General features: G+C 65.5%; 43 protein-coding genes (1 of these 43 running past the window's edge). 7 read left to right on the plus strand and 36 right to left on the minus strand.

Annotated elements, in window-relative coordinates; all coding sequences use genetic code 11:
* Positions 1-3,258, minus strand: a 3,258-nt coding sequence (locus A7X65_RS39995) for an Ig-like domain-containing protein (RefSeq protein ID WP_156528463.1), incomplete at its 3' end; no start/stop codon positions are given.
* A 36-nt stretch (positions 3,259-3,294) separates the two neighbouring features.
* The gene (locus tag A7X65_RS40000) at positions 3,295-3,684 is read right to left on the minus strand and encodes a hypothetical protein (protein ID WP_063694909.1); all 390 of its coding nucleotides are present in this window, start codon (positions 3,682-3,684) and stop codon (positions 3,295-3,297) included.
* Positions 3,685-4,485: 801 nt separating this feature from the next.
* Between A7X65_RS40000 and A7X65_RS40005 the strand changes: the two genes are divergently transcribed.
* A complete protein-coding gene (locus tag A7X65_RS40005) occupies positions 4,486-5,001 on the plus strand; it encodes a ParB N-terminal domain-containing protein (protein WP_063694910.1) in 516 nt (171 codons plus the stop codon).
* Positions 5,002-5,588: 587 nt separating this feature from the next.
* Positions 5,589-6,161, plus strand: a complete 573-nt coding sequence (locus A7X65_RS41270; protein WP_082885260.1) for a hypothetical protein — start codon at positions 5,589-5,591, stop codon at positions 6,159-6,161.
* 82 nt (positions 6,162-6,243) lie between these two features.
* On the opposite strand, the gene A7X65_RS40015 is transcribed toward A7X65_RS41270, so the two are convergent.
* A complete protein-coding gene (locus A7X65_RS40015; RefSeq protein WP_063694911.1) occupies positions 6,244-7,269 on the minus strand; it encodes a glycoside hydrolase family 5 protein in 1,026 nt (341 codons plus the stop codon).
* A gap of 20 nt (positions 7,270-7,289) precedes the next feature.
* A complete protein-coding gene (locus A7X65_RS40020; protein ID WP_063694912.1) occupies positions 7,290-8,576 on the minus strand; it encodes an O-antigen ligase family protein in 1,287 nt (428 codons plus the stop codon).
* A 228-nt stretch (positions 8,577-8,804) separates the two neighbouring features.
* Here A7X65_RS40020 and A7X65_RS40025 point away from each other — a divergent pair, with 228 nt between their 5' ends.
* Positions 8,805-9,941: a GNAT family N-acetyltransferase gene (locus A7X65_RS40025; RefSeq protein ID WP_063694913.1), complete on the plus strand. Its 1,137-nt coding sequence runs from the start codon at positions 8,805-8,807 to the stop codon at positions 9,939-9,941.
* Between the two features lie 28 nt (positions 9,942-9,969).
* Here A7X65_RS40025 and A7X65_RS40030 read toward each other — a convergent pair whose 3' ends face one another.
* Positions 9,970-11,193 carry an FAD-dependent oxidoreductase gene (locus A7X65_RS40030; protein WP_063694914.1) on the minus strand — a complete coding sequence of 408 codons (1,224 nt, stop codon included), beginning with the start codon at positions 11,191-11,193 and terminating at the stop codon, positions 9,970-9,972.
* A gap of 423 nt (positions 11,194-11,616) precedes the next feature.
* On the opposite strand from A7X65_RS40030, the gene A7X65_RS40035 reads away from it, so the two are divergent.
* On the plus strand, positions 11,617-12,963 hold the full coding sequence (locus A7X65_RS40035; RefSeq protein ID WP_063694915.1) for a lipopolysaccharide biosynthesis protein: 1,347 nt from the start codon (positions 11,617-11,619) through the stop codon (positions 12,961-12,963).
* 7 nt (positions 12,964-12,970) lie between these two features.
* Here A7X65_RS40035 and A7X65_RS40040 read toward each other — a convergent pair whose 3' ends face one another.
* On the minus strand, positions 12,971-15,070 hold the full coding sequence (locus A7X65_RS40040) for a GumC family protein (RefSeq protein ID WP_063694916.1): 2,100 nt from the start codon (positions 15,068-15,070) through the stop codon (positions 12,971-12,973).
* 277 nt (positions 15,071-15,347) lie between these two features.
* Here A7X65_RS40040 and A7X65_RS40045 point away from each other — a divergent pair, with 277 nt between their 5' ends.
* Both A7X65_RS40045 and A7X65_RS40050 read left to right on the plus strand, forming a co-directional pair.
* Positions 15,348-16,538 carry a glycosyltransferase family 4 protein gene (locus A7X65_RS40045; RefSeq protein WP_063694917.1) on the plus strand — a complete coding sequence of 397 codons (1,191 nt, stop codon included), beginning with the start codon at positions 15,348-15,350 and terminating at the stop codon, positions 16,536-16,538.
* Positions 16,539-16,565: 27 nt separating this feature from the next.
* A complete protein-coding gene (locus A7X65_RS40050; RefSeq protein ID WP_063694918.1) occupies positions 16,566-18,098 on the plus strand; it encodes a glucosamine inositolphosphorylceramide transferase family protein in 1,533 nt (510 codons plus the stop codon).
* Positions 18,099-18,292: 194 nt separating this feature from the next.
* Here A7X65_RS40050 and A7X65_RS40055 read toward each other — a convergent pair whose 3' ends face one another.
* The 13 genes from A7X65_RS40055 to hydA form a co-directional block, all read right to left on the minus strand.
* A complete protein-coding gene (locus tag A7X65_RS40055) occupies positions 18,293-19,276 on the minus strand; it encodes an ABC transporter ATP-binding protein (protein WP_063694919.1) in 984 nt (327 codons plus the stop codon).
* Positions 19,273-20,262, minus strand: a complete 990-nt coding sequence (locus tag A7X65_RS40060; protein ID WP_063694920.1) for an ABC transporter ATP-binding protein — start codon at positions 20,260-20,262, stop codon at positions 19,273-19,275. The genes A7X65_RS40055 and A7X65_RS40060 overlap by 4 nt, the downstream gene beginning before the upstream one ends.
* A gap of 19 nt (positions 20,263-20,281) precedes the next feature.
* Positions 20,282-21,205 carry an ABC transporter permease gene (locus tag A7X65_RS40065; RefSeq protein ID WP_063694921.1) on the minus strand — a complete coding sequence of 308 codons (924 nt, stop codon included), beginning with the start codon at positions 21,203-21,205 and terminating at the stop codon, positions 20,282-20,284.
* Positions 21,202-22,143, minus strand: coding sequence for an ABC transporter permease (locus tag A7X65_RS40070; RefSeq protein WP_063694922.1), 942 nt, complete (start codon positions 22,141-22,143; stop codon positions 21,202-21,204). Before A7X65_RS40070 ends, A7X65_RS40065 begins: the two co-directional genes overlap by 4 nt.
* A 17-nt stretch (positions 22,144-22,160) precedes the next feature.
* Positions 22,161-23,765 carry an ABC transporter substrate-binding protein gene (locus tag A7X65_RS40075; protein WP_063694923.1) on the minus strand — a complete coding sequence of 535 codons (1,605 nt, stop codon included), beginning with the start codon at positions 23,763-23,765 and terminating at the stop codon, positions 22,161-22,163.
* A gap of 154 nt (positions 23,766-23,919) precedes the next feature.
* Entirely contained in the window at positions 23,920-25,590 is a 1,671-nt protein-coding gene (gene nikE / locus A7X65_RS40080) for a nickel ABC transporter ATP-binding protein NikE (RefSeq protein ID WP_063694924.1), read from the minus strand.
* On the minus strand, positions 25,587-26,435 hold the full coding sequence (locus A7X65_RS40085) for an ABC transporter permease (RefSeq protein WP_063694925.1): 849 nt from the start codon (positions 26,433-26,435) through the stop codon (positions 25,587-25,589). The genes nikE and A7X65_RS40085 overlap by 4 nt, the downstream gene beginning before the upstream one ends.
* A complete protein-coding gene (locus A7X65_RS40090; RefSeq protein ID WP_063694993.1) occupies positions 26,432-27,466 on the minus strand; it encodes an ABC transporter permease in 1,035 nt (344 codons plus the stop codon). The genes A7X65_RS40085 and A7X65_RS40090 overlap by 4 nt, the downstream gene beginning before the upstream one ends.
* A 29-nt stretch (positions 27,467-27,495) precedes the next feature.
* On the minus strand, positions 27,496-29,115 hold the full coding sequence (locus A7X65_RS40095) for an ABC transporter substrate-binding protein (protein WP_063694926.1): 1,620 nt from the start codon (positions 29,113-29,115) through the stop codon (positions 27,496-27,498).
* 120 nt (positions 29,116-29,235) lie between these two features.
* Positions 29,236-30,672: an NAD(P)-binding domain-containing protein gene (locus A7X65_RS40100; protein WP_063694927.1), complete on the minus strand. Its 1,437-nt coding sequence runs from the start codon at positions 30,670-30,672 to the stop codon at positions 29,236-29,238.
* The gene (locus A7X65_RS40105) at positions 30,669-31,418 is read right to left on the minus strand and encodes an SDR family oxidoreductase (protein ID WP_063694928.1); all 750 of its coding nucleotides are present in this window, start codon (positions 31,416-31,418) and stop codon (positions 30,669-30,671) included. The genes A7X65_RS40100 and A7X65_RS40105 overlap by 4 nt, the downstream gene beginning before the upstream one ends.
* A gap of 1 nt (position 31,419) precedes the next feature.
* Positions 31,420-32,394: an NAD-dependent epimerase/dehydratase family protein gene (locus tag A7X65_RS40110; protein WP_063694929.1), complete on the minus strand. Its 975-nt coding sequence runs from the start codon at positions 32,392-32,394 to the stop codon at positions 31,420-31,422.
* 16 nt (positions 32,395-32,410) lie between these two features.
* A complete protein-coding gene (hydA, locus tag A7X65_RS40115) occupies positions 32,411-33,880 on the minus strand; it encodes a dihydropyrimidinase (RefSeq protein WP_063694930.1) in 1,470 nt (489 codons plus the stop codon).
* A 56-nt stretch (positions 33,881-33,936) separates the two neighbouring features.
* Between hydA and A7X65_RS40120 the strand changes: the two genes are divergently transcribed.
* Positions 33,937-34,599, plus strand: coding sequence for an aspartate/glutamate racemase family protein (locus A7X65_RS40120; RefSeq protein WP_063694931.1), 663 nt, complete (start codon positions 33,937-33,939; stop codon positions 34,597-34,599).
* On the opposite strand, the gene A7X65_RS40125 is transcribed toward A7X65_RS40120, so the two are convergent.
* The 17 genes from A7X65_RS40125 to A7X65_RS40210 form a co-directional block, all read right to left on the minus strand.
* Positions 34,596-35,255 carry a flavin reductase family protein gene (locus tag A7X65_RS40125; RefSeq protein ID WP_208608654.1) on the minus strand — a complete coding sequence of 220 codons (660 nt, stop codon included), beginning with the start codon at positions 35,253-35,255 and terminating at the stop codon, positions 34,596-34,598. The genes A7X65_RS40120 and A7X65_RS40125 overlap by 4 nt on opposite strands.
* 5 nt (positions 35,256-35,260) lie before the next feature.
* Positions 35,261-36,193: an N-carbamoyl-D-amino-acid hydrolase gene (locus A7X65_RS40130; RefSeq protein WP_063694933.1), complete on the minus strand. Its 933-nt coding sequence runs from the start codon at positions 36,191-36,193 to the stop codon at positions 35,261-35,263.
* 149 nt (positions 36,194-36,342) lie between these two features.
* Positions 36,343-37,638: an aminotransferase class III-fold pyridoxal phosphate-dependent enzyme gene (locus tag A7X65_RS40135; protein ID WP_063694935.1), complete on the minus strand. Its 1,296-nt coding sequence runs from the start codon at positions 37,636-37,638 to the stop codon at positions 36,343-36,345.
* Positions 37,639-37,649: 11 nt separating this feature from the next.
* On the minus strand, positions 37,650-39,230 hold the full coding sequence (locus tag A7X65_RS40140) for a hydantoinase B/oxoprolinase family protein (RefSeq protein WP_063694937.1): 1,581 nt from the start codon (positions 39,228-39,230) through the stop codon (positions 37,650-37,652).
* On the minus strand, positions 39,227-41,236 hold the full coding sequence (locus tag A7X65_RS40145; RefSeq protein ID WP_063694939.1) for a hydantoinase/oxoprolinase family protein: 2,010 nt from the start codon (positions 41,234-41,236) through the stop codon (positions 39,227-39,229). Before A7X65_RS40145 ends, A7X65_RS40140 begins: the two co-directional genes overlap by 4 nt.
* A 429-nt stretch (positions 41,237-41,665) precedes the next feature.
* Positions 41,666-43,195: a MocR-like pyridoxine biosynthesis transcription factor PdxR gene (gene pdxR, locus A7X65_RS40155; protein ID WP_156528466.1), complete on the minus strand. Its 1,530-nt coding sequence runs from the start codon at positions 43,193-43,195 to the stop codon at positions 41,666-41,668.
* A 172-nt stretch (positions 43,196-43,367) separates the two neighbouring features.
* A complete protein-coding gene (locus tag A7X65_RS40160) occupies positions 43,368-44,816 on the minus strand; it encodes an NAD-dependent succinate-semialdehyde dehydrogenase (protein WP_063694945.1) in 1,449 nt (482 codons plus the stop codon).
* An 80-nt stretch (positions 44,817-44,896) separates the two neighbouring features.
* Complete coding sequence (locus A7X65_RS40165; protein WP_063694947.1) at positions 44,897-46,594, minus strand: GMC family oxidoreductase; 1,698 nt, start codon at positions 46,592-46,594, stop codon at positions 44,897-44,899.
* A 63-nt stretch (positions 46,595-46,657) separates the two neighbouring features.
* A complete protein-coding gene (locus A7X65_RS40170; protein ID WP_063694949.1) occupies positions 46,658-47,989 on the minus strand; it encodes an MFS transporter in 1,332 nt (443 codons plus the stop codon).
* 77 nt (positions 47,990-48,066) lie between these two features.
* Complete coding sequence (locus tag A7X65_RS40175; RefSeq protein WP_063694951.1) at positions 48,067-48,873, minus strand: enoyl-CoA hydratase/isomerase family protein; 807 nt, start codon at positions 48,871-48,873, stop codon at positions 48,067-48,069.
* Between the two features lie 31 nt (positions 48,874-48,904).
* Positions 48,905-50,449, minus strand: a complete 1,545-nt coding sequence (locus tag A7X65_RS40180) for an AMP-binding protein (RefSeq protein ID WP_063694953.1) — start codon at positions 50,447-50,449, stop codon at positions 48,905-48,907.
* Positions 50,442-50,960, minus strand: a complete 519-nt coding sequence (locus A7X65_RS40185) for a (2Fe-2S)-binding protein (RefSeq protein ID WP_063694954.1) — start codon at positions 50,958-50,960, stop codon at positions 50,442-50,444. The genes A7X65_RS40180 and A7X65_RS40185 overlap by 8 nt, the downstream gene beginning before the upstream one ends.
* A complete protein-coding gene (locus A7X65_RS40190; RefSeq protein WP_063694957.1) occupies positions 50,957-51,772 on the minus strand; it encodes an FAD binding domain-containing protein in 816 nt (271 codons plus the stop codon). Before A7X65_RS40190 ends, A7X65_RS40185 begins: the two co-directional genes overlap by 4 nt.
* A complete protein-coding gene (locus A7X65_RS40195; RefSeq protein WP_063694959.1) occupies positions 51,769-54,771 on the minus strand; it encodes a xanthine dehydrogenase family protein molybdopterin-binding subunit in 3,003 nt (1,000 codons plus the stop codon). Before A7X65_RS40195 ends, A7X65_RS40190 begins: the two co-directional genes overlap by 4 nt.
* Positions 54,772-54,913: 142 nt before the next feature.
* Positions 54,914-55,753, minus strand: coding sequence for a helix-turn-helix transcriptional regulator (locus A7X65_RS40200; protein ID WP_063694960.1), 840 nt, complete (start codon positions 55,751-55,753; stop codon positions 54,914-54,916).
* A gap of 124 nt (positions 55,754-55,877) precedes the next feature.
* Positions 55,878-57,299, minus strand: coding sequence for a UbiD family decarboxylase (locus tag A7X65_RS40205; RefSeq protein WP_063694963.1), 1,422 nt, complete (start codon positions 57,297-57,299; stop codon positions 55,878-55,880).
* Positions 57,300-57,322: 23 nt separating this feature from the next.
* On the minus strand, positions 57,323-57,671 hold the 3' portion of the coding sequence (locus A7X65_RS40210) for a UbiX family flavin prenyltransferase (protein WP_063694981.1). 272 nt of this gene lie beyond the right edge of the window; the window shows 349 of its 621 coding nt (coding positions 273-621); its start codon lies off the right edge, out of view; the stop codon is at positions 57,323-57,325.

The following is a 57,671-nucleotide window of genomic DNA, read 5'->3' on the forward strand; positions in this document are numbered from 1 at the left end:
GTTGCCGGCGGCGTCCGTCACCTGGGCGCGGTACTTGTAGCTTCCGTCCGCCAGGTTGCTCTGCGCCGAAGTGGTCGTCGTCCAGTTGGAGCCGCCGTCGGTCGAGATCTGGTAGACGACCGCCGTCGCGGTCGCATCCGCCGTCCCGGCAAGGCTCAGGTCGAACGTCTTGTCCGTCGAGACAAGGTCCGAGCCGGACGTGCCACTGTCGATGTAGTTGGCCAGCGACAGCGTCCCCGCCGTCGGCGCAGTGGTGTCGACCACCACCGTGACCACATTGCTGGTAGAGCTGTTGCCGGCGGCGTCCGTCACCTGGGCGCGGTACTTGTAACTTCCGTCCGCCAGGTTGCTCTGCGCCGAAGTGGTCGTCGTCCAGTTGGAGCCGCCGTCGGTCGAGATCTGGTAGACGACCGCCGTCGCGGTCGCATCCGCCGTCCCGGCAAGGCTCAGGTCGAACGTCTTGTCCGTCGAGACAAGGTCCGAGCCGGACGTGCCRCTGTCGGTGTAGTTGGCCAGCGACAGCGTCCCCGCCGTCGGCGCAGTGGTGTCGACCACCACCGTGACCACGTTGCTGGTCGCGCTGTTGCCGGCGGCATCCGTCACCTGGGCGCGGTACTTGTAACTTCCGTCCGCCAGGTTGCTCTGCGCCGAACTCGTCGTCGTCCAGTTGGAGCCGCCGTCGGTCGAGATCTGGTAGACGACCGCCGTCGCGGTCGCATCCGACGTCCCGGCAAGGCTCAGGTCGAACGTCTTGTCCGTCGAGACAAGGTCCGAGCCGGACGTGCCACTGTCGGTGTAATTGGCCAGCGACAGCGTGCCCGCCGTCGGTGTGGTGGTATCGACGGTCACCGTGAAGCTGGCCGAGGCCGCGCTCTGGTTGCCGGCTGCGTCCGTCGCCCTTGCCGTCAAGGTGTGACTGCCCTCGCTCAGGGCCGAGATCGTAATCCCCGAGAATGTGCCGCCCGCCGCAGTACCCGTCCCCAGGACCGTCGTGCCGTCGGTGTCGTAGATCGTCACCGTGCTGCCGGCTTCTGCCGTGCCGCCGAACGTCAAGGTCGTGTCGTTGGTAACCCCGTTGTTCGCGATGGTGCCAAGGACCGGCGACACGTTGTCAAAGGCTGATGTGATCGACGGCGCATTGGGCGCCGCGGTGTCTTCCGTCACCGTGAAGCTGTTGGTCGAGACCGCGCTCTGATTGCCTGCCGCATCGGTGACGCGCGCCGTGATCGTATAGGTGGTGCCGTTGCTCAGCGTCCCGGTCTGCACATTGGCAAAGCCGGCGGTGATGTCGCCGCTCGTGATGGTATAGCTGCTGCCGAGCTGACTGGCCGTTCCGGTGCCGTTGTAGAGCTGGATCGTGTCGCCCGCGACCGCACCCGTGCTGCCGAGGCTTACTTTCACCGTCAGGTCGGTGTCGTTGGTCGAACCGCCGCTGGTCAGCGCTCCCGTCACCGGAGTCGCGTCATCCGTCACCGCTGAGATCGAGGGCACTGACGGAGCCGTGGTGTCGACCTTGAAGCTGGCATTGTCGGCCACGCTGACCGACGTAATCGTCGCGTTGTTGCCCGCCGCGTCCTTGATCGTTCCGCCGTTCAAACTCAGCGCATTGGAATCGATACTGATGCCATTCGAATCCGTCTGGCCAGCCAGGATCGTATAGGTGAAGACCAGGGCGCCAGTGCCGGAGCCGGACGAATAGCTGGCCTGGACCGTCGTTCCGCCGATGTTCAGCGCGAGCTGAGGCGTTCCGGTGACCGTCACATTCTCACTGAAATTGACGGTGACACTGACCACGTCGCCCGCGTTCAGCGTGCTGTTCTGGATCCCGGTCGCGCCGGTGATCACCTCGCTGCTGATCGTCGGCGCGGTGGTATCGACCTTGAAGTTGGCGTTATCGGCCACGCTGGTTGCAGTGATCGTCGCGTTATTGCCCGCCGCATCCTTGATTGTGCCGCCGTTCAAGCTCAGCGCATTGGTATCGATGCTGATGCCGTTCGAATCCGTCTGGCCGGCCAGGATCGTGTAAGTGAAGACCAGGGCGCCGGTGCCGGAACCGGACGAATAGCTGGCCTGGACCGCCGTGCCGCCGATGTTCAGCGCGAGCTGGGGCGTGCCTGTGACCGTCACATTCTCGCTGAAATTAACGGTGATGCTGACCACGTCGCCCGCGTTCAGCGTGCTATTCTGGATACCGGTCGCACCGGTGATCGCCTCACTGCTGATCGTCGGCGCGACAGTGTCCAACGTCTCAGTCAAAGAGCTGTCAGCCGCTGTCCCGCTCGTGACCGCAGCGCCGCCGCTACCTGTCTTGTGAAAATTGAATTGGGACGCAGTTGGGTAGGTTTTGAACGTACCCGTGTAACCGCCAGAATTGGCACCATCCGTGGCGTTCGACCCTTGATAAATGTCGATCTCGATAGATCCTTGATAGGACCCGAGCGCGCCGGACGGGATCGTTGCCGTGGTGCCGCTTGTCGTCGTGTACCAATAGAGCAGATTGCCTGATCCATCCTTGATCAGAATGAGAGCATTGGTGCCGTTGGCGCCCGTGTTGGTCAGCGAATAGCTGAACGCGTATCCACTTTGGATTTCGGCCGCAGTTAGAAAACTGTCCGAGCCCCCGCTAACGGAAAAATTGGTGACTCCCATCACGGATGCGTATTGCGCGATCCCTTCATGGGTGAGCGGCGCACGAGAATCCTCGATGTCAAGGCGCCACACCCCTCCTCTTTCTTCTGAACCGATCAGCGCAGCGGTTGCCCCAACGACCTTCCCTGAAACACTCCCGACGGCCTCAACGAACTCCAGACCAGAATTTCCCTCCGCCACCTGGCACGACCAGAGGTTCAAGGTCGCATCAATACGCCCGGCCGCGCCAACGCGCGAAAGGTCTTCTGCTTGCTCCTGAACGTTTCGGAGGGACAACGCTCCGCTTGAGAAACTCACCTCGCCCGGCCGCCCATGTGCAATCACGTGGATCGCGTCGAACAGCCCCTCCCGTCCCTGAACCGCGCGCGCCATCTGCCTTGGCGCGGGTTCGTGGTCATTCAGCAAAACCGCCTCGACGTCCGGCCGCATGCCCCCAAGCAGCGTTTGCAGGTCATCAATGCCGGGATCGATGAAGGCGATCTCGCGCTTGGTGAGGCATACGGTCATGGACGTGGTCTCCACTTCAAAGGAGGATGCATGGGCGGTGTCGTCGACCGTGATCTGCGAAAGGTCCGGCTTGGTCGCTTTAGGAGCGTGACGAGTGGCCATCGGGGCTGCCCTGCAAATGGATTGATCGGGAAAATGTCAGGAATGACTGGTCGAGATCGCTGCCAGGCGTGACAGCAATTCCAGCGGATCTGGCTTGGACGCCAAATCCTGTGGCGGCTGCTCGGCCGGCGTAGGAGCGGCCTTGCCCGTGGGCGACGACGCGGCTTTGGGCTCGGTCCGATCCTGCTGCGGCGCGCGTCCCGCGCCGGGCGGACTGCGTCCGGCGAAGGCTTCGAAAGCTTGAAGCGAGTCGTGAGGGTCGTGCGCGAGCGTGACCTGCGGCTCTACCGCGAGGCCGGATGCGGCAGCTTGCGAGGAAGGCCGGGCAAGATCGCGCAGTCTCGATTCAAGATCGGACCAGTCGCGCCTGGTCTTTGCCGGACCGTTTGCCGATAATTCGTTCGGATCAAAATGAATGCGACCCAACGCTCAACTCCCTGGCGTCCTTGTCGACGCAGGAGAGGCGCAAAAGCGCAGATCCGAAATCACTCCACGAAAATCGTCGCGAGCCCGCTTCAAATCGATCGGGCGCATGCGGCCAGGAGCAGTTACCGCCTCCTAAAATCTGCTCAATGGCAATTAACGCGAAATAACTCCGAAAGCCCTGTTTCACCCCTGCCCGCTTCGTGTCCGGCCCCGCACAGCGGACACGTCGCAACGACCTGTTGTAAAAAAATTCAGCGATTAAAGACGATCAAAGACTTCTTGGTGGGGATTGCCTTCCGCCCGAGCCGACAGCCGATAATGCGTGAAGCCGGCGCGGGCGCGTAACGATCCCTTAACTAATTAACGAGCAATCTGCCGCAAATTCGCGCGCTCGTCCATACGCTTGGCAGCTACTTTTGTTTAACTATTAACTTGTTTAGGGTGGCCTTTTCACAAAGGACGTCGGCCTAAAGCGCTTCAAACCCGCGTTTTTACGGGAGTTCCGCCTCGTCGCGGCCACCGTCGACAAGGAGCGGGATTAAACCGGACCAAGCAGGATTTTACGGCTCACCGCTCAGGTCGCCCCTGCGCTCCCGGTCCCGGACCGCCGCAGCGCACCGAGCCTCCGGCAGGAACTTTTCAGCACGTCGGCTCGCCGGTCTCGAGGCGCTGTCCGCGCCCCCTTTGGGTGACGCAGCGCGGATGGAAACTGGTTGCTTCACGTGCCTGCTCACTCCTAGGATAGCCGCACGCCCTCGCCTCTCCGCGCGGCGACGGAATCAGGGTGCCGGAGCAAGAGCCATGTCCAAAGCGGAAAGCTTGCCGATCGACAAAATCCGCGTTCCGACCAAGAGCAGAAAGACGCTCGAGCCCGGACGCGTTCAAACGATCGCGGAAAGCATGCTTGACATCGGACAGCAAGTTCCTGTCTTTGTTCGCCCCGAAGACGATCGTTTCGTTCTGGTCGACGGATTGCATCGGCTCGAGGCCTGCAAGGCACTTGGCGAACTGTCCGTCATTGCCGTCGTGGTCACGGCAGAGAGCCCTCAGCACAGGAAGCTGCTGTCCGACAGCACCGAACTGGAAGCCGAGCGCAACAAGATGGCCCGGCTGAAGCAGCTTCGACTCGAGAGAGAAGCCGTCGCAGCCATCGCGGCTGCGCCGGCAAAATCCGGCTTGAATCGACAACCTGAACGAAACACTGGGGCCAAACCGGCCACGTCCTCGACGCGAACCAGCCGAACGGCAGCGGCAGCCAGACCGAAATCCCTGTCGCAATGGATCGCTCAACAGAAAAGCGACGGCAGCCGCTATTGACCCTTCGACGCGCCGTCCGGGCGCCGACTGGCCGGCCCCGAAGCGCCTGCGGCCTGTTGGCGCAGCCCGCGAATTGCTCGAAGCAGTTCCAGTCGCAGATCAACCCCTATAGATGTAATCCTCCCCCTCCGGTCGCCTGACCGAGCGTAAAGATCGTCAAAAAGATAAACGCCAGATCCATTTCCGGACGCCGTTTTCGGGGCCGGGACGAAGGCGACCGCCCAGTCACCTCGACGCAAGGCGATTTCAGTCACCCACCATTACGAGCGTTTACCAGCAACGTTTCCGGGGACTAGCAAATTCAACCGATTGGCCATACCCTTTGGCGTCAGCATTGGCTGAACGATGGCAACGCGCGTTACGAATTGGTGCGTCGAAGAGGGCTGGATCAGGCGTACCGAGAATGGCACATTCGCCATCACGGTCGACGGGGTCGATCGGGCTGCATCTGAATATCAGCGCAGGGCGGCAACCAGCCTCATGACCGATCAACGCCGCGCTTAAATTCGACCGCAAGCGTTCTGCGAATTTACGTTCCGCATTTAAGGTTTAACGAGCGAGTGTAGCGTGCGACCACGACGGATGCGATGAACGACAATCCGAATACCTCCTGGCCTGCCTCCATGAACGATGCGCAGGGCGATCTTCCCGAACATTTTAACTGGGGCGCGCTGGCATTGCAGCGACCGCGATCGGTGCCGGCGACCGCAACCGGCCCGGCCTACGCCACGTCGGGGCGACGCGGGCCGGATTTCTGGCCGGGTACTGGACTTGCTTCCGTTCCTGACGAGCCCGGCACGGCGGCGGCAGGCGCGATCGATCCGGCGCCCGAAGCTCCCACTGTGCCGAATGATGCCGGCCCGCTCCGGGACGCAGCCGCAGCAGAGAGGTCCATCGCCATCGATCGCGCTCCACTGCCGCTCGCGCCCCTACGTCGTCCGCCGCTTCCCTTGCCGAAAGACGGCATTCTGCGGCTAGGATTTTCCGATGTCGGTGAACCCAGCGAACCGGGCGAACACCTTTCGCTCTACGGTCCCGTCGACATTACACGAAGCGATCTCGCCGTCTGGCGCGCCTACCCGGAGGCCGTGTTCACGGTCATACAACCGTCGCCCTACGCGAATGCGTCGATCTTCCGGCTTGGGACTTTCGAGGTTTGACGGCTAGGCCCGGGTCTCACCCGGGATCCCCAAAGCAACGTCCCTGCGCAAAACGCCGTCGATCCTCGTCGCTATTGACCAGTCAACGCGACGGCGGGATCAACGCGCGCAGGATGTCCGGCTTCCAGGCCTGGCGGGCGCTGTCGAAGGCCGCAAAATCGTGGTCGAACTGCCAGTAGGCCCATGACCAGCCAAGCTTGTCCGCGCTTCTCGCCATGAAGGACAGATAGCGCGCACGGCTCTCGGACGGCGCGCGCTCGTACACCCCGAACTCGCCGAGATAAACGGGGCGCTTCTCCTTCTCCGCCCACAGACTCATCTTCCTGAAATCGGCCGCCGCCTTCGCTTCGTCGTCCTGCGAACCCCAGTCCAGCGGACCTATCTTCGAGAACGTCCGGGACCACGGCGCGCCCTGATGCGTGAACTGCAACGGCGCGTAATAGTGGAACGTGACGATGAGATTCCTGTCGTCGGCCGGGAGAGTCAGCTCGTCGACCGGATTCGCATCGACATTAAGAACCGCGGCAATGACCGGCCGCACGGGGTTGGTGCGGCGGATGATGCCGAGGCATTCGTTGAGCAGCGAATTCCATTCGGCCGCCGTCATCTGCCCGCCCGGCTCGTTCAGGACCTCGAAGACGAGTTTTGGATATTTCCCGGCGTAGCGCTCGGCGATCTGCCGCCAGAACGATTTGAGCTTCACAGTGCATCCGGCCACGTCGCTCTGGCAGACATGGGTATCGTGCTCGTCGAGGACGGGGATGAGATTGCGGGCGAGCACCTCCTCGACGACGGCATCGAGCCGCCTCAGGACGATCTCATCCAGCACATTCCCCGGCCCCATGAACTTGAAGCCGAAGAAATTGATCCTGACATGCGCGAACCCGGCCTTCCTGATCGTCGTCAGATTGTCGAGGCGGAACGGCGCGTTGTGACCGCCCTCCCAGATCCCGTCATAGCCGAGGATGTTGATGCCGCGCCCCAGTTTCGGCAGCTCGCGCGAGCCGGCCTGCTCGGCCCCATGGGCAGGCAAGCAAAGCGACGCGAGGAGAAAGGCTGCGGCGGCAAGACCAAAGCGTCTCGGCCGACGGGCACGGATGGCGGTCATCTTGCTTCCATTGGTAAGGACTAGAGATCGGGCCGCGGGACGGGCCTGCACGTTGCGAAGAGAAACGCGACCAGAAGCACCGAGGTGAACATCGTCGAGCGCAGGAACGTCGTCTCCGTGAAATTGGTCTGAAAGCTGAGGACGACGAATCCGATGATGAGAGCGCAGTGCGATCGCTCGATCGCGCGCGCGGAAATCAGATGGAGAACCTTGCTCGAGAACAGCAGGACGCTTGCCGCAAACAGCACATAGCCCAAAAATCCCGTCTCGATCAGGATCGCGATGTAGCCGCTGTGATAGTTGTCCAGCACCCAGGTGTGGTTCTGCTCGAAATAATCGTAGATCGAGGGGACGGTCCAGAAGCCGTTGATCCCGAAGCCGAGCAACGGCGCATCGTCGAAATGGCTTATGGCGTAGTGCCAGATCAGGGTTCGCTCGGTAAAATCGATGCTGGCATCGCCGATATGGATGGCGTCATATCCGGTGACATAGAAATAGAGGAACAGGAAGCCGGCCAGGATGCACATAACGAACGGCAGTACTGCATAGACCCTCATGCAGCGGACCGACCACATCGAGGTCACCAGCAGCGCACAGGCCGCCAACGCCACGGCGCCGGCACCGCGCGATTCCGAGGCGAGCACGCAAGTCGACGCCGTGAGAAATACGACGAGGAAGGCAAGCCAGCCCTGCCCCCTCATCTTGCGATAGCAGGCAAGGAACATCAGATAGGCGCCGACGAAACCAAGCGTCTGCTTCGATTCATAGATGCCCTGCCATTGGCCGCTGTGCATCCAGCTGTGGTCGATCCCGATGTCGGGGACAGCGATCGCGAAGAAGGCGGACGCGGCGACCAGGATGAACAGTCCATGTGCCGTCGCCTTGACGATGTCGTCGATGTCGATCCGCGTGACGAGGCAGAACGCACCGAAAGTCGTCATCGCAAGCGCCGCACTCTTCATGAGCGCCGCGACGTTCAGGCTGGACCAGAATACGGAGACGACGGCGAAGCCGTAGAACGCGACCAGCGCGATCAGATCCGGGTTGAACTGCAGACGCAGGCGCGGACGCACGAATGCGCTCGCATAGATCAGGATGCCCCACATCAGGATCGCCACGGCCTGTTGCAGATAGGTCAGCTCGGTCGGCAGCAGCCCGGTGTTCAGAGTACCCATCGACGCAACGACGTTGATGGTGATCGAGCCGCGAATTGCGGTTCTGGCGATCCACTCAATGTCGGGGCTGCGCGTCTTCCAGAACACGCTCTCGAGTGCCCCGGAGTCCACCTCGGTCTGCAGGCTGGCCATGGATCGACCTTCCTTAAGCGCGGTTAATTATTCGCTAGCACACGTGAACCCGCGCCTCCGCGCCCCGGCGGCCACGAGATGTTAAGACCTCGGTAACGATACGCGAGCGGCGCGGAGTATTAATGCAATTCATAGCGCGTCGGTATCTCCACCGTCACTCCCCTGCTATAAACCTCCGCTGCGGCGCGATCGACCATTCCCGAGTGACATGATTTTCCTGGTTAATGCATGAATACGTCTGGCACCACGTTCGATATCGCCGTCGAGCCGGCATTCGACTTTCTGTCGGCGGAATATGCCGAGCTGTTCGGCGCTTCGGCCGCCACTGCGTTCCAGCATCCGCTCTGGCTGCACAGCCTCTACGGCAGACTCGCCTCCTATGCCGGGGCGACGCCGCTGGTCATCGTCGCTCGCCACCGCGCCACGGGCGCGCTCGCCATGGTGCTGCCCCTGCTCCGGATCCGGCGCGGTCCGATACGGACCGTCGAATTCGCAGACTTGCGCGTCTCCGACTATCTTACGCCCGTCTGCAGCCCGCAGGTGTTTGCCGATCTACTCAGGAACAGGGACGCATGCGCGGAGATCCAGCATCTCGTTCGCCCCTTCGACCTGCTCCGGATGGCCAAGCTGCCGGACGGACGGCTTCCGATCGAGAATCTCCTGGGCGCGCCCCGCCGGGTCGCGATGGATAGCAATGCCTATGCGACCGTCCTCATTGCTCCATTCGAGCAATGGCGCGCCAGTGCGCTGGACCGCTCCTATCAGAAAGAGCTCGCGAAGAAATCCCGTCAGCTCCAGAAGAAAGGCGCGCTCAGCTTCTCATGCTGCGACGACAGCGCCTCGGTCCTGGAAGCTCTGGACGTCATGAGGAAATTCCGCGGCCCGCGCTTCCAGTCGCAGGGCGACGGGGACCTGCTGCAGCGGCCTGAATATTACGACTTCTATTCCGACGTGGCGGTTCGCGGTCTCGGCTCGTTCGTGCGGCTCTATGCCATGAAGATGGACGGCGAGGTGATCGCCGCCGTGCTCGGATTGCATCACCGCGACAGCTACCTCGTGATCATGAGCGCCTTCGACATTGCCGGCTACAAGAGCCAGTCGCTGGGCGCGCTGATGTTCGAGCAAGTGGCGAAGGATTGCATCGAGCGCGGGGACCGGATGCTCGACTTCACCATTGGCGACGAGCCGTACAAGAAGCTGTTCGGCGGACAGCCTTCGCCGATGTGGGCGCTCACGCAGGCCGGCAGCACGGCAGGCACTGTTGCCTTGTTCGCGCTGAATCAGGCGCCCTGGCTCAAGCTGGCCGCCAAGCGAATATCCGAGTTCAGGCTGTTGCCGACCGGCACGTCAACGCCGACGCGCTGATCCACGCAAGGCGTGCCGGGCGCGACGCTCAGGCGCGCAGCGCGCTGCGGACCTGTGCCAGCCAGCCCGGCCGCATCTGATCGACCCGATGGGTGATACTGCGCCGCAGGAAGTGTAACCGCCGCCGCACGTCCCAGCTGATGTCATTGCGGGACGTCAGCGCCTGGCGGAAGCGCGCCATCTTCAGCGACTGCTGGTCCGCCGCGATCTTGTCGGGATCCGCATAGAACTGTGATATCTTCTCCGTGCCCATGCCCGCCGTTGCCAGCCAGCGCGGCGCGTATTCGGTGCACAGACGCTCGACATCCACCAGCAGGCGGGCAACGCCGGTGCCTGCGGCAGGACAGTTGGTCTGGAACGCATCGCCGATGAGCACGATTCCAGGCTGGAGATGTCCTTCGACCACGGACAGGTCCATCACCCAATTCTGCACCCGGTCGGTCACGTGGAAATCGCCGAGAAAATTCTGCAATCCCGGCAGCAGCCGCAAGACCGTTGCTTCCGTGTCACGACGCAGTTCGCGCATGACCGGATCGGTCGGATCGCGGAACATGAAGAGGTTGGCGCGCATGCCGGTGCGGACCGGAAACAGGCTCAGATAATCGACACCGTCCGCGGTACGCTCGCCGTAGCAGGTCAGCGCGTCGAAATCGAACGGCGCGCCGTCGCGGCGGGCTATGGTGAAACCGAACGAGACCGAATGGCGCTCGGCCAGCACGCGGCGCCGGATGCCAAGCTTGTAGCCGAGCGCTCCCGCCATGCCCGTCGCCAGCACGACCAGGCGCGCATCGATACGCAGCCCGGAGGCGAGCTCGAGATGCTGGATGTCGTCACTCGCGGTGATTGCCGTGACGTCGTCGACGATCAGAGTTGACGGATCCGGCAACTGGCCGCGCGCCATGGCGACGAGATCGGCATAGGGAAGCCCGTAAGCCTGGCCGACGCTGACGTCGACGACCTTGCCTTCCCTGACATTGAGCACGCGGTCATAGGGGCTCCCGGCTTTCGCGAGAGCATCGATGAAACCGAGCCTGCGGAATATCTCGAGCTGATGACCACCGATCTTCTCGACCCGGAACTCATCGACGGGGACGGCGCGCTTGTCGACCAGAGCGACGCGATGCCCTGCCCGCGCAAGGACGGATGCCGCGAGCGATCCGGCAAGGCCACCGCCGACGATCGCGATATCCGCAGCGATCGTCGAAATATCCTTGGCCGCGTTCGGTTCGGTCACGGTGCTATCCGCCGTCATGGTTTAGGCTCCACAGTTAACGGTGGTTCCAGTGCAATTTTCCCGCCTGATGTCGCATCGGAGGGCCGAGCGCGATCATTTCCGTCAATCGAGGTTAATGAACCGAGCCACTGATCCGACCGAGCGATATCGCGGCATGCGTCTTGCTCAGAATGACCGGGAAAGGCCGGATTCCGGCAGTCCCGTGGTGAAGCGAATGCCTGCATCGCGTCGTAGCGGCGTCATGTCGCTGTTCGGACGAGGCGGCGCTTGCTCTATCTGGGACAACCCGGACGAAGGTGTTTCACCGTGGCGCAGCGGACCTGCCGTTGCGACGTGCGGACTCTGGACACTGCCCATTAACACTCGGGATTTTGCGACATGCTAGGCTGCCACCGATTTCGTAATGCGTACCTTCCGGGGAGAGTTGCCCCTTAAACTTCCATGATCAAATCCATCCTCCAGCTCCTGCGGCGCGATGTAACGCGCGGTGTTGTCGGGACCATCCTGCTCAAGGTTGGTAGCGGCGCGCTGGCGTTTGCGTTGTTCTCGCTGGCGGCGCGGACGATGTCGCCCGACGGGTTCGGTATCTTCGCGACCTGGCTTTCGATCGCGCAGATCGCATCGGTGGTCGGACTGGTCGGCCAGGAATCGCTTCTGGTGCGCTTCCTGAACGAGTATCAGGTGGACAACCGGCCCGATCTCACGAAGGGCGTCCTACTGTCGAGCCTGAAGATCTCCGCCGTCGCGATGGTGATCGCGATCGGCGCCGTCGCCCTCGTGGCGAAGATGCGGGGCGACTGGTGGCTTCTGATCCTCGCCGTATCGGCCTACACCGCCGTGAACGCCGGGCTGATGCTCGGCAGCCAGGTCGCCCGCTCGCTTGTCAGCATCCTGATGGGAGAAGGCAACAGGGAGTTCTTCTGGCGGGTCAGTGTCGTCCTGTTCCTGCTCGTCATGATGACTGGCCACCGGCTGCTCGATCCTGCCGAGCTGATTGCCGTGATGACGATTGCGATGTCGGTGGGCCTCGGAGCGCAGGTCGTGGCGGTTGCCCGGGCGCTTCCTGACTTCCGCAGCACGGCGGCAAGTTCGGAGACGTCGCGCTGGAGATCGAGCGCGCTTCATTTCTGGGTCGCGTCCATCCTGGAGGCGGCCAACCAGTATTTCGACGTCATCCTGGTTTACTGGATGCTCGACCCCGCAACTGCCGGAATCTATTTCGCCGCCTCGCGCCTCGCCAATATCTTCGCGATGCTGTCGGCCGCGTTGTACAGCTTCGGCGCGCGCCGGCTTCCTTCATTGTACTTCAGCAAGAACCACCAGGAGTTCGAACGGACGCTGCGGCTGATGGCGGAAGTCACCGCGCTTTCCGTCGTCGGCGGGCTGCTGCTGATCTGGATCGGCGGCCCGCATCTCCTCAATTTGTTCGGGCCGCATTTCGCCGCACAGCACTGGGTGCTGATCGTGCTCGCGATCGGAACGGCTTTCCAGGCGGCGGGCGGTCCGTCGGCTGCGATCCTGCAACTGACCGGCCACGAGCGCATCTATGTCCCCGTCGTCGCCGCCAACGTGGCGTTGCGGCTGATCGGCTTCCTCGTCCTGATCCCATGGCTCGGCGTGCTTGGCGCCGCGATCTCGGCCACCGTTTCGCTGGCGCTCGCGACCATCGCGCTCAACATCCTCTGCCGGCGGCGAACCGGAGTGGATCCTTCCATCCTCACACTGTTGCGCTTCTCGGCGTGGAAACGCGGTCCCTATCGGGTGCGGGCTGCAGAGCCCGGCGAGTAGGCTCCGATCAACCGGCGAGGCCGAGCACTTCGCCGCGACGCTGCACTGAGGTCCGATCAGCCGGCACATGATTGACGACGATGCCGGTCGGCACGCCACCGAAACGGGAGAGCGCGGCAGTTGCCCGGCGCATGGCAGTTGAATCGACGGCGTCTTCGCGCGCAACCAGAATGACGAGATCAGCATGCGCGGCCAGCGCCGCCGCCTCCGGCTGCAGGGCCAGCGAGGTTGCATGGACGACGACCAGATCGAACTCGGAACGGATATCGTCTGCGGACGGCGGCTCGGGACGCTTGCCGGCGCTCAGGAGCGCATCGACGCTGCGAAAATTCGCGATGGTCGCACCGTCGGCCTGCCCCTTGGCGAGGCCCGTCCCGGCACCGCCGAGATCCGGCTCGACCCGGATCAGGACGCTCAGTCGCCCACTGTTCACCGCCCACCGGTTCAGCGATCTCGCGACGGTGTTACCGCCGGCACGCTTGCCGACCGACAGCACGAGGGCGACCTTGCCTCGGTCTCCCGGCATCTTCTCCAGCCTCTCGAGCACCTGACGCAGATGCGGACCGAGATCGAGCTCGGCCGTTGCTGACACCGGGCCCTGCCAGATGTTTCTGGGGGCATTGCCAGGCAGCAGGTCGGGAATGCGAGCCCATACCGGCGGACGCGGCCACGCCGCGGGCTGGCCCGGCGCCGGATCGGAGGCAGGAACTTCTTCTTCAGCAGGCTCGCCAGATCCGCGCCCGGTCGCGGCGACGACCGCCGTCGACATCAGCAGGGAGCCGATCGCGAGAGCAGCAAGCAGCAGAGGCAGTGGCGGCAGGGTCGAGCGCAGCGGCGGAATGGCCGGCGAGGCCACCTTGGTTTGGGAGCTCTGTAGGAGGCGCTGCTCGTTCGTCGTCTTGGAGCGCGACAGGAACTGCTCGTAGATGTTCCTGTTGGCCTCGGCGTCGCGCTGCAGCTCCTGGAGCTTCACCAGCGCTTGGCCATCGACGAGGAGCTGCGATTCAGCCGCCTTCATCTGGCTTTCGAGCGCCTTCTGCTGATCGCGCTGGGACTCGTATTCCGACTTTGCGGTGTCGATGCCCTTGGCCCGCTCGACCTCGATCTGCCTGTTGAGGTCGTTCAACTGGCCGTACGACATCACGAGATCGGGATGGCGATCGCCGAGCACCGCGCGCTTCTGCGCAATCTGGTCGTTGAGGGCCGAGCGCTGGGCGCGCAGCGCGCTGAGGAGATCCTGTTTGACGGGCGCCTCGACATTGGCCTTCACGTCGCGCTGCGTCTGCTCGTAACGGGCCTTCGCCTCTTCGGTCCGGGCGCGCGCGGCGGCAACCTGCTGCGACAGTTCGGTCACGCGCAATTGCTGGGTCGTGGAATCCTTGCCGGCGTTGACGATGCGGTGCTCGAGCTTGAACGCGGCGACGGCATCCTCCGATGCCTTCAGCCGGTCGCTCAATGTCTTGAGCCGGCTGCTCAGCCAATCCGCAGCCTCGTCGGTCGCCTCGGAGCGGATGCTCTTCTGGCTTGCCACGAAGGCATCGGCGATTGCATTGGCATAATAGGCCGCCCGCTCCGGCCGGTTCGAGGTGAAGCGGATCGCGATGACATAGGTGAGCCCGCGCCGGGAAATATCGAGACGGTTGCGGAACCGCTCGAGCAGGCGCGCCGGGTCGGTGTGTCCCCCGGAGATGTCGTCGTCGTCGCGCACCTTGAGCTGCTCGATCAGCGGCTTGAGAAAGCCGTCGGACTTCGCAACTTCAACCAGGCTCTGCAGCGCGGCGCTGTCCTGCCCGATGCCCGGCAGAACGTCCTGCTCCGTGGTCACGCGCTGCTCGCGGGGATCGACGACGACCAGCGCGGTCGCGGCAAATCGAACGGGAATGACCAGGAGGACGACGGCGCCGAAAGCGAAGATCGCGAGCGCCAGCGTCAGGATGCGGCGCGCGTTGTCGCGAAAAAAGGAGAATGCCCCCGCGGCCGTGAGCAGGCCGCCAAAACGTGCGGCGGTCCCGCGCGCCTCACCGTCCGGCGCAGTCCGGCTCTCCCACGACGCGGCAACACCGGTCGATCCGGATCTTGTCGGGTCTGCACGGCGACCGAACGTCATGGACTTTACTCGGATTCAACTGGCGAACACTGTTCAGTGGCCTCTTCCACCGTAAATATCTATGGTTAATCCGCGGTTACCCGGTTCCTGCGCGAAGGTGACCAATTGGTTAACGGCCAGCGGCGCGCGGGCCTCGATCCAGCGGATTTTCCCGTGAATCTCAGGCCTCCGGCGCGCCGCGCATTAACTCCGTTTGTTGCTAGTCGGTGTCCGCGCGATGCCCGCGTGATAGGTACGGGGTTAAGAAGGTGAATGTTTTATTAGCGGGTCGGAATTCGTGCTCCACTACCAGCCAGGCGCAGAACTGGGCGATGCACCGAAGCTGCCGTCCACGGCAGCGGCACTCGCAAGACCCGCCGGCGGCGCAGCGATGCCGCATGTGCTTCTCGTCCAGACCCAGGCCGAGAATGCCGGCGCCCAGGAGATATCCAGGCTGCTCGGCGCCGGCCTCTCCGCGCGCGGCTACCGCGTCACCAATCTGTTCTTCTTCCGCAAGTCGGCGTCCTTCGACGAGCCGCCGGATACGCTCTATTGCGCATCACACCGGCCGGGCAATCCGGTGGCGCTGCTGCGGATGCTGTGGACGCTCGGCCGTCACATCAGGACCAGCAAGCCCGATGCGGTTCTGACCTTCCAGCATTTCGGCAACGTGATCGGCGCCGGCGTATCCAGCCTCGTCAGCCGCGCACCCGTCGTCGCCAACCAGGTCTCGTCCGCGCTGTCGATGAGCTGGCCCGTCCGCGCCGCCGACATCGCAATGGGCAGCCTCGGCTTCTTCGACCGCATCACGCTCAACTCGAAGGACATGCAGCGCGAATATTCGCGCCACCCCGCGGCGTACCGCTCGCGCATGGTGCATGTCCCGCACGGGTTTGACGTCAAGGCCCTCACTCTTTCCAGGGACGCCGCCCGGCAGAAATTCAACCTGCCGCAGGACCGCATCCTGCTCGGCTGCGCCGCGCGGCTGCACCCGCACAAGCGGCTCGACGCGGCGATCCGCCTGTTGCCGGATCAGCCATCCTGGCATCTTGCGCTGGCCGGCCAGGGCGCCGACGAGGCCCGGCTGCGGCAGCTGGCTGACGAATTGAAGGTATCGGACCGGCTGCATCTGCTCGGCGAAATCACGCCGCGCCGGATGGCGGAGTTCCTCGCCTGTCTCGACCTCTTCGTGTTTCCGACGCAGGCCGAAACCTTCGGCCTCGCTGCGGTCGAGGCCGCAAGCGCCGGCGTTCCCTCCGTCGTCACGGATCTTCCCGTGCTGCGCGAGGTGTTGTCGTTCGAGGGAAAGCCGACGGCGCTGTTCGTCGACGCCTCCGATCACGCGCAGCTGTCGGCGGCCGTGACAAGACTGCTGACTGACAAGCCGCTGAGCGACGAGTTGCGGCAAAACGCGAGAGGCCTGCGATCGCGCTACTCGGTCGACGCGATGGTGGAGGAATACGTTCGAATTCTCGGCCAAATCATTTGACCTGACGGTTGGAAGAATGGGCTCGACATGATCATCGAGTTTCGCTGTGAAGTTGAGCATGCGCGGCGGTGGATGGACCGCGCGACGCTGTCGATCGACGGACGCGATGCGCCGGTCCAGATCGCTTGGACGGCAACGGCAGAGCCGCGGCCTGCAGGCCTCGACATGCTGTTCGAGCTCGAACGCCTTGTGCTGCACAAGGGCAAGGCGAGCGGCTCCGACCGGCTGAAGGTCATTCCGCAGCGAACGCAGGCGCGCGCCGCTACGGCCGACGTGATCGTCGATTTCACCAGCGCTGCGCGCGAGGCGGACTGCCCTGCCCCGCTGTATCTCCGCCCGCGCTTCAACGGAGCTACAGGCGAGAACGCCGCGCTCGCCGCCATTCTCGCCGGCGACCTGCCCGTCATCGAGATCGTCAACGAGGTCGACGGAGCGATCCTCGATCGCGGCCATCCCTCAGCCGAGATTGCGGCCGGCCTCAGCGGCGCGCTCGACACGATCATGGCGCGCACCCTGACCATGGTGGCGGCGATCCTGTCGGGACGGCCACGGATCGTACCGCAGCTTGCGCAGCCCGCCACGGCGACAAGCCAGCGCGGCCCCGCTGCCTACGTGGTGCGCGGCCTCGCGGTGTCGATCGCCAAGGAGATCTATCGCCTCTGTTGCTACGCCCCGCACTGGCACGTCGGCTGGCGCTTCAACGACAATGCCGGCGTCTGGCAGACGAAAGATCTGTCGGGGCCGGCCTGGACCGTGCTCGGCGATCCCGGCAACCATTTCTACGCCGACCCATTCCCCATCACCTGGCGGGGACGGACCTTCGTCTTCTTCGAGGATCTCGATCACCGCGTCGGCAAGGGGATCATCTCGGCGATCGAGTTCGGCGACAGCGGACCGATCGGCGAGGTCGTGCCGGTGCTGGAGGAGCCCTGGCACCTCTCCTATCCCTTCCTGATCGAGGACGATGGCGAGTTGTGGATGATCCCGGAGAGCTCGCTCAACGGCGACGTCGCACTCTACCGATGCGTCCGGTTTCCGGACAGATGGGAGCGGCACGCGACGCTGCTGTCCGGCCTCGAGCTCGCCGATGCGACCATCACGCGGCACAACGGCCTGCACTATCTGTTCGGCGCCTGGCGCGACGGGACCGGCGGCTATTCGGATTCGCTTGCGATCTACTACGCCGAGCAACTGCTCGGCCCCTGGCTGCCGCATGCCAGCAATCCGGTCCTGATCGATCGCGCCAGCACGCGGCCCGCCGGCAACTTCGTCACCATCGACGGCAAATTGTGGCGCCCGGTGCAGGACTGCGCCGGAGGCTACGGCGCCGGGCTGGCGCTGGCGGAAATCGTCGAGCTGTCGCCGACGACGTTCAGGCAGATCGTCCGCCACTCACTGAGGCCCGGACCGCTCTGGCCCGGGCGGAAGCTGCACACGCTGAACCGCTGCGGCCGGCTCGAGGTGATCGACGGATCGCGCGTCCAGCCCAAGCTGCAAGCCTTCGCGCGGCGATCTCCGTCGGCCGTCCTGTCGCCGCGCGCCCGGCCGTCGACCGCCTAGTTTTTTTTCAACCGCGCGGCGATCGCCAAACTAAAAAGTTCGAAAACAACCCCATGCACAGTAGAACGCGCCTTGTTTTAAAAGGCGAAATTCGCGCGCGCCGTGAGTTTGACCCGTCGGGCAAAACAGGAGCATGATGGCATCGTTGCCAAGGGCGTTCGCAGCGCTCCGGCAAGATCCCACACATCGCCAATCTAAGCCTGCGGCACCTCGTCGAGATGGCATGCCGCCCATTGCTCGGCTCCGACCGCGCGAAGCGTCGGCTCCTCGGTGCGGCACCGATCGAACACGAACGGGCAGCGGGTGTGGAAGCGGCATCCCTTCGGCGGATTGATAGGGCTCGGCACGTCGCCGCCGAGAATGATCGGATTGCGCTGGGCACCCGGTTCGGGCAGCGGCACCGCCGAGAGCAGCGCCTTGGTGTAGGGATGCCTCGGCGCGGCGAAGATCTCGCGGCGCGGCGCGATCTCGACGATCTTGCCCAGATACATCACCGCGACGCGGTGGGTCATGTGCTCGACGATGGCGAGGTCGTGGCTGATGAACAGCAGCGCGAGACCGAATTTCTGCTGCAGGTCCTGCAAGAGATTGACGACCTGCGCCTTGACCGAGACGTCGAGCGCCGAGACCGCCTCGTCGCACACGATCAGCTCGGGCTCCGCCGCAAGCGCCCGCGCGATGCCGATGCGCTGGCGCTGGCCGCCGGAGAATTCGTGCGGCCGGCGGTTCAGCGCCTCGCGCGGCAGACGCACGGTGTCCATCAGCTCCGTGACGCGGACCTCGAGGTCCTCCTTGGACTTGGCGAGGCCGAAATTGCGGATCGGCTCGGCGAGAATGTCGCGCACGCGCATGCGCGGGTTGAGGCTGGAGAACGGGTCCTGGAACACCACCTGCACGCGCCGGCGCATCTGGCGCATCGTGCTCGGATGCGCGTCGTCGATGCGCTGGCCGTCGAGAATGACCTGCCCGGAGGTGATGTCGAACAGCCGCAAGATCGCACGGCCGACCGTCGATTTGCCGCAGCCGGACTCGCCGACGAGCGACAGCGTTTCACCGCGCGCGATCTCGAAGGACACGCCGTCGACCGCATAGACGAACTCGGACTTGCGGCTGAACAGGCCGGTCTTGATCGGAAAATGCTTCTTGAGGTCGTTGACCTGGAGCAGCGGAGGACTCATGCCGCGACGGCTCCCTTGGCAGCATAGTGACAGGCCGCGATGTGGCGCGGGCCCTTCTCTTCCAGCCCGGGCGCATATTGCCGGCAGAGATCGGTCGCGAGCGCACAGCGCCCGGCAAAGACGCAGCCGGTGATCGGCTTGCGGAGGTCCGGCACCTGCCCGGGAATCTCGGCAAGCCGCGTCGCCGTGCCCGCGAGCGAGGAGCCGAGCCTCGGCACCGCGCCGAGCAGGCCCTGCGTATAGGGATGGCGCGGCGAGCGGAACAGCTCCGCGACCGGCGCCTCCTCGACCTTGCGGCCGGCATACATCACCATGACGCGCTCGGCGATCTCGGCGACGACGCCGAGGTCGTGGGTGATCAGGATGATGGCGGCGCCGACCCGGTGCTTGAGGTCGAGCATCAGCTTGAGGATCTGCGCCTGGATGGTGACGTCGAGCGCCGTGGTCGGCTCGTCCGCGATCAGGAGCTTCGGATTGCAGGCCAACGCCACCGCGATCATGACGCGCTGGCGCATGCCGCCGGAGAGCTGGTGCGGATATTCGCGCACCCGCCGCTTCGGCTCGGGAATGCCGACCAGCGTCAGCATCTCGACCGCGTGCGCTTCGGCGGCTTGCTTGTCGAGGCCCTGATGGATCATCAGGGTCTCGCGGATCTGCCGGCCGACGGTCAGCACCGGATTGAGGCTGGTCATCGGCTCCTGGAAGATCATCGAGATGTCGTTGCCGCGGATCGCACGCATCTCGCGGTCGGACAGCTTCAGCAGATCCTTGCCGGCAAAGCGGATGCTGCCTGCGATCCTGCCGGGCGGCTCCGGCACCAGCCGCATCAGCGACATCGAGGTCACCGACTTGCCGCAGCCGGACTCACCGACGATGGCGAGCGTCTCGCCTTCGTTGACATGGAAGGACACACCGTCGACCGCGCGGTTGATGCCGCCGGGCGTGCGGAAATGGGTCTGGAGGTTCTCGACTTCGAGCAGCGCCATCGTGGTCAGCCTTTCGCCATCACAGGCTCTTGGCCATGCGCGGATCGAGCGCATCGCGAAGGCCGTCGCCGAGCAGGTTCACGGCGAGCACGGTGACGGACAGGAAGGCCGCCGGGAAGAACACGATGTAGGGCTTGACCTGCCACAGCGCGCGGCCTTCGGCCATGATGTTGCCCCAGGACGGAATGGTGGGCGGCGTGCCCGCGCCGATGAACGACAGGATCGCCTCGGTGATCATGGCGCTGGCGCAGATATAGGTCGCCTGGACAAGCATCGGTGCGACCGTGTTGGGCAGGATATGGCGGAGAATGATCATCGGCGTGCGCGTGCCGCAGGCGACCGCGGCGTCGACATAGGGCTGCTCGCGCAGCGACAGCACCACGCTGCGGACGAGGCGCGCGACGCGCGGGATCTCGGCGACGGTGATCGCCAGGATGACGTTGCCGACGCTGCCGCGCGTCAACGCCATCAGCGCGATCGCGAGCAGGATCGGCGGGATCGACATCAGGCCGTCCATGAAGCGCATCAGAATGCCGTCGGCCCAGCGGATGAAGCCCGAGACCATGCCGATGGCAAGACCGGCCGCGGACGCGAAGATCGCGACCGACAGGCCGACCGTGAGCGAGACCCGCGCGCCGAACAGCACGCGCGAATAGATGTCGCGGCCGAGCACGTCGGTGCCGAACCAGAAATCGGCCGACGGCGCCCGCGTGCGCTTGGCAGGTGCAAGCGCGGTCGGATCGACCGTGCCGAGATAAGGCGCGAAAATCGCGATGAGGACGAGCGTCAGCAGCAGCGCGCCGCCGATCGCGACCGTCGGATGGCCGCGCAGCAGCCCGATGAAGCCGCGCCGGATCCTGACCGGCCGGAGTATCTCCGGCAGCTGCGGCGCGAGGACGAGGCCGGCCGGAAGCGATTGGGGATTGACGGTGGTATCGGTCAATAGCGGATCCTCGGGTCAACGAGCGTATAGGTGACGTCGATCATCAGGTTGACGAGGACGTAGACGAAGCTGAACAGCAGCACGATGCCCTGGATGACGGGATAGTCGCGGCGCAGGATCGCATCGATCGTGAGCCGGCCAAGGCCGGGGATCGCGAATACGCTTTCCGTCACGACCGCGCCGCCGATCAGGAGCGCGATGCCGATCCCGATCACGGTGACGATCGGCACCGACGCATTCTTGAGCGCGTGAATGAACAAGATGCCGCCCTGCCCGAGGCCCTTGGCCTTGGCGGTGCGGATATAATCCTGTTGCAGAACCTCGAGCATGGCGGCGCGCGTAATGCGCGCGACCAGCGCGATATAGACACAGCCAAGCGCGACCGCCGGCAGGATCAGGTTCTCAAGCCACGGCCAGAAGCCCTGGGTGAGCGGCGTGTAGCCCTGCACCGGAAGCCATTCGAGCTCCAGCGCGAAGATGTAGGCGAGCATGTAGCCGACCACGAAGACGGGCAACGAGAAGCCGAACACCGCAAAGCCCATGATGACGCGGTCGATCAGGCTGCCGGCCTTCCAGGCCGCGACCACGCCGAGCGGGACCGCGACCACGATGGTGAGCAGCAGCGTGACGATCATCAGCGACAGCGTCGGTCCGAGACGCTGCCCGATCATCGCCGAAACCGGCAGGTTGGTGAAGATCGAGGTGCCGAGATCGCCATGCAGGATGCGCCAGACCCAGCTTCCGAACTGGATCAGGAAGGGCCGGTCGAGGCCGAGGCTCTGGCGGATGCGTTCTACATCCTCCGGACTGGCCTGGTCGCCTGCAATGACCACGGCCGGATCGCCCGGCGCGATGTAGAGCAGGCTGAACACGAACAGTGCGACGATCGCCATCACCGGCAGGGTGGCGACGATGCGCCGGAGGATGTAGGAAAGCATCTGGCCTCAGCACAGCATCAAGCGGATTTCGACACGCCCCAGAAGAACGGCAGCGGCCCCTTGGCGATGCCGGAGACGTTCTTGCGCCAGGCCGTGTAGGTCAGGAAGAAGCCGGTCGGCGCATAGACGACATCCTCGATCGCCGCCTTGTTGACCCGCCCGATCGCCGCCTTCTCTTCCTCGACATTCTTGGCGTCGAACCAGGACGTGATCTCCTTCTCGGTGTTCGGGCTGTTGGGCCAGCCGAACCAGGCCTTGTCGCCGTTGGCGCGGATGGCGGTGTAAGCGGCGGGCGTGATGCAATCCGCGCCGGCATGCCAGCTGTGGAACATGTTCCAGCCGCCCTGTCCCGGCGGCGTCTTCGCCGCACGGCGGGAGCCGACCGTGCCCCAATCGGTGGCGACGAAGTCGACATTCATGCCAAGCTTCTTGAGGAGGTCGGCCGTGACGTCGCCCTGCGCCTTCGTGATCGGCTGGTCCTGTGCCACGAGGCAGGTCACCGGCTGGCCGGAATAGCCGCTCTCGGCGAGCAGCTTCTTGGCGGCGTCGAAATCGCGCTTGCCCTTGAGGATGTCTCCGCCCAATTCGTTGTAGACCGGCGTATCGGGCGTGAAGAAGCCGGGCAGCGGCTTCCACAGCGCGGTGTCGTCGCCGACGATCGCACGCATGTAGTCTTCCTGGCTCAGCGCCATCAGCACCGCGCGCCGCGCCCGCACGTCGTTGAACGGCGCGAACAGGTGGTTCATGCGGAACGAGCCGATATTGCCGAGGGGATCGCCGATATCGACGCTGATGTTCTTGTTCTTCTTCAGCACGGGCACGAGATCCGCGATCGGGTTCTCCCACCAATCGACCTCGCCGTTCTGCAGCGCCGCGGCGGCGGTCGCGGGATCGGGCATCACGATCCATTCGATGCGATCGAGCAGCATCTGCTTGCCGCCCGCGAGCCACGACGGCTTCTCCTGCCGCGGCACGTAGTCGGCGAATTTTTCGAACACCGCCTTGGCGCCCGGCACCCATTCGCCCTTGGCGAACTTCATTGGGCCGGAACCGACATATTCGGTGATCTGCTTGAACGGATCGGTCTTGGCGATGCGCTCCGGCATGATGAACGAGCACGGCGCATTGTTCTTGGCCAGCGCGTAGGTCATCTTCGGGAAGGGTTGCTTCAAGACCCATTTGAAGGTGCGGTCGTCGACAGCAGTCAGCTCCTGCTGGATCGCAAGAATCATCAGGCCCATCGGATCGCGCGCCGCCCAGCGCGACAGGCTGGCGACGACGTCCTTGCTCAGCACCGGCTCGCCGTCGTGGAATTTGAGGCCGGGGCGCAGCTTGAAGATCCAGGTCTTGCCGTCGTCGGTGGTCTCCTCGGACTCCACCATCTGACGTTGCGGCTGAAGCTGCGCGTCGATGCCGTAAAGCGTGTCCCAGACCAGCGCTGCGGCGTTGCGGACAACGTATTGCGTACCCCAGATCGGGTCGAAATTGGCCAGATTGGCCTGGGGAACGAAGCGCAGGGTGCGGGCCGCTGCGCCTTGGCCGATCGCCGGGGCCGAAAGGCCGCCCGACAATGCCAAACCGCCCGCGCCAGCCAGTCCCTTCAATACGGTCCTGCGATCCATGAAGTCCTCCCAGTAATGCCGTGATGCCAGCTGTTCATTGGCAAAGGGCAAGTGAAACCGAGCCCATTTGCAAGCAAATGGTATGCCACTAAATGCCCAATCGCCAGCGGCATCTCATCGACTTTTTGGTGAGCCCAAGTTGACTTGCAAGACCTTACAGAGCAGCCGCGAGCACTTCGCCGGTCTCGATATGCGGGATCGCCTCGACCAGCTTGCGGGTGTAGTCGGTCTTCGGATTATCGAACAACGCCCGGCTCTCGCCCTGCTCGACGATGCCGCCGTTGCGCAGCACGATGGTGCGGTCGCACAGCATGCGCACCACGTTGAGATCGTGGCTGACGAACAGCAGCGCGATGTCGTTCTCGCGGCGCAGGCGATCGAGCAGTTGCAGCACGACGGCCTGCACGGAAACGTCGAGCGCCGCCGTCGGCTCGTCCAGGACGAGCAGCCGCGGCCGGCAGGCAATGGCACGGGCGATGCCGACCCGGGCCTTCTGGCCGCCCGAGAGCTGGTGCGGGAAGCGCGGCAGAAGGTCGAGCGGCAGCCCCACCCGCTCGGCGCATTCCTCCACGCGCTGGCGCAATGCGTCGCCCGCGCGCATGCCGTCGAGCCGCATCAGGGGATGGGCAATGCAGTCGAAGGCGGTGTAGCGCGGGTTGAGGCTCTCGTTCGGGTCCTGGAACACCATCTGGATGTCTTTGCGCAGCGGCGAGCGATGGAAGTCGCGTGCCGCCACATGGCCGATCGACTGCCCGTCGAACACGATGTCGCCTTCGCTCGGGTCGATCAGCCGGCAGATCATCCGCGAGGTCGTGCTCTTGCCGGAGCCGGACTCGCCGACGAGACCGACGCTCTCGCCGCCGGCCATGGTCATGGAGAAGTCGGCGACCGCGGCCGAGCCCTGGTCGAAACGTTTCGCGAGCTGGCGCACTTGCAGCAGCGGGGGCGTGCCGTGTTCGGGCTCCCGCCTCGGCTTGCCGACAACGGCGGAATAACGCTCCCGCTCCTCTTCGGTCACGAGATCCTCGATCCGGGACGTCGCGGTCGGCGATGCCGCCACCAGGCGCTTCGTATAGGCGTGCTGCGGCGCGGAGAAGAGCGTCCGCGGGCTCGCCTCCTCGACGATGCGGCCGCGCTCCATCACGGCGATGCGGCGGCAATAGCGCGCCGCAAGGCCAAGGTCGTGCGTGATCAGGATCGTCGCCATGCCGCGCGCGGCGGCGATGTCCGCCAGCAGATCCATCACCACCTTCTGCGTGGTGACGTCGAGCCCGGTGGTCGGCTCGTCCGCGATCAAGAGCGCGGGATTGCAGGAGATCGCGATCGCGATCATGACGCGCTGGCACATGCCACCGGAGAGCTCGTGCGGATAGGCATTCATCCGCGCCTCGGGATCGCGGATCTGCACCGCGCGCAGCAGGTCGAGCGCCTCGGCGCGCGCGGCGTCCTTCGAGATTCGCTTGTGGGTGAGGATCGCGTCCGCGATCTGCAGGCCGATCGCGCGGATCGGGTTGAGCGCCGCCCGCGGATTCTGGAAGATCATCGACATCGCGGCGCCCTGGAGCTGACGGAGATCGTCGCCCCTGAGCTTCGTCACATCCTGCCCGCGAAACAGGATCTTGCCGCCGGTGACGCGTCCGGCCGCATCCAGCAGCCGCGTCGTGGCGAAGCCGGTGACCGATTTGCCCGAGCCGCTCTCGCCGACGAGGCCGAGCATCTCGCCCTTTCCGACCGTGAGCGTCACGCCGCGCACGGCCTCGACCATGCCCCGCCGCGTCGAGAACGCGACATGGAGGTCGTCGATCCTGAGCAGTTCCTCGCTCATGTGCGCATGCGGGGATCGAGAATATCCCGCATCCCGTCCCCGAGGAGATTGAAGCACAGCACGGCCAGCATCAAGGCGAGGCCCGGAAAGGCCACCAGCCACCATCGCCCGGTCGAGATGAAGCGCGCACCTTCCGCGACCATGATGCCCCACTCCGGCGTCGGCGGCTTGACGCCGAGACCGATGAAGGACAGCCCGGCCGCGTTCAGGATGGCCCAGCCGAGGTTGAGCGAGATCTGCACCGCCATGGCCGGCAGGATGTTCGGCAGCAGGAAGCGCAGCACTACCGAGAAATGGCTCTCGCCGCAGGCGCGCGCGGCCTCGACCCAGCCGACATTGCGGCGGACGTTGACCTCGGCCCGCGCGAAGCGGATGTAGAAGGGAAGATTGATGATCGCGGTCGCGATCACGATGTTCTCGATCCGGTTGCCGAGCGCTGCAACCATCGCCATCGCCAGCACGAACAGCGGAAAGGCCATCATCACGTCGACGAAACGACCGACCGCGCGGTCGAGCTTGCCGCCGGCATAGCCGCAGAACGAGCCGACCACGGCGCCGATCAGGAAGGAGATGCCGACCGCGGAGACCGCGATGGCAAGATCGAGCCGCGCGGCGACGATGAGGCGGCTGAACACGTCGCGGCCGAGCTGGTCGGTGCCGGCAAGGTGCGCCGCGCTCGGTGGCAGCAAGGCTTCCGAGACATTGGAGACAACAGGATCGTAAGGCACGATCCAGGGCCCGAAGATCGCGAGCAGCACGAACAGGAGCACGCCGGTCGCGGCAACCGCGGTGAGCGGATTGCCGCGCAGGATCCAGACCGAGTGGCGGAGCGTTGCGCTGGTCATTCGATCGATACCCTGGGATCGGCGATGCCGTAGCAGATATCCACGACGAGATTGACCAGCACGAACAGGCTCGCCATCAGCAGCACGAAACCCTGTACCGGCGCATAGTCGGAGGAGAGCAGCGCATCGAGCGCGTAGGACGCGACGCCCGGCCAGGAGAACACCTTCTCAACCAGCACATTGGCGCCGAGCATGGTCGAGAACACGATGCCGGCGATGGTGATGACGGGCAGGATCGCGTTGCGCAGCGCGTAGGTCACGACGACCTTGCGCCAGGACAATCCGACCGAACGCGCGGTGCGCACGAAGTCGCTGCCGAGCGAGACCAGCATCGAGGCGCGCGTGATCCGCGCCAGCGGCGCGATCACAAACAGAGCCATGCTCACCGCCGGAAGGATCAGCTGCTTGCAGGCCGCCCACCAGCCTTCGAGGTCGCCGGCAAGCAGGAAATCGATGGAGAGGAAGCCGGTGCGCTGCGGCGGCAGCGAGGTGAAGACGTCGATGCGCCCGGTTGGATCGGGCGCCAGCCCGAGCAGATAATAGAAGACGTAGATCAGCAGCAGGCCGGACACGAAGGTCGGCACGCAGACCCCGAGCGCGCAGAACAGCCGCACGCCGTGGTCGACGACCGACCCCGGCCGCAGCGCCGCGATGACGCCAAGCGGCACCGCCGCAATCAGCGCGATCAGGAGCGCGGTGAAGGTCAGCTCCAGCGAGGCCGGCAGCCGCTCGCGCAAATCCTTGAGCACCGGCTGCCCGGTCATCATGGAGCGCCCGAGATTGCCGTGGCCGATGTCGGAGAGATAAAACACCAACTGCTCCGGCACGGACTTGTCGAGCCCCATCTGCTTCCTGATCTGCTCGATCTCCTCCTTGCCGGCGTTCGGCCCCGAGGCGAAGAACACCGCGGGGTCGCCGGGCAGGACGCGCATCAGCAGGAAGGTGAAGACCAGCACCCCGAACAGCGCCGGCAACGACGACAGGAGCCGCCTGCCCGCCCGCACCATCGTTCCACCGAGACCAGTCTTCACCATTCAGTGCTCCCTGCGGCTTACCGCAATCACTTGCGGCTGACGTCGCGGTAATCGACCTGACGATGGAACTCGTAGGTGTAACCCGCGATCGACGGCGCCATCACGGCATCCTGGTTGGGTTGCCACAACATGATCTGCGGCATCAAATCGGCATGCATCGCGTTGAGCTTGCGGCCGGCTTCCTCGTACTTGGCCTTGTCAGGCTCGAACCGGGCTCCCTGCGCGATCTCCGCAAGCTCCGGATTGTTGATCGACGAGTAGTTCCAGCGCTGGTTGCCGGTGTAGAAGTTGCGATAGAAATAATCGGTCGACGGCAGCCAGGCGACGATGCCCTCGGTGAAGAAGGGCAGCTTCTTCTCGTTGATCTGCGTGGACATCTGCGCATCCGGCAGCTTCTGGATGTCGACCTTGATCCCGATCTTGCCGAGCGATTCCTTCACCAGCGCTGCCATCGGCTCCGCGGTCGAGGCCTGGCCGACGTTGAAGCTGAACGTGGTCGAGAAGCCCTCGGGCAGGCCGGCCGCCTTGAGATATTCGCGCGCCTTGTCGAGATCGATCTTCACCGGCTGCTGGAATGGATAGATGCCGTTCAGCGGCTTGCCGTCCGGCCAGTTCGCGCCGAACAGCGGCGCGCCGCGGCCGAACAGGGCCGCCTTGAACATGTCCTCATAGGGCAGCGCGAACGCGATGGCGCGGCGGACATTGACGTTGTCGAACGGCGGGATCTGGTTGTTCATCGAGACGAAGGTGATCGAATTGTACTGCGGCGTCGAGATCACCTGGAGCTTGCCCTTGGCCTCGAGCGCCTGGACGTCGCTGGCCTGGAGATCGACCACGAGATCGGCATCGCCGCGCTCGACCAGATTGGCGCGGGTGGCCGGCTCCGGCACGGACTGAATGATGACGCGCTTGAAGAAGGCCGGCTTGTTGGCCGAGCCGCGGTTCCAGGCCTCGTTGCGCTTGACGATCACCTGCTCGCCCGGCTTGAAGGTCTCGATCACATAGGCGCCGCTGCCGGCGGTGTTCTCCTTCAGCCAGGCCGTCGCCCAGGGATCGTCCGCCGTCGCGTGCTGCTTGGCGAGCTTCGAGTTGATGATCATGGGATAGACGGTGGCAAGATTCGGCAGCGCCAGCTTGTCGGGTTTCGGCAGCGTCACCTCGATGGTGTAGGGATCGATCACCTTGAACTGGTCGGCCGAGGTCAGCGAGCCCGTCAGGAGCTGCGCCTTGCCGAGGATCGGCGCGGTGACGCAGCGGTCGAGCGACCATTTGACGTCGTCGGCGGTGACGGGCGAGCCATCCTGGAATTTCGCATCCTTGCGCAGGCGGAAGGTGAGCTTCAGACCGTCGGGGCTGACATCGTAGGATTCGGCAAGCTCGCCGGTGATGGTGTCGAGATCGAACACCCATTTGCCGTTGAGCTGCTTGCGGCCGAACGCGACCAGCCGGTCATAGGTGCTCATGCTCAGCGCGAAGGACTCGCGGGTCGAGCCGGGGATGTTGGGATCGAGCGTGTTGACGGATGCGCCGGTGACGTAGCGCAATGTCTCTGCCCGGGTTTGCGCCTGCGACGGCGCGGTGGCGATCAGCAACAGCGCAGTGGTAGCGAGAATGCAGGTCGCCGGCCTGAAAGACACAAAACGCATTGGTTTTTCCCTGAATTTTCGAACGAGAACGCCAGCAAGGCAGGTTAAGAAAGAAGCAAGTTGCGCGCCAGTCTCATGGGGCGTTTTTGCGGACGGATCGCCGCGGCGGCGCATGGATGATCATCGCTGCTGCTCCATTGTTCGCGCCGGCCGCGTGACCACGGCCTGCGGCACGTCGTAGGCGTCGAGCGAGGCCCAGTGCCGCGCAATATCGGCACGGAACAGCCCGCGCGTCAGGCCGTGGACCAGTTTTGGAACGGCGGTCGTCATCGCATTGATCGACGATCCCGATGCACCGAAGCTCATGGTGGAGGCGATGGCGAAGAGATGGATGTCGGAGATCCACGGCGTTTCGCCCGGCACGCGCTCGGTGAAGGAATAATCGTCGGCGAGATAGGGGAAGCGGCCGAGCCGTTCGTTGCGCTCGTCCGCGGGCGGCTGGTAACGGTCCGCCCAGGTGGCGATGTTGCCTGCAAACCGGCCGAGCTCGCCGCGCCCGGCGAAGTTCATGTCAATGCCGGTGCCGCAGATGACGAAATCTGCAATGATCGAACCGCGCGGTGTCTCCAGTTCAACGCCAGCGACCGTCTGGCGTGCAGCTTCCAGCGGCGCGCCTTCGTGCAAGGTGAAATTGGCGTGCCGTGCGCAACGGTCGTAGGTCGGTTGCGGAAATCCCTCGCGCATCTCCAGGATCTTGCGCATGAAGCGCCAGCGCCAGGCATCGTCGAGATCGCTGAGATGGCGCAGGAAGCCGCGAAACGTCAGCCAGCGATAGGGCTGGATCACCTGGATTTTTGTGCGACGGCAAAGCAGATGCACCTCCGAAGCGCCGGCCTCCAACGCAGTCGCCGCATTGTCGAACGCGGAGGCGCCGGCGCCGATCACGGCGACGCGCTTGCCGCGCAAGCCTTCGAAGTCGATGTCGTCGGCGACGGTTGCGACCGAACCTGCGGGCAAATGCACGAGCTGCTCCGGGATCATCCAGTCGCCCATGCCCTCCTGCCCTGTCGCCAGCACGATTTTTCGGGCATAGAGCGTCTCCGCACCACCCGCATGCTTCACGCGTGCAGCGAGGAGGCCGTCGGATGCAGGCGCGATCTCAAGCAGCTCGCAGCCATTGCCCACCGGCAGACCGATCGCCCGTCGCAGCCAGAGCAGATACTGCGCCCAATGCTCGCGCTCGATCAGGCCGAGGCCTTGCCAGCTCTCCTTGCCGAACCGCGCTTCGTGCCAGGACTGGTAGGTCAGGCTCGGAATATCGAGGTCCGGGCCGGTATAGTCCTTGGGGCTGCGCAGCGTCGGCATGCGGGCATAGGTCAGCCACGGGCCCTCCTTGCCTTCCTCAGCCTTGTCGATCAGCAGGATGTTGCTGACGCGGGAGCGCATCAGGCCGAAGCCGATCGCGATGCCGGACTGGCCGGCGCCGACGACGAGCACGTCCAGCGCAGCGTTGCCATCCGGCCCGATCTTCGGTTCGAGCCAGGCGGCGTGGGGATGCGCGATCATGGCGAGATCGGCGCGCACGTCCGCTTCAAGTCTGGTCAGCGCCTCACTCATGCCGCGAGCCAGCCTCCGTCGACCACCATCACGGTGCCGGTCGTGAACGAGGAAGCGTCGCTGGCAAGATGCAGCGCAGCCTGCGCGATCTCGTCCGCCCGACCGAACCGCTTCATGGCGTGGCGGTTGCGCGAGGCCTCGCGCACTTCTTCCAAATTGGCGTGGCGGGCAAAGCTGCGGCGGAGCATCGGCGTATCGATCGCGCCCGGCGCGATCGCGTTGACGCGAATGCCGTCGGTCGCGAAATCCACCGCCATGGTCCGTGTCAGGCTGACGATCGCACCCTTGGCGGCGATATAGGCGCTGTTGCCCTTGCCGCCGGCGATCGCGAGCTGCGAGGCCAGCGTGATGATCGAGCCGCCCTTCTGCCGCTGCATGTGCGGCACGGCGGCGCGCGCCCACAGCCAGGTGCCGCCGACATTGGCGCGGAACACCGCGTCCCAGTCCTCCAGGCTCGTCGTCAGCACCGTGCCGCCGACGGAGAAACCGGCCGCCGTCATGAGGACGTCGAGCCGGCCATGCCGCGCGATAACCTCACTGGCAACCGCCTCGGCGAACGCGGCATCGCCGACGTCACCGACATGCGTCGTGGCCTCGCCGGCGAGGCCCAGCGTTTCCTGAAGGCCCGCGGCGTCGCGATCGACCAAGGCGAGACGCGCGCCCTCCTCCGCGAACAGCTTTGCGCTGGCGCGGCCGATGCCCGAGCCGGCCCCCGTGATGATGGCGGTGCGCCCCTGCAGCCGCATGTCAAATCCCCTCCTTGTGCTGCATCCACCAGGCGCTCATCGCGGCCGCGGACTCGGCGCAACCGAACCGCGCACGCCAGCCGAACTCGTCGGCCATCCGCTTGACCGACATCGGCGCGCGATCCCCACCGTGAAGCTTGATAACGGTCTTCTCGCCGGGCGACGCGAGCCGGCACTCCAGCCCTGGATGCAGCGCCGCGAACGCCTCGCCCCATTGCAGTGCCGACCAGGCCGCGCCGCTGGAGATGTTGTAGAGCCGGTGGCGTAGCCGCTCGGCTTCGATTAGCACCGCCACCGCCTCGGCGGCGTCGGGCGCGTAGGTCCAATCCTTGATGCCGGGCGCAGGGAGAAGGGCCGGTTCGCCGCGCGCGAACGCGGCCAGGATCTGATACTGGAGGCTCGGCGTATCGCGCACCGAACCTGGCCGCTCCCACGGACCGAACACAGCGCTCAGCCGGACGCTCAGGAAATCGCCGCCAAAGAGCTCCGCGTGGCGCGCGACCGAGCGCTCCGAGGTGAACTTGCTGATGGCGTAGAACGAGACGGGATCGCAGGGCGTCTCCTCGTCCAGCACGGCAACCCGCTGGCCCGCCGCGCCATAGGCCGAGGCCGACGACAGATTGACGACGCGGCCAACGCGGTGACGGATCGCCGCCTGCAGGATCGGGATCTGGGCCATCACGTTGATCTCGAGCACGCGTGCGGGCGATGCCCGCTCAAGGTCCTCGCCCGCGGTGACCGCGGCGCCCAGCACGATCGCATCGCAGCCCTTTGCGATGAGTGCGTCGATGGCTTCCGCGTCGGTGATGTCACCCTGCACGGTTGTGAGCCGTGCGCCATGGTCGGCCAGAGATCGCTGCGCGGATGGCGGCAGCGCTGCCCGGTCATACAGCGTCACCTCGTGGCCGCGCGCGAGCAGCACCTCGGCGAGATTGAGGCCGACAAAGCCGGTGCCGCCGAAGACGACGATCTTCATCGCGCGCGATCCACCATCACAGCAGCTTTGCCCCAAAGTTCCGTTCCGGATCCATGTCGGCGACGAGCCGCCCCGTGGGCTTTGCCGCCTCGCCGCCGCTGCGCGCCAGGAACTTGCCGCTGCCGGCGCTGGCGAGGCACTTGTTGCCCTCGATGATCACGCGGCCGCGCGAAAGCACCGACACCGGCCAACCCTTCAGCGTGCGGCCTGCAAACGGCGTGTAGCCGGCGAGATCATGCATCATCTCGTCCGCAATGGTGACCTCGCGGTTGGGATCCCAGATCGCGATGTCCGCGTCGGCGCCGACGGCGATCGAGCCCTTGCGCGGATGCAGATTGTAGATTTTTGCGGGCGCGGTCGACGTCAGCTCGACGAATTTTTCGAGGCCCAGCCGTCCCTTCGACACCATCGCGTCGAACAGCAGCGGCAGCCGCAGCTCAAGGCCCGGCAAGCCGTTGGCGACCTGCTTGAAGTTCGGATTTGGGCCGGCGCGCAGCTTGCCGGTCTCGTCGTAGCGATAGGGCGCGTGATCCGACGAGATGGTCTGGAGATCGCCGAGCGAGAGCGCCTGCCACAGCGCTTCCTGATCCGAATGCGTGCGCGGCGGCGGGCTGCACATCCACTTGGCGCCTTCGGCGCCGGGCTTGTCGAGATCATTGGCGGTGAGGAACAGATATTGCGGACAGGTCTCCGCGAACACCTTGAGCCCCTGCCCGCGCGAGTCGCGGATCACCTTGGCGCCCTCGGCGGTCGAGACATGGAAGATCATGATGGGCTGGTCGATCAGCGCGGCCATGCCGATCAGCCGCGTGAACGCCTCTGCTTCCGAAACCCGCGCGTGGCTGACGGCGTGGTATTTCGGCATGGTGTAGCCGCGTGCAAGCAGGCGCTTCACCATCCAGGCGATGATGCCGTGGTTCTCGGCGTGGGCACAGAGCATCGCGCCGGACTGACGCGCGGCGAGGAGAATGTCGAGCAAGGGCTCGTCATCGACCTTGAGGCGGTCGTAGGTCATGAAGATCTTGATCGACGCATGGCCCTGCTTCACCAGCGCAGGGATGTGCTCCTCGACCGTCTCCTTGGTGGCGTCCGCAATGATCATGTGAAAGGCGTAGTCGATCACGGCGCCCTTCTTCGCCAGCCCGTGATAGTCCTCCACCACCTGCGGCAGCTTCATGCCGACATGCTGGGCAGCGAACGGGATGACCGTGGTGGTGCCGCCGAACGCGGCCGAGACCGTCGCGCTCTCGAAGGTGTCTGCATTCATGATGCCGGCGGCGGAGAGCTGCTCGATATGGGCGTGGCTGTCGACGCCGCCCGGCAGCACCAGCTTGCCGCGCGCGTCGATCTCGCGCTTGGCCGCCGGAAGGCCCTTGCCGATCGCCGCGATGGTCTCGCCGGAGATGGCGACGTCGGCCTCGAAGACGTCGGTGGTGGTGGCGACGCGGCCGCCGCGGATGATGAGATCGTAAACTGGTTCAGTCATGAGGCACTCCGTGATAGGCTCAAGGCACGTGATCGCAATTTCGTGGAAAGACCATCATGCCCAGGCCGCGCATTCTCGTCATCAATCCGAACTCCAACCCCGCGGTCACGCAAGGGCTGGAGGAAGCGTTGAAGCCGCTCAGCTTCGAAGGCGGCCCCGAACTGGTCTGCCAGTCGCTGGCCGAAGGTCCGTTCGGCATCGAGAGCCAGGCCGATGTCGACGGCGTCGCGATGCCGCTGCGCAAGCTGGTCGAAGGCGACAACAGCTCGGCGGCCTTCGTGATCGCCTGCTACAGCGATCCCGGGCTCCAGGTCTGCCGGGAAGGCACGGACCGGCCGGTGTTCGGCATCGCCGAGTGCGGAGTGCTGACGGCGCTGGCCCGCGCCGAGACGTTCGGCGTCATTGCGATCGCGCAGCGCTCGATCCCCCGGCACATGCGCTATCTCAGGCAGATGGGCTTGACCGACCGCCTCGCCGGCGAGCGGCCGCTGAACATGAGCGTCGCCGAGACCGCCTCGGGCGAAGGCACGCTGGCAAAAATGATCGAGATCGGCCGCGCGCTGCGCGACGAGGACGGTGCCCGCGCCATCGTGATGGGCTGCGCCGGCATGGCGCGCCATCGGCGCCCGCTGGAAGACGCGCTCAAGATTCCCGTGATCGACCCGACACAGGCGGCCGTCACCATGGCGCTGGGTACGGTGCAGTTCTCGGCTCACTAGGCGTCCTTCAGCTCTTTGGCATCCTGCCGCGCGAGCCATTGCGCATGGCTCTCGCGCGTCAAGGCAAACGTCTCCCGCTGCGTCGTGTAGAGATTGCCGAACATGCGGCCGATCGGGCGATAGGCTGCGAGATCGACATACATGTTCGCTTGATCGACGAGGCCTTCGCGGGCATGAATCCTGAGCACCTCGCCGACCAGCAGCTCGCGATCCGGCGAGAAATTCAGCACGACGTGGCGCCGGCACTCCAGCGCAAAGGGCGCCGCGGCAAGCCGCGGCACCTTCACGTCGACCGAGGGAAGCGTCGCAAGTCCCGTCGCGGCAACCTCGCTGTCGCCAGAAGGAAAATCGACGGCGCAGTCGTTCATCGCCACCGACAGCGCCTCGTCCACCATGTGCACCACGAACTCGCCGTCGCGATGGATGTTGCGGGTGGTGTCCTTCGGCGAATGATCCGGCTTGTGCTGCAGCCCGAGCACGATCAGCGCGGGGCTCTCGGAAAAGACGTTGAAGAAGCTAAACGGCGCGGCATTGACCGCCCCGTTCTCGTCCAGCGTCGTCACCAGCGCGATCGGCCGCGGCACCACCACGCCGCAGAGCAGCTTGTAGCGATCGCGCGGATCGAGTTCACGTAAGGAGATGCCTTTGTCCGCCATCGGCGTCACTTCTCCGGCGGCGGCACCGCGCCGGTCCGGCTGGTGATCAGGCCGTAATGCTCGATGCGGCGGTGCCGGGCAAAATCGAAAATCGTGGTCTTGCCGAAGGTCGTCGCATCGAGGTCGCAGGCGTGGACCAGCACCTCGTCGTCTTCGGTCTTGGCCTCGGCGACGATCTCGCCGTTGGGATCCACGATCAGGCTGCCGCCGAACAGCGGATGCCCGTCCTCGTTGCCGGCCTTGGCCACCGCGACCACCCAGGTCGCGTTCTGGTAGGCACCGGCCTGCACCGAGAGGCGGTTGTGGAACAGGCGCTTCTCGACGCCCTCCTCGCTCTTCTCGGCGTTGACCGAGGGCGTGTTGTACCCGATCAGTACCATCTCCACGCCCTGCAGGCCCATGACGCGATAGGTCTCGGGCCAGCGGCGGTCGTTGCAGATCGCCATACCGATGATGCCGCCGAGCTCGCGCCAGACATTGAAGCCGAGATCGCCCGGCTCGAAATAGCGCTTCTCCAGGTGCTGGTGCGAGCGCTTGGTGTCGTATTCCACATGGCCGGGCAAATGGACCTTGCGGTATTTGCCGACGATCTTGCCGGATTTGTCGGTCAGGATAGCAGTGTTGAAATGGTGTCCGTCCGGCGTCAGCTCGGCATAGCCGAAATTCATGGCCATCTGGTGCTGCGCTGCACGCTCGAACAGCGGTTTTGTCGCCGCGCTCGGCATCTCGCGCTCGAACCAGTTGTCGAACTCGGCCCGATCTTCAACGTACCAGCGTGGAAAGAACGTTGTCAGCGCCAGTTCCGGATAGACGATCAGGTCAGCGCCTTTTGCCTTGGCTTCGTCCATCAGCGCGATCATGCGCTTGACCACGGCCTCGCGGCTGTCGGCTTTCTGGATCGGACCCATCTGGGCGGCGGCGACATTGACGATACGCATCAGCGATTTCCTGGTGATGTCTTGAAAGGCGTCCTGGCAGACGCCGTGAGTTCAACGACGTGCCGGCGCGCGCAGCTTAACGCAGCATCGTCCGGAATTTCCAGCCGGAGGCCTGCGGGACGGCATGGTGTGGATTGCATGCCCCGCATTCAGCCGTGCTCCGCATCGGCGACGTCAAGGCCATGGTCGAGTGCGTCAAGCAGCAGGCCGGCCTCCTGCTCAGAGATAACGAGCGGCGGCGCCAGGAACAGCGACGTCTGCTCGCCGCTGGTGCCGATCACCGCGCCAGCCTCCAGCGCCCGTTCCGCCACGCGCGAGGCGATCGGCACTTCGGTCGTGTCGGCGTGCCAGGTGCGCCAGTCCGGGCCGTGCAGTTCCACGGTCCAGTGCAGCCCCTGCCCGGCCACGCGCTGAACGCTCGGATGCTTCTGCGCGATATCGAGCAGGCGCCGGGTGAACAGCTTTTCCAGCTTCTGAACGTGTTCCAGGATCCTGTCGTCGGTGACGGCCTTCAAATACGCGCTGACGGCAGCCATGCTGATGGGATGGCCGCGCAGCGTGCCGTAGTTCTGCCAGCTCGAGCCCTTGAGCCGCTCGACGATCTCTCTCGACACCACGACCGCGGCAACCGCAGCCGCGCCGCCGCCGAGCGACTTGCCGAGCGTTACGATGTCGGGGCGGCTTTGGGCGCCCTGGAATGCGAACCAGCGGCCCGCGCGCCCTGCGCCGGTGACGACCTCGTCCGCGATCCAGTACGAACCGGCCTGCCGCGCGCAGCGCGCCACCTCGTCCTGATAGGCACCGTCGTAGTAGATGCCGCCTTGCGTGTAATCGATAATCGTCGCCGCCGTGTCCGAGAGCAGGCGGGGAGCATCGGCGAGATATTCGCTCGGCGGCGCATTGCCGGCGGGCGCGCCATAGATCGCGCCATCCGGCGCCGGCAGGATCCGCACCGGTGCCATCGGCGCCGGCAGCTTCGAGCCGCCGGCATGCACGGCGAGGCCGCCGTGCCATTGCGGCTGCACCGTCATGGCGCGGGACAACCCGGTGATGCCGTGATAGGCGCGCTCGCGGGTGGCAAGTGCCGAGCGCTGCGTCAGCGCCTGGCAGAGTGACAAGGCCATGTCGTTAGCCTCGCTGCCGCTGATGCAGAAGCGGACCGCACCGACCCAATCCTCCTCGCCCTTGAACGCGGTCGCCATCAGGTCATCGGCGGCCTGCTCGCGACCGACCCAGGTCCAGCCTTCGTTGACGACAGGCGTATCCGCTGCACGGCGGATCGCCTCCACCATTGCGGGATGACGATGGCCGAGACCGCCGCCGGTGTTGCTGCCGTCGATCAGCTTGCGGCCATCAGACAGATGAAAATAGACGCCCTCGCCACCGACGACGGCCATCGGCGCGGCCTCGCCCGCATTCAGTCCGGTTCGCAACAATCTGCTCATCGCCCGCCCCCTCACTCCGCAGCCGCGGCGCCGTAGCCGCCGCCACCGCACATCTCGATCGTGACGAGATCGCCTTGCTGCAACACCAGGTTCGACTTGCCGTCGATGGCGACGTTGGCGCCGTGCCGGACCAGCGAGATGCGGCAGGCCTTTCCGGACTCGCCGCCCTGCATGCCCCAGGGCGCGATCACCATGCGTTCGATGCAGGTGGTGAGATGCATCGTGGGCGCGAGGATGCGATAGGTGCGAACGGAGCCGTCACCGCCGCGATGAGCACCCGCGCCGCCGGACTGGCGGCGGATGGCCTGCTGTTCGAGCCGGATTGCGTAGTTCGCCTCGATCACCTCGACGGGCGTGTTGGACGTGTTGGACAGATGCACCCGCGTCGCGGAGGTGCCGGCCCGATCGTGCCGCGCGCCCTCGCCGCCGCCGTGAACCTCGTAGAGCATCTTCCACGACCCGTTGGGACGCGGCTCGGCGAAGAACAGCACGCCCGCCGTTGTCGCGCCACCGGCCGACAAACGCTCGGGAATGGTGTCCTGCATCGCGCGGAAAATCGCATCGACGATGCGCATGGAGGTCTCGTGATTGCCGGCGGCAACGGAAGCGGTCCAGCCCGGCTCCAGGATCGAGCCCGGGCGCGTGATGATGGTCAGAGGCCGCAGCGCGCCCGCGTTCTGGTTCATGTCGCGCCCGCTCATGATGCGCGCGGCATAGGCGACGGCCGAGCGCGCCATGAACGGCGTCGTGTTGCAGAAGTTCGAGACACGGTCGCAGCTTCCGGAGAGGTCGAACGTCGCCTCGTCGCCGCGGATCGTGATCTTGACGTGGATCCGGGCCGGCGCGTTGTTGTCGCTGCCGTCGTCGAGGTAATCTTCGCCCTCATAGACGCCGTCGGGGAGGTCCCGCAGGGCCTCGCGCATCTCGATTTCCGAGAGATCGTGCAGGCGCGACTGGGTCGCCAGGAACACCGCCTTGCCGTGCTCGCGGCAGAGCTCGACGATGCGTTTCTCGCCGGCCTTGGTCGCCGCGATCTGGGCGAGGAGATCGCCCTCGCAGGATTCTGCATCGCGGACGTTGGCCTTGAGCAGCTGCACGATCGGCGTGTTGACGCCGGCGGCCGTTGCGATCAGCACCGGCGGAATCCGCATCGCCTCCTGGAACGTGTCGACCGCCTTGGCGAAATAGCTGCCGGGCCAGGTGCCGCCGATGTCGGGCCAGTGCGCGAGGCTGATCGCGAACGCCACGATCTCGCCGTCTACGAAGACCGGACGCACGACCTTGACGTCGTTGAGATGATTGCCGCCGAGCGCGCCGACATTGTAGATCACGACGTCGCCGTCTTTCAGGCCGTCGCGCGGCATGACCTTGAGCAATTCAGGGATGGTATAGGCCATCGCGCCGAGATGGATCGGGATGTCGCGGCCCTGCCCGACCAGGCCGCCATGGCCGTCCGTGATCGCAGACGACAGATCACCGGCCTCGCGCAGCAGCGGCGAGCGTGCCGAGCGCGTCATGACCAGGCTCATCTCCTCGGCCGCGGCGGAGAGCCCGTGCCGGATGACCTCGACGACAAACGGATCGAGCTTCATGCCGCCCTCCGCGTCAGGAAAAGGTTGCCACCGTCGTCAGGCCTGGCCTGCCAGCCGGGTGGCACCACCACTGTGGACCATGCATCTTCGATGATCGCCGGGCCGTGGACGATATCCGTCAGCGCGGCGCGGTCGATGATCGCGGTCGCAATGTCGTGGAGGCCGTCGAACGAGCAGATGCGCGTGCCTGACGACACCGCCCTCACCGCGGTGGCCGGCCGGCTCACGACAGTCGTGGACGGGCGGCGGGCCTGCACCCGCACGGATTCGATCACGCAGGGCTCGCCTGTCGCGTAACCGAACAGCTCGTGATGCCGCGCCAGGAAGTCCACCTTGAGTTTGGCGACATCCAGCGGCAGCGTGAAGGGTACCGGAATGGCGTCGTTCTGCGCCGCATAGCGCATCAAGGCCACCAGCTCGCGCTGGATCTCCGCCTTCGCAACGCCATTGGCGATCAGCGGCGCCGAGGCGTCGTCGATCAGCGTTTCGATCCGCTCCGATACTCGGGCGAGATCGATGCCGTCGAGCGCAGCGCGCAGCGTCTGCTGCTGCAGGAAGCTGAAATCGGCGGTGAGGCAACCGAGCGCCGAGAACGCGCTGGAGGCGCTGGGCACGACGACCTCGGCAATGCCGTAGAGATCGGCGAGGCCCGCGGCATGCATCGGGCCGCCGCCGCCGAAGGCCAGCAGCGTACAGTCGCGGCCGTCGATGCCGCGCTCGACCGTGACGCGGCGGAGCGCGCGGGCCATGGTCGCATTCGCGACCTTGATGATGCCGAGCGCCGTTTCGGTGAGGCTCAGACCAAGGGCGCGCGCGATCGGTTCGATCACGCGCTTTGCAGCCTCGATATCGATCCCGATGCGGTCGCCGAGCTTGGTTTCCGGATTGAGATAGCCGAGCACGGCATTGGCGTCGGTGATGGTCGGCTCCGTACCGCCGCGGACATAGCAGGCCGGCCCAGGTTCGGAACCGGCGCTCTCCGGCCCGACGGTGAGGCCGCCGGGGCCGTTGCGCACGATCGATCCCCCGCCCGCGCCGATGGAGTGAACCGCGAGCATCGGCTGACGCAGCGGCTTGTCGCCGAGCATGCGGCCGTCCGCCATCTCGGCCTGGCCGTCCACGATCAGGCAAACATCCGTCGTGGTGCCGCCCATGTCGAAGGTGAGCATGCGCGAGGTACCGAGCTGGCGCGCGATGCTGACAGAGGCCGAGACGCCGGCCGCCGGGCCCGACATCGCCATCACCAGCGGGCGGCGCTTCACGGCCGAGATCGGAATCATCGCGCCGGCCGAGTGAAACACCTGCAAGCCGGCGCCGATCGGCAGCCTCTGCTCCAGCTCGCTCAGATATTCCACCGCGATCGGCATCGCGGCGGCGTTGAACACCGTGGCCGAGGTCCGCTCGTATTCGCGCGCCTCGGGATTGACCTCGTGCGAGAGCGAGACATGGGCGACGACGTCCTTGAGCCGCTCGCCCAGCATCTTTTCATGCACGGGGTTGGCGTAGGCGTGAAGAAGAGCAACCGCGACGCTCTGCACACCGGTCTGCTTCAGCCAGGCCACCAGGCGCTCGATCTCGGCGTCATCCAGCGCCTTCAGCACCCGCCCCTCGTGATCGAGGCGCTCGGCAAGGCCAAAGCATCGTTCGGGCGGCACCAAAGGCGGCGATTTCGGGGGAATGTCGAGCCGATAGAGATCGCGGCGGCGATAGCGCGCGATCTCCAGCACGTCGGCAAAGCCTTCGGTCGCGACCAGCGCCACCTTCGGCAACCGGCCTTCGACGATGGCATTGGTCACGCGCGTGGTGCCGTGGACGAAGCGTTTGACCTCGCTCTTGCGCAGGCCCACCGCCTCGATGGCCTCCAGCATCGCCTGCACGGGCGCTTGCGGGCGTGACGGCACCTTCGCGATCCGCGCCTCCGCAGTATCGCGCCTGATGGCGATGATGTCGGTGAAGGTGCCACCGATATCGGTGCCGACCTCCCAGTGATGTCCGGAATCGCTCATCTGCACGGGTCAGCTACGAATGACGTCCGGCCCCGGCGCCGGGTCCTTGCCGCCGATCGCGACGTCCACTGCCAAACCGAGAGCGCTCATCATGCATCCCCTGTCATGCCACCGACCGGGAGCGTGCGACAGAGCGAAGGGCTCGGGATAGGGCCAGAGTTGTCGCAATCCGCTAGACCAGCGCATGCGCAGCATCGCGCAGTGCAACATTGGCTGCACGTTTTGGTGCAGCGATGCCTGCTCACAGGGCAATCGGATCTCGGCCCGTTTCATGCCGGGAACGTGCAGCGCACCCTTGGATTTGTCGGCGCAAATCGTGACGTCCGCTGCACTGCAATCGGAGGCGTCAGGTCAGCCTGTCTAATTTGCAGGCGATCGCGCGGCGCTGCGGGATGAGCGATTGCCTACGAGCCATGCACGCCAGTCGGCTCAGCTTCCCTTTATTGTACGAACAGTACGGGAGGAAATTGCCGGCGCGGATGGGGCGTTGCGGCGACCGCTGCCGATGATGGCTGCGATTCTCGCGAGCAGCGGGGTGGCGTCCTCGACCTGAAGCCGCCCGTAACCGAACACCAGGCCCTGCCGCGTCGGCTGCTCCAGGAAATTCTGCGACAACGGCTGCACGTGAATGCCTGATTGCTTCAGGACGGCGGCCGCCTCGCCGTCGCTCATTCGTGCCTGCATCGCGTCGGTGAACAGCGCCACCAGATGCAGGCCGGTGACGGCGGAGGAGACGGTGAGATCATCCGGCATCAGCGCTGCGATCGCATCGATCAGCGCGTTCCGCCTGGCAGCATAGACCCGGCGCATCGCACGCAGGTGCCGCAGCAAATGCCCCTCGCGCATGAACTCGGCGAGCGCGAGCTGTCCGATGCCGGAGGTGTGGACGTCGATCCGCGCGCGCCCCCTCGAAAAGCCGTCGATGAAATTCCTGTTGGCGACGATGTAGCCGAGCCGCAGGTTGGGCATCATGATCTTGGAGAAGGTGCCGAAATAGATCACGCGCCCCTCGCGATCGAGCGAGCGCAAGGAGGCGATCATGCTGTCCTGGTGCCTGAACTCCGAGTTGTAGTCGTCCTCGATCACCCAGACGTCGTTCCTGTTGGCCCAGTCGAGCAGCTCGAGGCGCCGCTCGAGACCCATGCTGACGCCGAGCGGATATTGATGCGACGGCGTGACCACGATCAGCCGCGCACCCGGCGCGCGCCGGATGCCTTCGGAGACAACGAGGCCCTTGTCATCGACGGGAACGGGCACGAGCTTGGCGCCCGCGGCCGTGAGCGCCCAACGCGCCTCGATGAAGCCGGGCTCCTCGACCCAGACCTCGTCACCGGGATCGAGGATCATCCGGCTGCAGAAATCCAGCGCGCCCGATGTGCCCGATGTGACGACGACCTCCTCCGGCGAGCAGACCAGCCCGCGCACCGAGCCGAGGAAGTTCGCGATCTCGCTGCGCAGGCGCGGATGGCCTTCGGAGGGAAGGTCGAGGCACTCCTGCTCTCTTGGATTTTGCCAGCTTTGCCGCAAAAGGCGCGACCATTCCCTGAAGGGAAAGGTCGAGATATCAGGGGCGCCGGGCGCGAACACCGACGGCCAGTTGGTCTCGTAGTCCAGGCCAAGCAGCGATTGCCAGCGCTCCGACGTGCGGGCGGGCCTGGATGCAGGCGGTGTGGCCGATGGCGGCGCGACATGCGGGGCCGCGACGGACGCCACCATGACGCTGCCGCGCGGCGTCGATACGAGATAGCCTTCGGCGTAGAGCAGATCCCACGCCGTCAGCACCACCGTGCGCGAGCAGCCGAGCTCCCGCGCGATCTCGCGCGATCCCAGAAATTGCGTTCCAGCCGGAAAGACGCCGCGAAGGATGCCTTCGCGGATGTGGGCCGCGATCTGCAGATGCAGCGGCACGGCCGAAGTCCGGTCGATATGCATCCCCGCAAGGGACACGCGCTTGCTCATGTCTCGCCCGTCAGGCAATGCAAGAGACCGTAGCCCGGGTGAGCGACGCGACACCCGGGACGACCGCGGGTAGATTCCCGGATGTCGCTCCGCTCATCCGGGCTACGCGAGTCCCATATACAAATTCACGGGGTGGGTTAGCGCAAGCGTAACCCACCCCGCGAGACCTCGTTTACGCGCTCGCCTGCGTCACGAACTTCGTGTTGAGGTAACCCTCGATCGCCTCGAGGCCGCCTTCCGAGCCGTAGCCGGAATCCTTGATGCCGCCGAACGGCACTTCAGGCAGCGCGAGGCCGTGATGGTTGATCGAGACCATGCCGCTTTCGACATCGGCGCCGATCGCCTGCATCGTCTTGGTCGAGGTGGTGTAGGCATAGGCCGCAAGGCCGTAAGGCAGACGGTTGGCTTCGGCCACGACTTCGTCGTAGCTGCGGAACGAGGTGATCGGCGCCAGCGGGCCGAACGGCTCCTCGTTCATGATGCGGGCATCGCGCGGCACGTCGGTGATCACGGTCGGCTCGAAGAAGAAGCCTTCGTTACCGATACGCTTGCCGCCGGCCTGCACCTTGGCGCCGCGCTGCACGGCGTCGGAGACCAGACCTTCCATGGCGTCGACACGGCGCGGGTTTGCCAGCGGGCCCATGCGGGTGTCCTTGTCGAGGCCGTTGCCGACCTTGAGGCTCTTGGCGGCCGCGACGAACTTGTCGACGAAGGGCTGGTAGACGCTTTCATGGACCAGGAACCGCGTCGGCGAGACGCAGACCTGGCCGGCGTTGCGGAACTTGTTGGCCGAGAGAATCTTCGCGGCGTTGTCGAGGTCGGCATCCGCGAACACGATCGCCGGGGCGTGGCCGCCGAGCTCCATGGTGACGCGCTTCATGTGCAGGCCGGCGAGCGCCGCCAGGTGCTTGCCGACCGCGGTCGAGCCGGTGAAGCTGATCTTGCGGATGATCGGATGCGGAATGAGATATTCCGACACTTCGGAGGGCACGCCGAACACGAGCTGGACGACACCCGGCGGAATGCCGGCGTCGGCATAGGCGCGCACCAGCTCCATGCAACTCGCGGGCGTCTCTTCCGGACCCTTGACGATGATCGAGCAGCCGGCGGCGAGCGCGGCCGAGATCTTGCGCACCGCCTGGTTGATCGGGAAATTCCAAGGCGTGAACGCGGCGACCGGGCCGACCGGCTCCTTGGTCACGAGCTGGGAGACGTTGCCCATCCGCGGCGGCACGATGCGGCCATAGGCGCGGCGGGCTTCCTCGGAGAACCAGTCGATGAGGTCGCCGGCGAGCATGGTCTCGCCCTGCGCTTCGACCACCGGCTTGCCCTGTTCCATGGTCATCACGGGGGCGATCTCGGCGGCGCGCGAGCGGATGATGTCGGCGGCCTTGCGCATCAGCTTGTAGCGGTCGAACGGCGAGGTCTTGCGCCAGACCTCGAAGCCGGTCCTGGCGGCCTCCAGCGCGCGGTCGAGATCCGCCTTCGAGGCGTGCGGGGTCTTGCCGATCGGCTGGCCGGTGGCGGGATTGAGGATGTCCTCCGACTTGCCGGACGTGCCGTCGGTCCACTCGCCGGCAATGAACATTTGAACTTTCGGATACATCCTTGGAGCCTCCATTTTCGGTCATCGGCGGGCCCAGCGCCCCACCGTTTCAAGCCGGCGCAGAGCTACACCGAAAGGGGCCCGGCGAAAAGGGATCAATGATGCCGCAGCAGGGCATCGCTGATCTTCTCGGCGGCCATGATCACGGGAATGTTGGTATTGGCCGTCGGCAGCCGCGGCATGATCGAGGCGTCCGCCACGACGATGTTCTCGCTGCCGATCACCAGCCCCTGCGGATCGACCACCGCCATGGGATCGGCGGGATTTCCCATGCGGCAGGTGCCCACGGGGTGCCAGACGCCCAACACGCTCTGCCGCACGAAGGCCTCTAACGCGCGCTCGTCGGCGAGCGTCGCCTCGAAGGCGGTGCCGTTGAGCAGTGCGAACCGGATCAGCAGTTGTCGCAGGCCCGCGGGCACGTCGAGCATCGGTCCGAGGATCGAGGCGATGATGCGGTTGGCGGTGCCGTGCCGGCTCAGGCGCTTGATGCGCGGAGAATAGGAGGCCGGGAAGAAATCGCCGGCATGCGGATTGAGCGCGGAATGAACGACAAGCTTTGCGAGCAGCCGGACGGAAGCAACCATCCGTTCGAGATCACGCGCATCGGACAGCAGGTTGAAATCGACCACCGGATAGATCCCGGGATCGCGGCTCGCCAGGGTCAGCGATCCGCTCGAATGCGGCCGGTTGCACCAGAGGAAATACAGCCCGAGCCGCGTGCCCAGCGCATGCCAACCGCCGCGCGCCGAGGCCGTGATGTACATGTCGGAGGGATCGCAGCCAGGATGCTCCGAGGAAAAGCGCATCGCTGCGAAATTGGGGCGCCGGCGGGCCAATGGCAGCCTGAGCGAGCGCGGCAGATATTGGCAGAAGGTCAGCGCGGGATGATCGCGCAGATTGCTGCCGACGCCGGGACTGTCGATGGCGACGGGGATGCCGAGCGCTTGCAGCGCCGCGCCAGGGCCGACGCCCGCCCGCATCAGGATCGCCGGCGATTGCAGCGCGCCCGCGGTGAGGATCACGCGGCCCGCGCCGACGCTGAGCTTCTGACCGTGACGGATTACGATCACGCCTGTCGCGCGACGACCATCGAGCTTCAGCTGCTCGACCTCACGGTCGGCCCAGATGGTCAGATTCGCGCGCGCACGCGTTGCGGCATCGAGATAGCCTGCGGCGGTCGAGACGCGGCGGTCGTTGCGGTTGGAGAAGGCCGGCGGAAAGATGCCGTCATCGAATTCGCCGTTCTGGTCCTGCCGGAACGGCAGCCCGGTTGCCGACAAGGCCTCGCCCACCGCGCGGCCGAACCGCGGCATGGCTTCGCGCCCGATGCGGCGGATCGGGATCGGTCCCTGTTTGCCGTGCAGCGGACCATCGAAATCGAGATCAGTCTCGAGCTTGAGGAAATAGGGCAGCACGTCGGTCCAGCCCCAGCCCCGCGCGCCGAGATCGTGCCATTCGTCGTAGTCACGCGGCAGGCCGCGATTGGCCGACTGCACGTTGATGCTGGAGCCGCCGCCCATCACCCGGCCCTGCTCATAGGAACGGACGACCGGCCTGCCCTCGGCATTGCGCCCGGCCGCGGCCGACAGGCCCGGCCAGATGTATTTGTCGCCGTAGAACAGCGGCATCGGATAGCTGTCGAGAATTTCGGACGGCGTTGCTTCGGGCGGCGTGTCCATCCCGGCTTCGATCAGGAGCACACGGCGGCGCCCGTCCGCCGAGAGCCGATTGGCCAGCACGCAGCCGGCCGAACCTCCGCCGACGATCACATCGTCGAAATGCAGCTCATCCATTCCCGTCTCGTGACGCATTTCAATAGGGCGGCGCGGCCACGGATGCGGCCGCGCCGGTTTGGCTCAGCGGAAATTGCCCTTGGTCTCGGGGATCACGATCGCCCCGATCAGGTAGACCACGAAGACGCCGACCGCGAAGTAGGCCAGCGACATCGGGATCTGCGCCGGGCTGGCGCTCACCAGCGAGACGAAGGTCGGCATCATGCCGCCCAGCGCGAAGCCGATATTCCACGACAGGCCCGTGCCGCTGGCGCGCAGCGCGGTCGGGAAGCGCTCGTTGAGGAAGATCAGCACCGGCGCGTAACCGGCATTGCCGATGAAGGCGATGGCGAGCGCAAGCAGCGTGATCTGCGTCGTGTCCTTGGTGGCGGCGAGGTTGAGATAGCAGAGCGGCAGCAGCACTGCCGCCAGCACGCCGATCAAGAGGAACGTCTTCTTGCGCCCGATCCAGTCGCTCAGCGCGCCGACCAGCACCGCCGAGAAGAACGCCGAAACGCTCGCGCCCATCAGGATCAGCGACGAGGTCTGGTTCGGGACCGCGTTGATGACCTTCAGGAAGCTCGGCAGATAGCCTGATGTCAGGTAGTAGCCGGCGCCGCCGCCGAAGGTGATCAGCAGGTTGACCAGCAGCACACCACGATATTCGCCCGAGAAAACGTCCCTGACCGGCGCCTTCGTGACCTTCGCCTGCTTGTTGCCCTGCTGGCGCTTGAGCTCCTTGAAGTACGGCGATTCTTCGAGGTTGCGGAAGATGAACCAGCCGAGCAGCGAGCTCAGCAGCCCCGAGAAGAACATGAAGCGCCAGCCCCACACCGCGAAGGCATCGCCGGGGAATACCGAGGATGTGATCAGGAAGATGAAGGACGCGAGCAATGCGCCGATGCCGGCACCGCCGCCGCCGACCAGCCCCGACATCGCGCCGCGCCAATTCGCCGGCACGGACTCGGTGCCGATCGTGTGAGTGGAGGCCACGACGCCGCCGACGAAGATGCCTTGCACCAGGCGCAGGACCAGGAAAATGATCGGCGCGATCACGCCGACCTGGGCGATGGTCGGCAGCAGGCCGAACGCGGCCGTGCTGAGTCCGACGCCGACGATGGCGATCAACATGGCCTGCTTGCGGCCGTGCACGTCGGCATAATGCCCGAACACCGCCGAGCCGAGTGGACGCATCAAGAGCGTAACCGCAAATGAGCCGTAGACCGCCGCGAGCGACAGCGCCGCATTGCTCGACGGAAAGAACAGCGCACCGACGACCGGCGCCACGTAGAGCAGAATGAACAAATCGAACAGATCGAGTGCCCATCCGAGCACCGATGCGATGATCGCATTGACCATCTGCTTGTTGTCCGCCGACGCCTGCGCGCCCGCGACCGGCATATCCATCTCAGCCATGTTGTTTTACCTCCCCCGTTTTGAATAGGCCGCGGTCCGCGCCATTGCGAACCGCGGCAGTGCGTTTGCGTCGCGTCTCAGCGGCCGGTGAATTTCGGCGGACGCTTGGCGTTGAAGGCCTCGACGCCTTCCTTGAAGTCCTCGGACTGGCGCAGGCGGCTGTAGCAATGGCCTTCGAGCTCGATGGCGATAGCGAGCGTCGAATCCTCGGTGTCGTTGAGGAGCTTCTTGGCGGTGCGCTGCGCCAGCGCCGAGAAGGTGCGGAGCTCGTCGACCAGTCTATCGGTCGCCTTCTCGAGCTCGGCGTCCGGCACGCATTCGGTGGCGATGCCCCAGTCATAAGCCTGCTTGGCCGAGATGCGCTTGGAGCGCATCACGATGTCCTTGGTGCGGGTGATGCCGACCATCTTCTGCAGCCGGGCCGAACCGCCCGAGCCCGGGATCTGGCCGAGCTTCTGCTCCGGCAGCGCGTATTGCGTGGTCTCGGAGGCGATGCGGAAGTCGCAAGCCAGAGACAGCTCGAAGCCGACGCCGAAGCAATAGCCGCGATTGGCGACGATCACGGGTTTTGCACACCGCGCGGGCGCCGCGATGTTCCAGGCGAGCTTCGAGACGTGCTCGGGGCTCGCTTCCATGAAGCCGCCGATATTGCCGCCGCTGGAGAAGTGCTCGCCCTCGCCGCGCACCACGATGACGCGCACACGCGGATCCTCGTCCAGCGTCTCGAAGGCGAGCCGGAGCTGGTCGCGCTGCGGCATCGCCACGACGTTGTAGGGCGGGCGTCCAAGAATGATGTCGGCGCGCTCATGCGCCTCGTCGATCTCGACCTTGAACCCGTCGAGTTTTGCCAATCGGGGATCGGTAAAGGTATAGGCTGACGGCATTTGAGTTTCCTTCTGTTGATGGGTGTGATGATCAGGCCGCGTCCGACGGCGGCAGGCGCTCGGCCTCGTATTCTCCGGCGACGAGCAGTCGCCGCAGCAGCTTGCCGACCGGCGATTTCGGGATCGCGTCGACGAAGACGTAGCGGCGGGGCCGCTTGAAATTGGCAAGGCCCGTGGTCCGGCAGAACTGCTCAAGCTCTCCTTCCGACACCGCGCGGTTGCGCTTGACGAAGGCGGCGACGACCTTGCCCCACTTCTCGTCGGCGACGCCGACCACCGCGACCTCGTCCACGGCGGGATGCAGCGACAGGCAGCTCTCGATCTCGACCGGCGAGACGTTCTCGCCGCCCGTGATGATCATGTCGTCGACGCGCCCGGTGACGAAGAGGTCGCCGTCGGGATCGACGTAGCCGGTGTCACCCGTGAAGTACCAACCCTCGCGCAGCGATTTTGCGTCCGCCTCGGGACGGCGCCAGTAGCCCTCGAAGGCCTCGTCGCCGGCGAGCGTGGCGATGATCTCGCCCTCCTCGCCGACTGCGGCAAGCTCTGCGACCGACTTCGCACCAATGCGCACGACCTTGACGTGCTGGTTCAGCCCCGCCTTGCCGGCCGAGCCGGGCTTTGCCGCGGCATTTTGGTCGATCGTGAACGTGTAGATCTCGGAGCTGCCATAGTGGTTGACGAACAGGTCCGGCTTGAACGCCTCGTTCAGCTTCTTCAGCAGGCCGTCGGTCATCGAGGCCCCGGCAAAGCCGAGCTTGCGCACGGTGGAAACGTTCGTCCTCGCAAACGCCTCGTGATGGACAAGATCGTGATAGAGCGTCGGCACCAGATAGAGGTTGGTGATCGCTTCCTTCTCGATCAGCGAGAGCGCCTGGCGGCTGTCATAGCGCGGCAGGCAGATGAATGTGCCGCCGATCAGCGACATCGCCAGCAGCGAGCGGACGCCCATGGTGTGATAGAGCGGCATCACGCCGAGCGTGCGCTCGCCCCGGCCGTAGAGGTTTTGCGCGACATGGGCGGTCGCGGCGGCGCGCTCGGCACGATGCCGTCGCGGCACGCCCTTCGGCCGCGAGGTCGTGCCCGAGGTGTAGAGCATGATCGACCAGGCATCGGTGCCGACGCGTGGCTCGGCGTCGGGGGCACTATCCTTGATCAAATCGGAAAAGCTCGTCGCATCGCCCTTTCCGGGATCGACAGACACGCGCAGCAACTTACCGACGAGTGCCGAGCCCTGGACCGCCTCGGCGGAGATGTCCTGATAGCACACCGCGCAGGCTTCGGCATTCTCGATGCAGTAATCGAGCTCGTCGGCCTTGGCGCGCCAGTTGATCGGCGTGATGACGAGCCCGGCGAATTGGCAGGCCCAGTGCAGCGTCGCTGCCTCCCAGCGGTTCTGCAGCAACGTGACGACGTGATCGCCGGGCTTGAGGCCGAGACGGTCGAAGGACGCGACCAGCGCGGAGATCTTGCCGTACCATTGCCGGTAGGTCAGCCGGAGATCGCCGTCCACCAGTGCAATCGCATGCGGATCGCGCGCGGCGCTGGCCATGAAGCTGCTGGCGAGATCAAGCATCGGACGTCTCTTTTTTCGCTGAAGTGAGCTCTGCGGCGGCCTCAAGGGCCGCCTTGATGATCGGGGTGTAACCGGTGCAGCGGCAGATATGCCCGCTGAGCAAATCGCGGATCTCAGCCTCGGTCGGCGCCGGGTTCTTCGCGAGATAGTGGTCGAGCGACATCAGGATGCCGGCGGTGCAGAAGCCGCACTGAAGCGCGTGGTTGCGGCGGAAGGCCTGCTGCAGCACGCCGAGCCGGTCCGCCGAGGGCGCGAGCCCTTCCACTGTCCTGAGCTCGCAGCCGTCGACCTGCGCCGCGAGCGTCAGGCAGGAGCGCGTCAGCATGCCGTCGACGATGACAGTGCAGGCACCGCAGACGCCGTGCTCGCAGCCGACATGGGTGCCGGTGGCGCCGAGCTGGTGGCGCAGGAAATCGGAGAGCAGCATGCGCGGCTCGGCCTCACCCTCGACCGGCTTGCCATTCAGCGAGAAACGAACGGCATGGCGGCTGTCAGCTTTGAGACGGGTCATTGCAGCACCTCGCCGATCAGATCGCGGCCGATCATGCGGACGAGGTCGCGGCGATAGCGCGCCGTGGCATGGACGTCGTCGCGGGCGCCGAGCTCGTAGGCGAAGGCATTGAGGGCATCGTCGAGCGCACTGCCTTCGAGCTTCGGCCAGTCGCGTGCGGTCGGCACATCGGCGACCCCGCCGACGGCGAGACGCACGCCGGATTGGGTTCTCATCGCTGCGCAGGCGACGATGGCGAAATCGCCGTGGCGGCGCGCGACCTCGCGGAAGGCGACGCGCGCCCCCTTCACGATTGGCAGTGATATGCCCTCGATCAGTTCGTCGTCGGCGCGTGCAGTCAGCATCATGCCCGCGAAGAAGTCCTTGGCAGCGACGCGGCGGCGCCGCCTGGCGCTGCGCAAGAGGACTTCGCCGCCGAGCGCGACCAGCGCCAGCGGCATCTCGGCGCTGGGATCGGCATGGGCGAGAGAGCCGCAAATGGTGCCGCGGCTGCGGGTCTGCATGTGACCGACCCAAGGCAGCGCCAGCGCCACGAGCGGCAGCGCCTCGGACAGCTTCGGCCATGCCAGCAAATCGGCCTGGCGCACGCCGGCTCCGATGACGACGGTCTCGCCCTCGCGCTCGATCCGGCGAAGCTCGTTGATCCGCATGATGTCGATCAAGAGCTTCGGCTTGGCGAGGCGCATGTTGAGCATCGCCATCAACGACTGCCCGCCCGCGAGCACGCGGGCATCGCCGCCCTGCTGCGCCAATCCGTCGAGGACGTCGCCGACGCTCTCGGCGCGGAGATAATCGAATGCGGGCGGCTTCATCGGCGCCCCCCGAACAGGCCGGCCAGCTTTGCCAGCAAGGCGAACAATGAGAAGCCGCCGCCCGCTGCTCCTCCGCCGCCGGCCTTGCGCGCCAGCGCGGTGAAGAACTGGCCGATGATTACCCGCGTCGCGCCATCGAGCAGACGGCCGCCGATGCTGGCGACCTTGCCGCCGATCGCAGCGTCGTAGCTGTAGCTCAGCTTGGTGCCGCCATTGCCGTCGGGCGCAAGCGTGATCCGCCCCTCGGCACTGCCGAAGCCGAGCGCGCCGGTGGCACCACCGCGCAGGGTGACCGCGCGCGGCGGGTCGAGATCGAACAGCTCGACATCGGCGCGATAGCGTCCGGTGACGGGGCCGATGCCGAGCGTGACGTCGGCGCGGAAATGCGTGTCGGTGATCTTGTCGACGCTCTGGCAGCCGGGAATGACCGATTGCAGCGTCGCGGGATCGAGTAGCATGGCCCAGACCTGCTCGGGCGCACCCTTCACCGTGGCCTGGCCTTCGCCGCTCAGCCGCCGGTCGCCCTTACGCACGGGCGCCGCCGTCGTGCCACCTGCAGGAGGCGGCGGCTCGGCGCCGCGCACGATTTCGGCGAGCCGCGCCGGAACCAGGGGCAGAGTGATGTCGGCAACACCGAGCGCATCCGCAACCGCATTGGCGAGGCACACCGGCGTGGACATGCAGTTGCCCTCGCCCACGCCCTTCGCACCGAGCGGCGTGAACGGCGACGGCGTCTCCATGTGGAAGATCTCGGGCTCCGGCACCTCTGTCGTGGTCGGCAGCAGATAGTCGGCGAGCGTGCCCGTCAGGAAGCTGCCATCCTCGGCGTAGGCATATTCCTCGAACAACGCAGCGCCGAGCGCCTGAGTGAAGCCGCCGCGGATCTGGCCGTTGACCATGCCGGGATGCAGGATGGTGCCGCAATCGTGCATGGTGACGTAGCGGTCGATCCGCGTCTCCAGCGTGACGGGATCGATCTCGACGCCGCAGAAGTCGAAGATGAAGCCGTGGCAGAGCGAGGAGTTGATGCGGTCCTCGTCGTCAGGCGGCGTCAGCTCCGGCGGCGTCCAGAACACGGTCTCGCGAATGGTCTGGCCGGCATCGTCGGGCAGCGAGCCCGGCGACCAGTGGCTGAGCGCGGCAACGCGCGAGAACGCGATGCGGTTTTCCGGATTGTGCTTCGAGGTAACAAAACCCTTCGCAAACACGATGTCGCCGGCTTCGACGTTGAGCTGGCTCGCGGCGATGCGCGCAAGACGGCCGGCAACGCGTTCCGCCGCAAGCTTCGCCGTGCCCGCCACTGCCGCGGCGAACCGGCTGGCGTAATTCCCCGACGCGATCGACCAGGCATCCTTGGCGGTGTCGATCTCGGTGTTGACGCGGATATCCCTGGGCTGGAGGCCGAAGACGTCGGCGACGACCTGCGACAGCACGGTGCGATGCCCCTGCCCCTGCGGCACCGACGCCACGTGAACGGTGACGCTGCCGACCGGATCGAGCCCGACGGTCGCGGTCGCCTGCGCGCCGTTCTTGGGTCCGGCCCTGCGGCGCTCGGCCGCCGTCAGCACGGTGGTGATATAGCCCATGTTGGAGACGCTTGGCTCGACCACCGCGGTAAAGCCGATGCCGTAGAGACGCCCCTGCGCACGCGCCGCATCGCGCTTCGCCTTCAGCTCGGCAAGCCGGCCCTGCTCGACCGCGCGCGCGACAGCTTCCTGGTAGTTGCCGGAATCAAGGAGAGCACCGGTCGCCGTGCGATAGGGAAACGCGCCCGCGTCGATCAGATTGCGCTTGATGACATCGAGCGGATCGAGACCGAGGCCGATCGCGATCCGCTGCACCAGCCGTTCCAACGCAAAGTAGACCTGCGGTCCGCCGAAGCCCCGATTGAGGCCTGTCGGGGTCTTGTTGGTGACGACGACGCGGTTGCGGACCTTGACGTGGCCGATGTCGTAGGCGCCGGTCAGGTTGCCGTGCATGCGGTACAGCGTCGCCGGCTCGGGTGCACGTAAGTGAGCGCCGCAATCCTCGACCTGGTCCCAGTCGAGCGCGAGAATCTTGCCGTCGGCTGCAACTGCGGCCGAGAGTGTCGTCGCGCGATTGGTCGCCGACACCGACGCCGTGAGATGCTCGAGCCGGTCCTCGATCCACTTCACCGGCTTGCCCGTGACGCGCGCCGCGGCGGCAATCAGCACGATATAGGGAAATACGCCCTGCTTGACGCCGAAGCTGCCGCCGGAATCCGGCGGTGTCCGTAGCCTCAAGCGATTGCCCGGAACCTTCAGCGCACGCGCGATCACGGTGTGGATGCTGAACGGACCCTGGAAGTTGGCGAGCACCTCGTAGGCATCTTCGCCGGCATCGTGCGAGGCGACGACGCCATAGGTCTCGATCGGCGTGCAGGAGTTGCGGGGATAGCGGATATCGATGGAGAAGCGGTGCGGCGAATCCGCAAAGGCCTTCTCGGGATCGCCGTAGCGGAACGCGCGGTCGCTGGCGAGATTGCCGGGAAACCCGTCGTGCAGCACTGGTGCACCAGGCGTGATCGCGCCGAGCGGATCGACGACGGCATTGCGCGGGCGATATTCGACGTTGATGAGTTCGGCCGCATCTTCCGCGCGCGCACGATCGGTTGCGACGACCACGGCGACGGGCTCGCCGACATAGCGCACGCGATCCAGCGCGATCGGCCAACACTCGACCGGCGCCTTCACGCCGACGACGAGGCTCGTGGTGACGGCCTTGACGTCGCTACCGGTCAGAACAGCGGCGACGCCCGGGAGGCGCCTGGCGGCTTCGGCATCGATGGAGAGAATGTCGGCATGCGCATGCGGCGAGCGCAGGATGGTCGCGTGCAGCGTGCCGGGCGCAACACCGAGATCGTCGATGAAGCGGCCGCGGCCGGAGAGCAGCGCGGCGTCCTCGACGCGCTCGATCGAGCGCCCGACCCACGGCTCATCGCCTCTTTCAGGATTTGCGGATTTGACCGCCTGCAACATGTCCCGGCATACCTCCCGACGCGTTCTTTGACGCGACGGTGACAGATGTCAGGACAGGGGCTGCGCGGGCCATACCGCGCGCTCTCACGACTTACCAAATCGTCTCATTCGAGAGCGTGCAGCGCAATATCGGCTGAGAGATTCAACCCGCAAGACGCGAGACGTTGCGAAACTCGCGCGGGCTGACGCCGGCGTGATCGCGGAAAAAGCGCGTGAAATGCGCCGGCTCCGGAAAGCCAAAACGCTCGCTGAGCTCGCCGAGCGGCGTGTCCTCGCGCATGACGGCATCGAGTGCGCGCTCCATGCGGACGACGTTGAGATAGATTTTTGGCGAGACGCCGAGCGAGGTCTCGAACAGGCGGAAGAACTGCGCGCGCGACAGGCCGGCGCCCTTCACGAACTGATCGACGTTGCCATAGGAATCCTGCCCGCGCATCGCATCCATGGCGCGGCGGATGCGCCAGTCGCAGCTCACCGCGCTCATGCCGCGGATCGAGGTGGGGAAGCTGCGCCACGGCGTGAAACGCTCGATCACCGCGATCATCAGGTCCGACAGCGTCTCCTCGTGCGTCCGGACCGCATCCGGATTCGCCATCATTTCAGCCGCCAAATGCAGCGTGAGCTGGCGGATGCGCGGCGACACTTCGCCCGAGGGACGCTCGAAAAAGCCGGGCGCGCCGCTCGCCGCCCATCCCGGGCGGAACTCCTTCAGCCATTCCGGCTCGATATAGAGCGCCATGATCAGCGTGCGCGGGCGGTTGACGTCGTGCACATAGGCATGCGGCTTCCAGCCGTCGACGAGGACAGCTGCGGTGTCGGTCAGCGGCGTGACCTGGTCGCCGACCATGAACTGGGTGTCGGCGCCCTCCACTTTCAGCAGGACATGGCAGTGATGATGGGCGTGGCGGACCAGCGAACGGTCCATGTCGAGCAGAGCGACCCTGCCGAAAGCGCCATGGGCTATGCGCAGGGCCGTCGACATCAGTTCCTTCCTCCCAGCATTGCGCTGCAAAACGATTGGCGTGTTGGCGCGGGACTATAAGCAGCCCCCGCTTCATATTCCAACCGCGCAAACCGACGCAAGTTGCCCGGAAGCGGTAATCGGCTCATGTCCGCGCCTCCGCAAGCAGGCGCGCAACCGCTGCGCTCGGGTCGGCCTGCAACGCCGTGGCGAGATCGACCTCTTCCTCGCCCTTGACGCGGATGCGCTTGAAGGCGAGCTCGGGCGCGCTGACCGGCGCGGTCGCATCCAGGCCCATCTTGGCGCTGATGCCGTTGTCCGTGGTCGGATCGAGCTTCGAGCCGAGCGCCCCCGCGACGACCATGAGGTCGCGGTCGGCCTGGAAGCGCGTCGCCACCGCCCATTCGATCTCCTCGGACGAGGAGATGTCGACGTCCCTGTCCACCACGACCACCTGCTTGATGTCGTAATGCGCGCCGAACGCGCACATCATGATGTTCTTGGGCTCGCCGTCATTGGCCTTGTCGATCTTGATGGCGAGGTGATAGCGGCAGGTGCCGCCGCGCGTGAGGCGGACGTCGAGCACGTTGGGGAAGCTGCGGCGCAGATGCTGGAGCAGCGTCGCCTCGCGCGGCACGCCGCCGAGGATCAGGTGCTCGAAGCCGCCGCCGACGATGGTGTGGAAGATCGGCGCCTTGCGATGGGTGATCGCATCGACCTCGATCACCTCGCGGTTGGCGCGCGGGCCGTAATATTGAGGGAATTCGCCGAACGGGCCTTCCGGCTCGCGCACGCCCTGCAGGATGCGCCCCTCGATCACGATCTCCGCATGGGCGGGAACGCGAACCGAATTGGTGCGGCACTTCACGACATCGACCGGCGCGCCGAGCAGCGCGCCTGCAATCGCCATCTCGTCCTCGTCAAGCGCGGCGATCGCCTGCGACGCCAGCATCAAGGCGGGATGCGCGCCGATCACGATCGCGATCTCCAGCGCCTGACCGAGCTCTTCGGCGAGGCGATAATAGGAGAAGGTGTGCCGTGGCAGCAGCAGCACGCCGATGCGGTTCCTGCTGGAGATCTGGCAGCGGTGGATCGAGACGTTCTGCACGCCGGTCTTCGGGTTGCGCGCGATCAGGAGACCAGCCGTGATGTAGGGACCGCTGTCGCGCTCATTGTGCTTGGGCACCGGAAGCTGGCGGAGCAGGTCGACGTCCTGGTGCACAACGTCCTGCACCGGTCCGCTCGCGACCTCATGCGTCGGCAGCGGATGGCTTGCGGCGGCGAGGAAGCGCGGCAGCAGCTGGTCTTCGGTGACGCCGATGGACTCGGCGACCCAGTCGCGGCCGGCGAAGAGGTTGGCGACGACGGGGATTTCGTGCCCGTCGGGGCGCGGAAACAGCACGGCGCTGTCACGCTCCAGCCGTTTTGCGACGGCGGCAAGCTCGTCGGCGAGCGCAATGCCCTCGCGCGCAATCGCAAGCTTGCCGCGTTCGGCGAGGTAAGCGAGCCAGGCGCGCAGATCGGCAGGCGCGTTCGAGGCTTTGCTCGCAACATTGTCCATTCGCATACGGTCTTCCTCAGATGTTCAGGTCAGGGCGCGATCTTGCGCAGCGACAGCGAACGGCGCTTGAGCGCCTCGTCCTCGCCCCAGCGGCGCACGACGCCGATATCGATGTCGAAGAGGTCGAGCACGCGGCCGACCGTGTGCTCGACCATATCGTCGAGGCTCTCGGGCTTGGCGTAGAAGGCCGGCACCGGCGGGGCGATGATCGCGCCGATCTCGGACAGTGCCGTCATGGTACGGAGGTGACCGGTATGGAGCGGTGTCTCGCGCACCATCAGCACCAGACGCCGACGCTCCTTGAGCACGACGTCGGCGGCGCGAGTGAGCAGCGTCGTGGTCACGCCCGAGGCGATCTCGGACATCGAGCGCATCGAG

Origin of the sequence: Bradyrhizobium stylosanthis (genome assembly GCF_001641335.1) — a bacterium.
Taxonomy (GTDB): domain Bacteria; phylum Pseudomonadota; class Alphaproteobacteria; order Rhizobiales; family Xanthobacteraceae; genus Bradyrhizobium; species Bradyrhizobium stylosanthis.

Coding starts and splice junctions, on each gene's coding strand:
- A7X65_RS40005 (WP_063694910.1), top strand. CDS start 4,486: ATGTCCAAAGCGGAAAGCTTGCCGATCGACAAAATCCGCGTTCCGACC.
- A7X65_RS41270 (WP_082885260.1), top strand. CDS start 5,589: ATGAACGACAATCCGAATACCTCCTGGCCTGCCTCCATGAACGATGCG.
- A7X65_RS40015 (WP_063694911.1), bottom strand. CDS start 7,269: ATGACCGCCATCCGTGCCCGTCGGCCGAGACGCTTTGGTCTTGCCGCC.
- A7X65_RS40020 (WP_063694912.1), bottom strand. CDS start 8,576: ATGGCCAGCCTGCAGACCGAGGTGGACTCCGGGGCACTCGAGAGCGTG.
- A7X65_RS40025 (WP_063694913.1), top strand. CDS start 8,805: ATGAATACGTCTGGCACCACGTTCGATATCGCCGTCGAGCCGGCATTC.
- A7X65_RS40030 (WP_063694914.1), bottom strand. CDS start 11,193: ATGACGGCGGATAGCACCGTGACCGAACCGAACGCGGCCAAGGATATT.
- A7X65_RS40035 (WP_063694915.1), top strand. CDS start 11,617: ATGATCAAATCCATCCTCCAGCTCCTGCGGCGCGATGTAACGCGCGGT.
- A7X65_RS40040 (WP_063694916.1), bottom strand. CDS start 15,070: ATGACGTTCGGTCGCCGTGCAGACCCGACAAGATCCGGATCGACCGGT.
- A7X65_RS40050 (WP_063694918.1), top strand. CDS start 16,566: ATGATCATCGAGTTTCGCTGTGAAGTTGAGCATGCGCGGCGGTGGATG.
- A7X65_RS40055 (WP_063694919.1), bottom strand. CDS start 19,276: ATGAGTCCTCCGCTGCTCCAGGTCAACGACCTCAAGAAGCATTTTCCG.
- A7X65_RS40060 (WP_063694920.1), bottom strand. CDS start 20,262: ATGGCGCTGCTCGAAGTCGAGAACCTCCAGACCCATTTCCGCACGCCC.
- A7X65_RS40070 (WP_063694922.1), bottom strand. CDS start 22,143: ATGCTTTCCTACATCCTCCGGCGCATCGTCGCCACCCTGCCGGTGATG.
- A7X65_RS40075 (WP_063694923.1), bottom strand. CDS start 23,765: ATGGATCGCAGGACCGTATTGAAGGGACTGGCTGGCGCGGGCGGTTTG.
- nikE (WP_063694924.1), bottom strand. CDS start 25,590: ATGAGCGAGGAACTGCTCAGGATCGACGACCTCCATGTCGCGTTCTCG.
- A7X65_RS40085 (WP_063694925.1), bottom strand. CDS start 26,435: ATGACCAGCGCAACGCTCCGCCACTCGGTCTGGATCCTGCGCGGCAAT.
- A7X65_RS40095 (WP_063694926.1), bottom strand. CDS start 29,115: ATGCGTTTTGTGTCTTTCAGGCCGGCGACCTGCATTCTCGCTACCACT.
- A7X65_RS40100 (WP_063694927.1), bottom strand. CDS start 30,672: ATGAGTGAGGCGCTGACCAGACTTGAAGCGGACGTGCGCGCCGATCTC.
- A7X65_RS40105 (WP_063694928.1), bottom strand. CDS start 31,418: ATGCGGCTGCAGGGGCGCACCGCCATCATCACGGGGGCCGGCTCGGGC.
- A7X65_RS40110 (WP_063694929.1), bottom strand. CDS start 32,394: ATGAAGATCGTCGTCTTCGGCGGCACCGGCTTTGTCGGCCTCAATCTC.
- hydA (WP_063694930.1), bottom strand. CDS start 33,880: ATGACTGAACCAGTTTACGATCTCATCATCCGCGGCGGCCGCGTCGCC.
- A7X65_RS40120 (WP_063694931.1), top strand. CDS start 33,937: ATGCCCAGGCCGCGCATTCTCGTCATCAATCCGAACTCCAACCCCGCG.
- A7X65_RS40125 (WP_208608654.1), bottom strand. CDS start 35,255: ATGGCGGACAAAGGCATCTCCTTACGTGAACTCGATCCGCGCGATCGC.
- A7X65_RS40130 (WP_063694933.1), bottom strand. CDS start 36,193: ATGCGTATCGTCAATGTCGCCGCCGCCCAGATGGGTCCGATCCAGAAA.
- A7X65_RS40135 (WP_063694935.1), bottom strand. CDS start 37,638: ATGAGCAGATTGTTGCGAACCGGACTGAATGCGGGCGAGGCCGCGCCG.
- A7X65_RS40140 (WP_063694937.1), bottom strand. CDS start 39,230: ATGAAGCTCGATCCGTTTGTCGTCGAGGTCATCCGGCACGGGCTCTCC.
- A7X65_RS40145 (WP_063694939.1), bottom strand. CDS start 41,236: ATGAGCGATTCCGGACATCACTGGGAGGTCGGCACCGATATCGGTGGC.
- pdxR (WP_156528466.1), bottom strand. CDS start 43,195: ATGAGCAAGCGCGTGTCCCTTGCGGGGATGCATATCGACCGGACTTCG.
- A7X65_RS40160 (WP_063694945.1), bottom strand. CDS start 44,816: ATGGAGGCTCCAAGGATGTATCCGAAAGTTCAAATGTTCATTGCCGGC.
- A7X65_RS40165 (WP_063694947.1), bottom strand. CDS start 46,594: ATGGATGAGCTGCATTTCGACGATGTGATCGTCGGCGGAGGTTCGGCC.
- A7X65_RS40170 (WP_063694949.1), bottom strand. CDS start 47,989: ATGGCTGAGATGGATATGCCGGTCGCGGGCGCGCAGGCGTCGGCGGAC.
- A7X65_RS40175 (WP_063694951.1), bottom strand. CDS start 48,873: ATGCCGTCAGCCTATACCTTTACCGATCCCCGATTGGCAAAACTCGAC.
- A7X65_RS40180 (WP_063694953.1), bottom strand. CDS start 50,449: ATGCTTGATCTCGCCAGCAGCTTCATGGCCAGCGCCGCGCGCGATCCG.
- A7X65_RS40185 (WP_063694954.1), bottom strand. CDS start 50,960: ATGACCCGTCTCAAAGCTGACAGCCGCCATGCCGTTCGTTTCTCGCTG.
- A7X65_RS40190 (WP_063694957.1), bottom strand. CDS start 51,772: ATGAAGCCGCCCGCATTCGATTATCTCCGCGCCGAGAGCGTCGGCGAC.
- A7X65_RS40195 (WP_063694959.1), bottom strand. CDS start 54,771: ATGTTGCAGGCGGTCAAATCCGCAAATCCTGAAAGAGGCGATGAGCCG.
- A7X65_RS40200 (WP_063694960.1), bottom strand. CDS start 55,753: ATGTCGACGGCCCTGCGCATAGCCCATGGCGCTTTCGGCAGGGTCGCT.
- A7X65_RS40205 (WP_063694963.1), bottom strand. CDS start 57,299: ATGCGAATGGACAATGTTGCGAGCAAAGCCTCGAACGCGCCTGCCGAT.